Source organism: Pantoea sp. (assembly GCF_032114055.1).
Lineage (GTDB): Bacteria > Pseudomonadota > Gammaproteobacteria > Enterobacterales > Enterobacteriaceae > Pantoea.
Genome location: NZ_DAMCTB010000004.1, coordinates 180 through 57,850 on the forward strand (window position 1 = coordinate 180; position 57,671 = coordinate 57,850).

At 55.1% G+C, this 57,671-nt stretch carries 50 protein-coding genes and 4 tRNA genes (2 of these 54 cut by a window edge); 39 read left to right on the plus strand and 15 right to left on the minus strand.

Translation table 11 applies throughout. The features are described 5' to 3' along the window. Both RT657_RS08295 and RT657_RS08300 read right to left on the minus strand, forming a co-directional pair. Positions 1 to 55: transfer RNA gene (locus tag RT657_RS08295), tRNA-Val, on the minus strand (it extends 121 nt beyond the left edge of the window). 40 nt (positions 56 to 95) lie between these two features. Continuing rightward, a tRNA-Val gene (locus tag RT657_RS08300) sits at positions 96 to 171 on the minus strand. 271 nt (positions 172 to 442) lie between these two features. Here RT657_RS08300 and gltX point away from each other — a divergent pair. Further along, the gene (gene gltX, locus RT657_RS08305) at positions 443 to 1,858 is read left to right on the plus strand and encodes a glutamate--tRNA ligase (RefSeq protein ID WP_313653713.1); all 1,416 of its coding nucleotides are present in this window, start codon (positions 443 to 445) and stop codon (positions 1,856 to 1,858) included. Between the two features lie 35 nt (positions 1,859 to 1,893). On the opposite strand, the gene RT657_RS08310 is transcribed toward gltX, so the two are convergent. Together RT657_RS08310 and RT657_RS08315 are read right to left on the minus strand one after the other, a co-directional pair. Further along, the gene (locus RT657_RS08310; protein WP_313653714.1) at positions 1,894 to 2,247 is read right to left on the minus strand and encodes a YfeC-like transcriptional regulator; all 354 of its coding nucleotides are present in this window, start codon (positions 2,245 to 2,247) and stop codon (positions 1,894 to 1,896) included. A 111-nt stretch (positions 2,248 to 2,358) separates the two neighbouring features. Next, positions 2,359 to 3,147 (minus strand): formate/nitrite transporter family protein, encoded by a 789-nt coding sequence (locus RT657_RS08315; RefSeq protein WP_313653716.1) that lies wholly within the window; start codon positions 3,145 to 3,147, stop codon positions 2,359 to 2,361. A gap of 359 nt (positions 3,148 to 3,506) precedes the next feature. On the opposite strand from RT657_RS08315, the gene RT657_RS08320 reads away from it, so the two are divergent. Further along, positions 3,507 to 3,582, plus strand: a tRNA-Ala gene (locus RT657_RS08320). A gap of 44 nt (positions 3,583 to 3,626) precedes the next feature. Beyond that, positions 3,627 to 3,702: transfer RNA gene (locus RT657_RS08325), tRNA-Ala, on the plus strand. Positions 3,703 to 3,980: 278 nt separating this feature from the next. Here the strand turns inward: RT657_RS08325 and RT657_RS08330 are convergent. Further along, a complete protein-coding gene (locus RT657_RS08330) occupies positions 3,981 to 5,171 on the minus strand; it encodes a NupC/NupG family nucleoside CNT transporter (protein WP_313653718.1) in 1,191 nt (396 codons plus the stop codon). A 368-nt stretch (positions 5,172 to 5,539) separates the two neighbouring features. Here RT657_RS08330 and RT657_RS08335 point away from each other — a divergent pair, with 368 nt between their 5' ends. Next, complete coding sequence (locus RT657_RS08335; protein ID WP_313653719.1) at positions 5,540 to 6,781, plus strand: Nramp family divalent metal transporter; 1,242 nt, start codon at positions 5,540 to 5,542, stop codon at positions 6,779 to 6,781. Positions 6,782 to 6,824: 43 nt separating this feature from the next. Here the strand turns inward: RT657_RS08335 and RT657_RS08340 are convergent, their stop codons facing one another. Further along, entirely contained in the window at positions 6,825 to 7,226 is a 402-nt protein-coding gene (locus tag RT657_RS08340; protein WP_313653720.1) for a DUF2502 domain-containing protein, read from the minus strand. 166 nt (positions 7,227 to 7,392) lie between these two features. Beyond that, positions 7,393 to 8,382, minus strand: a complete 990-nt coding sequence (gene mgrA / locus RT657_RS08345; RefSeq protein WP_313653721.1) for an L-glyceraldehyde 3-phosphate reductase — start codon at positions 8,380 to 8,382, stop codon at positions 7,393 to 7,395. Positions 8,383 to 8,601: 219 nt separating this feature from the next. Here mgrA and ipdC point away from each other — a divergent pair, with 219 nt between their 5' ends. Continuing rightward, positions 8,602 to 10,254 carry an indolepyruvate decarboxylase gene (gene ipdC, locus RT657_RS08350; protein WP_313653723.1) on the plus strand — a complete coding sequence of 551 codons (1,653 nt, stop codon included), beginning with the start codon at positions 8,602 to 8,604 and terminating at the stop codon, positions 10,252 to 10,254. A 160-nt stretch (positions 10,255 to 10,414) separates the two neighbouring features. Then, a complete protein-coding gene (gene glk / locus RT657_RS08355; protein ID WP_313653724.1) occupies positions 10,415 to 11,380 on the plus strand; it encodes a glucokinase in 966 nt (321 codons plus the stop codon). 98 nt (positions 11,381 to 11,478) lie between these two features. Here glk and RT657_RS08360 read toward each other — a convergent pair whose 3' ends face one another. Beyond that, positions 11,479 to 12,207, minus strand: coding sequence for a LytTR family DNA-binding domain-containing protein (locus RT657_RS08360; protein WP_313653725.1), 729 nt, complete (start codon positions 12,205 to 12,207; stop codon positions 11,479 to 11,481). Beyond that, on the minus strand, positions 12,204 to 13,874 hold the full coding sequence (locus RT657_RS08365; RefSeq protein ID WP_313654155.1) for a sensor histidine kinase: 1,671 nt from the start codon (positions 13,872 to 13,874) through the stop codon (positions 12,204 to 12,206). Before RT657_RS08365 ends, RT657_RS08360 begins: the two co-directional genes overlap by 4 nt. Before the next feature lie 277 nt (positions 13,875 to 14,151). On the opposite strand from RT657_RS08365, the gene RT657_RS08370 reads away from it, so the two are divergent. After that, on the plus strand, positions 14,152 to 14,676 hold the full coding sequence (locus RT657_RS08370; protein WP_313653727.1) for a GNAT family N-acetyltransferase: 525 nt from the start codon (positions 14,152 to 14,154) through the stop codon (positions 14,674 to 14,676). Positions 14,677 to 14,793: 117 nt separating this feature from the next. After that, on the plus strand, positions 14,794 to 16,026 hold the full coding sequence (gene alaC / locus RT657_RS08375) for an alanine transaminase (RefSeq protein ID WP_313653730.1): 1,233 nt from the start codon (positions 14,794 to 14,796) through the stop codon (positions 16,024 to 16,026). A 51-nt stretch (positions 16,027 to 16,077) separates the two neighbouring features. Here the strand turns inward: alaC and ypdK are convergent, their stop codons facing one another. The 3 genes from ypdK to RT657_RS08390 all read right to left on the minus strand — a co-directional run bounded on the left by ypdK (position 16,078) and on the right by RT657_RS08390 (position 18,984). Next, positions 16,078 to 16,152: a membrane protein YpdK gene (ypdK, locus tag RT657_RS08380; RefSeq protein WP_099257831.1), complete on the minus strand. Its 75-nt coding sequence runs from the start codon at positions 16,150 to 16,152 to the stop codon at positions 16,078 to 16,080. Between the two features lie 202 nt (positions 16,153 to 16,354). Beyond that, a complete protein-coding gene (locus tag RT657_RS08385; RefSeq protein ID WP_313653731.1) occupies positions 16,355 to 17,383 on the minus strand; it encodes an HlyD family secretion protein in 1,029 nt (342 codons plus the stop codon). 2 nt (positions 17,384 to 17,385) lie between these two features. Beyond that, positions 17,386 to 18,984: an MFS transporter gene (locus tag RT657_RS08390; protein WP_313653732.1), complete on the minus strand. Its 1,599-nt coding sequence runs from the start codon at positions 18,982 to 18,984 to the stop codon at positions 17,386 to 17,388. 149 nt (positions 18,985 to 19,133) lie between these two features. Between RT657_RS08390 and RT657_RS08395 the strand changes: the two genes are divergently transcribed. From RT657_RS08395 to RT657_RS08415, 5 genes are all read left to right on the plus strand, one after another. Next, complete coding sequence (locus RT657_RS08395; RefSeq protein WP_313653733.1) at positions 19,134 to 19,919, plus strand: IclR family transcriptional regulator; 786 nt, start codon at positions 19,134 to 19,136, stop codon at positions 19,917 to 19,919. A gap of 6 nt (positions 19,920 to 19,925) precedes the next feature. Continuing rightward, positions 19,926 to 20,378 (plus strand): universal stress protein, encoded by a 453-nt coding sequence (locus RT657_RS08400; protein WP_313653735.1) that lies wholly within the window; start codon positions 19,926 to 19,928, stop codon positions 20,376 to 20,378. A gap of 9 nt (positions 20,379 to 20,387) precedes the next feature. Next, on the plus strand, positions 20,388 to 21,194 hold the full coding sequence (locus tag RT657_RS08405; protein ID WP_313653736.1) for a hypothetical protein: 807 nt from the start codon (positions 20,388 to 20,390) through the stop codon (positions 21,192 to 21,194). 263 nt (positions 21,195 to 21,457) lie between these two features. Then, entirely contained in the window at positions 21,458 to 21,739 is a 282-nt protein-coding gene (locus RT657_RS08410) for a hypothetical protein (RefSeq protein WP_313653738.1), read from the plus strand. Positions 21,740 to 22,252: 513 nt separating this feature from the next. Next, a complete protein-coding gene (locus RT657_RS08415; protein ID WP_313653739.1) occupies positions 22,253 to 23,128 on the plus strand; it encodes an SMP-30/gluconolactonase/LRE family protein in 876 nt (291 codons plus the stop codon). Positions 23,129 to 23,162: 34 nt separating this feature from the next. On the opposite strand, the gene RT657_RS08420 is transcribed toward RT657_RS08415, so the two are convergent. Next, on the minus strand, positions 23,163 to 24,389 hold the full coding sequence (locus tag RT657_RS08420; protein WP_313654156.1) for an MFS transporter: 1,227 nt from the start codon (positions 24,387 to 24,389) through the stop codon (positions 23,163 to 23,165). Between the two features lie 293 nt (positions 24,390 to 24,682). On the opposite strand from RT657_RS08420, the gene RT657_RS08425 reads away from it, so the two are divergent. Then, positions 24,683 to 24,916, plus strand: a complete 234-nt coding sequence (locus tag RT657_RS08425; protein WP_313653740.1) for a hypothetical protein — start codon at positions 24,683 to 24,685, stop codon at positions 24,914 to 24,916. A gap of 36 nt (positions 24,917 to 24,952) precedes the next feature. On the opposite strand, the gene RT657_RS08430 is transcribed toward RT657_RS08425, so the two are convergent. Beyond that, positions 24,953 to 25,852 carry an EamA family transporter gene (locus RT657_RS08430; protein ID WP_313653741.1) on the minus strand — a complete coding sequence of 300 codons (900 nt, stop codon included), beginning with the start codon at positions 25,850 to 25,852 and terminating at the stop codon, positions 24,953 to 24,955. A 178-nt stretch (positions 25,853 to 26,030) separates the two neighbouring features. Here RT657_RS08430 and RT657_RS08435 point away from each other — a divergent pair, with 178 nt between their 5' ends. The 25 genes from RT657_RS08435 to RT657_RS08555 all read left to right on the plus strand — a co-directional run bounded on the left by RT657_RS08435 (position 26,031) and on the right by RT657_RS08555 (position 56,387). Continuing rightward, positions 26,031 to 26,900, plus strand: coding sequence for an AraC family transcriptional regulator (locus RT657_RS08435; protein WP_313653743.1), 870 nt, complete (start codon positions 26,031 to 26,033; stop codon positions 26,898 to 26,900). Positions 26,901 to 27,429: 529 nt separating this feature from the next. After that, on the plus strand, positions 27,430 to 27,927 hold the full coding sequence (gene tssB, locus RT657_RS08440) for a type VI secretion system contractile sheath small subunit (protein ID WP_313653745.1): 498 nt from the start codon (positions 27,430 to 27,432) through the stop codon (positions 27,925 to 27,927). A gap of 33 nt (positions 27,928 to 27,960) precedes the next feature. Next, the gene (gene tssC, locus RT657_RS08445; protein ID WP_313653747.1) at positions 27,961 to 29,508 is read left to right on the plus strand and encodes a type VI secretion system contractile sheath large subunit; all 1,548 of its coding nucleotides are present in this window, start codon (positions 27,961 to 27,963) and stop codon (positions 29,506 to 29,508) included. Positions 29,509 to 29,526: 18 nt separating this feature from the next. Next, positions 29,527 to 30,864 (plus strand): type VI secretion system baseplate subunit TssK, encoded by a 1,338-nt coding sequence (gene tssK, locus RT657_RS08450; RefSeq protein WP_313653748.1) that lies wholly within the window; start codon positions 29,527 to 29,529, stop codon positions 30,862 to 30,864. Then, entirely contained in the window at positions 30,861 to 31,514 is a 654-nt protein-coding gene (gene tssL / locus RT657_RS08455) for a type VI secretion system protein TssL, short form (protein WP_313653751.1), read from the plus strand. Before tssK ends, tssL begins: the two co-directional genes overlap by 4 nt. 3 nt (positions 31,515 to 31,517) lie before the next feature. Beyond that, complete coding sequence (locus RT657_RS08460) at positions 31,518 to 33,242, plus strand: OmpA family protein (protein WP_313653753.1); 1,725 nt, start codon at positions 31,518 to 31,520, stop codon at positions 33,240 to 33,242. A 4-nt stretch (positions 33,243 to 33,246) separates the two neighbouring features. After that, a complete protein-coding gene (gene hcp, locus RT657_RS08465; RefSeq protein ID WP_313653755.1) occupies positions 33,247 to 33,738 on the plus strand; it encodes a type VI secretion system effector Hcp in 492 nt (163 codons plus the stop codon). A 175-nt stretch (positions 33,739 to 33,913) separates the two neighbouring features. Further along, complete coding sequence (tssH, locus tag RT657_RS08470; protein WP_313653757.1) at positions 33,914 to 36,562, plus strand: type VI secretion system ATPase TssH; 2,649 nt, start codon at positions 33,914 to 33,916, stop codon at positions 36,560 to 36,562. A gap of 9 nt (positions 36,563 to 36,571) precedes the next feature. After that, entirely contained in the window at positions 36,572 to 37,168 is a 597-nt protein-coding gene (locus tag RT657_RS08475) for a DUF2778 domain-containing protein (RefSeq protein WP_313653759.1), read from the plus strand. Continuing rightward, complete coding sequence (locus RT657_RS08480) at positions 37,165 to 37,392, plus strand: hypothetical protein (RefSeq protein ID WP_023332922.1); 228 nt, start codon at positions 37,165 to 37,167, stop codon at positions 37,390 to 37,392. The genes RT657_RS08475 and RT657_RS08480 overlap by 4 nt, the downstream gene beginning before the upstream one ends. A gap of 80 nt (positions 37,393 to 37,472) precedes the next feature. Continuing rightward, positions 37,473 to 40,205 carry a type VI secretion system tip protein VgrG gene (locus tag RT657_RS08485; RefSeq protein WP_313653761.1) on the plus strand — a complete coding sequence of 911 codons (2,733 nt, stop codon included), beginning with the start codon at positions 37,473 to 37,475 and terminating at the stop codon, positions 40,203 to 40,205. After that, on the plus strand, positions 40,198 to 40,821 hold the full coding sequence (locus RT657_RS08490) for a type VI secretion system amidase effector protein Tae4 (RefSeq protein ID WP_313653763.1): 624 nt from the start codon (positions 40,198 to 40,200) through the stop codon (positions 40,819 to 40,821). Before RT657_RS08485 ends, RT657_RS08490 begins: the two co-directional genes overlap by 8 nt. Further along, positions 40,818 to 41,300: a hypothetical protein gene (locus RT657_RS08495; RefSeq protein ID WP_313653765.1), complete on the plus strand. Its 483-nt coding sequence runs from the start codon at positions 40,818 to 40,820 to the stop codon at positions 41,298 to 41,300. The genes RT657_RS08490 and RT657_RS08495 overlap by 4 nt, the downstream gene beginning before the upstream one ends. An 88-nt stretch (positions 41,301 to 41,388) precedes the next feature. Further along, positions 41,389 to 43,416, plus strand: a complete 2,028-nt coding sequence (locus RT657_RS08500; protein WP_313653767.1) for a lipase family protein — start codon at positions 41,389 to 41,391, stop codon at positions 43,414 to 43,416. Next, positions 43,409 to 44,179, plus strand: coding sequence for a hypothetical protein (locus RT657_RS08505; RefSeq protein WP_313653768.1), 771 nt, complete (start codon positions 43,409 to 43,411; stop codon positions 44,177 to 44,179). The genes RT657_RS08500 and RT657_RS08505 overlap by 8 nt, the downstream gene beginning before the upstream one ends. A gap of 27 nt (positions 44,180 to 44,206) precedes the next feature. Continuing rightward, a complete protein-coding gene (locus tag RT657_RS08510) occupies positions 44,207 to 44,473 on the plus strand; it encodes a PAAR domain-containing protein (protein ID WP_313653770.1) in 267 nt (88 codons plus the stop codon). A 3-nt stretch (positions 44,474 to 44,476) separates the two neighbouring features. Further along, positions 44,477 to 45,637 (plus strand): hypothetical protein, encoded by a 1,161-nt coding sequence (locus RT657_RS08515; protein WP_313653772.1) that lies wholly within the window; start codon positions 44,477 to 44,479, stop codon positions 45,635 to 45,637. 181 nt (positions 45,638 to 45,818) lie between these two features. Continuing rightward, complete coding sequence (locus RT657_RS08520) at positions 45,819 to 49,037, plus strand: ImcF-related family protein (RefSeq protein WP_409520987.1); 3,219 nt, start codon at positions 45,819 to 45,821, stop codon at positions 49,035 to 49,037. Then, positions 49,037 to 50,632: a type VI secretion system protein TssA gene (gene tssA / locus RT657_RS08525; protein ID WP_313653776.1), complete on the plus strand. Its 1,596-nt coding sequence runs from the start codon at positions 49,037 to 49,039 to the stop codon at positions 50,630 to 50,632. The genes RT657_RS08520 and tssA overlap by 1 nt, the downstream gene beginning before the upstream one ends. An 18-nt stretch (positions 50,633 to 50,650) precedes the next feature. Beyond that, a complete protein-coding gene (tssF, locus tag RT657_RS08530) occupies positions 50,651 to 52,414 on the plus strand; it encodes a type VI secretion system baseplate subunit TssF (protein WP_313653777.1) in 1,764 nt (587 codons plus the stop codon). Further along, a complete protein-coding gene (gene tssG, locus RT657_RS08535) occupies positions 52,369 to 53,472 on the plus strand; it encodes a type VI secretion system baseplate subunit TssG (protein WP_313653778.1) in 1,104 nt (367 codons plus the stop codon). The genes tssF and tssG overlap by 46 nt, the downstream gene beginning before the upstream one ends. Then, positions 53,453 to 53,989: a type VI secretion system lipoprotein TssJ gene (gene tssJ, locus RT657_RS08540; RefSeq protein ID WP_313653779.1), complete on the plus strand. Its 537-nt coding sequence runs from the start codon at positions 53,453 to 53,455 to the stop codon at positions 53,987 to 53,989. The genes tssG and tssJ overlap by 20 nt, the downstream gene beginning before the upstream one ends. Then, positions 53,982 to 54,434 (plus strand): type VI secretion system baseplate subunit TssE, encoded by a 453-nt coding sequence (tssE, locus tag RT657_RS08545; RefSeq protein WP_313653781.1) that lies wholly within the window; start codon positions 53,982 to 53,984, stop codon positions 54,432 to 54,434. The genes tssJ and tssE overlap by 8 nt, the downstream gene beginning before the upstream one ends. A gap of 14 nt (positions 54,435 to 54,448) precedes the next feature. Then, positions 54,449 to 54,919, plus strand: coding sequence for a hypothetical protein (locus RT657_RS08550; RefSeq protein WP_313653782.1), 471 nt, complete (start codon positions 54,449 to 54,451; stop codon positions 54,917 to 54,919). Positions 54,920 to 54,995: 76 nt separating this feature from the next. Beyond that, on the plus strand, positions 54,996 to 56,387 hold the full coding sequence (locus tag RT657_RS08555) for a VasL domain-containing protein (RefSeq protein WP_313653783.1): 1,392 nt from the start codon (positions 54,996 to 54,998) through the stop codon (positions 56,385 to 56,387). 652 nt (positions 56,388 to 57,039) lie between these two features. Here RT657_RS08555 and RT657_RS08560 read toward each other — a convergent pair. Beyond that, a protein-coding gene (locus tag RT657_RS08560) for an RloB family protein (RefSeq protein WP_313653784.1) crosses the window boundary here: on the minus strand, positions 57,040 to 57,671 show its 3' portion. 79 nt of this gene lie beyond the right edge of the window; the window shows 632 of its 711 coding nt (coding positions 80–711); its start codon lies off the right edge, out of view — the gene reads right to left on this strand; the stop codon is at positions 57,040 to 57,042.

The window sequence follows — 57,671 nt, forward strand, 5'->3', positions numbered from 1 at the left end:
AACCGCCGACCCCCTCCTTGTAAGGGAGATGCTCTACCAACTGAGCTAATCACCCATATCTTCATACCTGTTCACTGCGGGCACCCTGTTAAGAGTGGTGGGTGATGACGGGCTCGAACCGCCGACCCCCTCCTTGTAAGGGAGATGCTCTACCAACTGAGCTAATCACCCCCGCTGTGTGGAGTCGCATTATAGGGATAGTTGATTTTGAGTCAACGCTTTTTAAAACATAAATGTGCGTTCGGTTTATTTTTAAACATCCTGTCGCGCTTTTAGCCAATATGCTGGTTTTACTGGCAGAAAAGCGTCTTTTCCCGGTGGCCAACGCGCGGGCACGCATTGAGGATTCACCGTCAGATGCTAGAATGTGCCCACTGTTTTTCGCGTCTAACCTGTTTTTTGTCATCCAGACAAAGAACCCGCGCATCTAAGGCACTATTCAATGAAAATCAAAACACGCTTCGCGCCCAGCCCGACGGGCTATCTGCATGTTGGTGGCGCACGCACTGCACTTTACTCCTGGCTCTTTGCCCGTCATAACCAGGGCGAGTTTGTACTGCGTATTGAAGACACCGACCTGGAACGCTCCACGCCGGAAGCGATCGAGGCCATCATGGATGGCATGAACTGGCTGAGTCTCGACTGGAACGAAGGCCCTTACTACCAGACTAAGCGTTTTGATCGCTACAACGCGGTCATTGATGACATGCTGGAAGCCGGTACGGCCTACAAATGTTACTGCTCCCGGGAGCGTCTGGATGCACTGCGCGAAACGCAGATGGCCAATAATGAAAAGCCGCGTTATGACGGCCGCTGCCGTGACAGTCATGAACACCATGCTGATGATGAGCCGTGCGTCGTGCGCTTCCGCAATCCGCAGGAAGGTTCGGTAATTTTCGACGACCAGATCCGTGGGCCTATTGAGTTCAGCAACCAGGAGCTGGATGACCTGATTATCCGCCGCACCGATGGTTCGCCGACTTACAACTTCTGTGTGGTGGTAGATGACTGGGATATGGGGATCACCCATGTGATTCGCGGTGAAGACCATATCAACAATACGCCACGTCAGATCAACATCCTGAAAGCGATTGGTGCGCAGGTGCCGGTTTATGCCCACGTTTCAATGATTCTGGGCGATGACGGTAAAAAACTCTCTAAACGTCACGGCGCAGTCGGCGTAATGCAGTATCGTGATGATGGCTATCTGCCAGAAGCGCTGCTCAACTACCTGGTGCGTCTTGGCTGGTCACATGGCGATCAGGAAATCTTCAGTGTCGCCGAAATGGCAGAGCTGTTTACCCTGGATGCCGTCAGCAAGTCTGCCAGTGCGTTCAACACCGAAAAACTGCAGTGGCTGAACCACCATTACATTAATGCGCTGCCGCCGGAATATGTGGCAACCCATCTGCAATGGCATATCGAGCAGCAGAATATTGATACCCGCACCGGCCCGGAACTGGCGAAGCTGGTAACGCTGTTGGGCGAACGCTGCAAAACGCTGAAAGAGATAGCGGCATCCTGCCACTACTTCTATGAAGACTTTGCTGAGTTTGACGCTGATGCGGCGAAAAAACATCTTCGTCCGGTAGCGCGTCAGCCGCTGGAAGTGGTGCGTGATAAGCTGGCTGCCATCACAGAGTGGACAGCTGAAAACGTACATCAGGCTATTCAGAGCACCGCAGATGAGCTGGAAGTCGGAATGGGCAAAGTCGGCATGCCGCTGCGTGTGGCCGTGACCGGGGCCGGCCAGTCGCCTGCTCTGGATATTACTGTTGAGGCGATCGGCCGCAGCCGTAGCGTGTCCCGTATTGATCAGGCGCTGGCTTTCATCAGTGAGCGGGAAGCGCAGGCGTAATTAATACAGCCGGAAGCATTACGCTTCCGGTTTCTTTATGCTTCACCAATGCCCAGTCGCTGCAACACGCCTTTAATCCCTTCACGTAAGATTAATGCGGTGAGTTGATCCTGCTCATCCTGACTCATTTGCTGGACAGAACTTATCAATAACGCAGGTAACGAATTAGTGACTGCGCCGTAAGTCGCGGTGGGTTCGTTGAGATTGCGGGTTGACTGAATAAAGCTTTTCACGCGTTCATCGATATGGATCAGACGCGCCTTACCGCCCTGTACGCCGGGCTTCGGCGTGGTTGTCCAGTTCTCCCGCTTGATCCATTTATTTACCGTTTGCCGACTGTAACCCGTTTCTGCAGCCAGCTCTTCGGGAGTAAGCCATTCCTTTTTCACGATGCTGTCCCTGTTCAATACATTAGCGGTACATATTACAGCAAAACGTAACGTGAGAAAGTAACTGAAGCTGAAATTGCCTTTTGTCCGGTGACAAAAGGCAAAACAGGATTACTGCGGATTGGTGGCAGGTTCAGCGGCAGGACGGAATGCCAGGAAATAGGCCAGACCGACGAAGACAGCACCACCCACGGCATTACCCAGGAAGACGGCAACAAAGTTAGGCAGATATTCTGCCCAGCTCATCTGGCCGGCAAAAATGGCGGCAGGGATGATAAACATGTTGGCGACGACGTGCTGGAAGCCGATAGCGACGAACGCCATAACCGGGAACCACATCCCAAAGATCTTGCCGACCATATCTTTGCTGGCAAAGGCCAGCCATACCGCCAGACAGACCAGCCAGTTGCAGCCGATACCGGAAATAAAGGCGTGCAGGAAATCGGCATGGACTTTGGCAGAAGCGATCGCCACGGTTTTCTTCAGATAGTCACCTTCGGTCATGCCCAGCATGTGTCCAAAGAACCAGGCCACGGCCACGCTGCCGACGAAGTTAGCCAGGGTGACCCAGAACCAGTTGCGCGCCACGCTCGTAAAGCGGATACGACGGGCAAACCAGGCGACGGGTAGGGTCATCATGTTGCCGGTCAGCAGTTCGCCGCCGGCCAGCACGGTCATGATAATCCCGACCGGGAATACTGCCGCACCTAACAGGCCGCCAAAGGAGCCCCATTCAGCGGGCAGGGAGTTAATGACATGAAGATCCAGCAGGAAGCCGGTCGCAATAAATGCGCCCGCCATAAAGCCAAGAATCAAAAGGGTGCTGACAGGTGAACGGCTTTTAGCCACGCCTGACTGGATCGCCAGTTGGGCGATTTCTTTAGGTGTATGCAGCGACATAGTATCTCAGTAATTTTTTTATGATTAAGGGGATGTAAACGCCTGGTGGACGCGGAATGCGCGGGAGAAGGTCCCGGCTGCCACTAAATTAGCGGGCTAAGTTTTGCATGTGAAAAAGATGAAGACAAGAAAATTCCTATAACATATTTAACCGGGAATTAACCTGAGGGCAGTCTGAATAACAGTTCAGGCCCGCTATCTGTTAAAGCGACACGATTTTCCCCTGCGGCATGCTACTGAAATCCGGCAGGTTGCCGCCTTTTTCAGCGATCAGACACAGAATGTCATTTTGCCGTTGACACCCAGGGGGCGGTTTCATATTATGCCGTCCGTCGCTTAACGCGATAGTTTTTCGGTTCGGGGCTATAGCTCAGCTGGGAGAGCGCCTGCATGGCATGCAGGAGGTCAGCGGTTCGATCCCGCTTAGCTCCACCAAACTTCCTCCCAAAAGTTTGGCACTGAAAAACGATTCCAGATGTGGGGGTATAGCTCAGCTGGGAGAGCGCTTGCATGGCATGCAAGAGGTCAGCGGTTCGATCCCGCTTATCTCCACCATTTTCTGACACGTCGCTGTCAACTCTCTATCAATAATCACTTCGCTGTTTCGCGCGAATCGGAATCGCTGTCGCGTACTCTGCTACAGGTCATTTGCCGTTTTATACCCTCTTTACTGTCGTGTCTGGCAGGGCGTTGTGCTGCCTGTGGCATGGCATTGAGACGCGGGAATGCAGGGTAAGCGAGACAGAAGAGGATTCAGGCGGGCTGAGAAGAGAAGCAGAAGAAGAAAAAGAAAAGGGCGAGACCGGCTCGCCCTTTGACGCTCAGAATCGTGCTCAGAAGGCCAGAACCAGACCGGCGATAGCGGCAGAGAGCACGCTGACCAGGGTTGAGCCGTAGAGCAGCTTCAGGCCAAAGCGGGAAACCACGTTGCCCTGCTCTTCGTTCAGGCCTTTAATCGCTCCGGCCACAATCCCGATAGACGAGAAGTTTGCGAACGACACCAGGAACACGGACAGAATACCTTCTGAGGTCGGCGACAACTGACCGGCGATTTTCTGCAGATCCATCATGGCAACAAACTCATTCGAGACCAGCTTGGTCGCCATAATACTGCCGACCTGCAACGCTTCGCCAGATGGCACGCCCATCATCCAGGCGAACGGATAGAAGACAAAGCCAAGCACGCCCTGGAAGCTGATGCCGAAGATCAGGTCAAACAGCGCATTCAGACCGGAGATCAGCGCGATAAAACCGATCAACATCGCGGCCACAATAATCGCGACGCGGAAACCGGCAAGAATGTATTCACCCAGCATCTCAAAGAAGCTCTGGCCTTTATGCAGATCCTGCAACTGCAGATCGTCTTCGTTCTCAACGCGGTAAGGGTTAATCAGCGACAGTACGATAAAGGTACTGAACATGTTGAGTACCAGCGCGGCGACCACATACTTCGGCTGCAGCATGGTCATGTAGGCACCCACGATAGACATCGATACGGTCGACATCGCGGTCGCGGCCATGGTGTACATACGACGCTGTGACATCTTGCCCAGGATATCTTTATAGGCGATGAAGTTTTCTGACTGTCCCAGTATCAGTGAACTCACGGCGTTGAAAGATTCCAGTTTTCCCATGCCATTGACTTTCGACAGCACCGTACCGATAGCGCGGATTACCCACGGCAGGATACGGAAATGCTGCAGAATACCGATCAGAGCAGAGATAAAAACGATAGGGCAGAGTACATTCAGGAAGAAGAAGGCCAGGCCTTTGTCGCTCATGTTACCGAAGACAAAGTTGGTTCCCTGAGCAGCATACTTCAGCAGATGGTCAAAGAAGCCGGCAAAACCCTTCACGAAGCCCAGTCCCGCTTCGGAGTTCAGGAAGAACCAGGCAAGCACAATCTCAATGACAAGAAGCTGTATAATGTAGCGAACGCGAATGGATTTACGATCGTGACTGACCAGCAGGGAGAGTATCCCGACCACCACCAGTGCGAGAAGAAACTGCAAAATATGGGACATGAGTGCTCCAAATTTGAGGAGGATTGTATTTTGCTGCGTATTCTATGTAACGCGTTACTTAAAAACGAGATCTGAACCACAATATAAGTATTCGCTATCGCTATATTTTCCAGAAAAGTTCCAGAGATCACGTCCTGTTTACAAATTATTCACCTCAGGTATCCACATAATCATTGTCTATATTTTACACCGGGCGTAGAGTGACACTATTGCTCACATTTTTAGCAATCACGTCCTTTACTGTAAGATATAGCAATGGCTATACTTTATAGCAGCATCTATTACACCGATAACAATAAACGAATTTCACTTGCACAGGCTCACCCCTAAGCTGTCGGGGCAGGCCAATCGTCGACAGGGTACCGGATATGTTTGAGAGTCGTACCGCCGAGCGTGCCGCTCGCGGAGTCAGAAAAGTCAAACTCGCCTTGCTGGGCCCCGCCTTTATTGCCGCTATCGGCTATATCGATCCGGGCAACTTTGCGACCAACATTCAGGCGGGCGCAGCCTATGGCTATAAGCTGCTGTGGGTAGTGGTGTGGGCCAACGTTATGGCTATGCTCATTCAGCTGATGTCCGCCAAGCTGGGTATCGCCACTGGCAAAAACCTTGCAGAACACATCCGCGACCGTTTTCCCCGCCCCGCCGTCTGGTTTTACTGGGTGCAGGCGGAAATTATTGCGATGGCAACAGATCTGGCCGAGTTTATCGGGGCCGCACTGGGCTTCAAGCTGCTACTTGGCATCTCATTGATGCAGGGCGCAGTGCTGACCGGAATCGCCACCTTTCTGATACTGATGCTGCAGAGTCGCGGACAGAAGCCGCTCGAGCTGGTGATTGGGGGATTGCTGCTGTTTGTGGCGGCAGCCTATATCGTCGAACTTTTCTTCTCGCAGCCCAACGTCCGCGAACTGGTCACCGGCATGGCCGTACCTGCGCTGCCGACCTCGGATGCTGTCCTGCTGGCGGCTGGCGTGCTGGGCGCCACCATCATGCCGCATGTCATCTATCTGCACTCCGCGCTGACTCAGGGCAAGAGTGAGGACAGCAAAGGCCAGCGTTACTCCTCGACCAAACTGGATGTGGCTATTGCGATGACCATCGCCGGCTTCGTCAATCTGGCGATGATGGCAACCGCCGCTGCGGCTTTTCACTTTAGTGGCCACAGTAAAATTGCTGAACTCGACCAGGCCTACCTGACGCTGCAGCCGCTGCTGGGCCAGGCGGCGGCGACGGTATTTGGACTGAGCCTGGTGGCCGCAGGCTTATCCTCAACGGTGGTGGGCACCCTGGCGGGACAGGTGGTGATGCAGGGCTTTATCCGCTTCCATATCCCGCTCTGGGTACGGCGTACTGTGACCATGCTGCCCTCCTTTATTGTGATCTGGGCAGGCTGGGACCCGACAAGAGTGCTGGTCATGAGCCAGGTGCTGCTGAGTTTCGGTATTGCGCTGGCGTTGATTCCGCTGCTGGCCTTTACCGGCAATCGCGAGCTGATGGGGGAGGAGCTGGTTAACTCCCGCCTGATGCAGAATACCGGGCGACTGATTGTGGTGCTGGTGATTGCGCTGAATCTCTACCTGCTGGTGGGTGAGGCGCTCGGGCTGTAAGGCGTCCGGAAAAGAAACAACGCCCGGTTTGCCGGGCGTTTTTTTAATGACGATCGTGGCCGTGGGGGCCGGGACCACCTGGACCATGCGGTCCAAAACCGTGCGGGCCAGGGCCGCGATGGTCATGACGATCCCAGCGATGCTGGTGTTCCCAGCGGCGTTCACGGTCGCGTTCGTGCCAGCGGCGCTCACGCTCCCACTGCTGGCGACGACGCCACTCTTCATGACGCCACCAGCGCCGTTCGTTGTAGGTATAGCGGTCATTCCACCAGCGTGGTTCACGCCAGCGTCCCCCATCCCAGTAATAACCCCGGCGATCGCGATCGCCAAGATTCAGCGTGACGCCGGGGGCCAGAGTAATAGAGGCACTGGAGGCCTGGGCTGTGTGGTGTGCCAGCGGCGACAACAGTGCCACCAGGGCAGCAAAAATAAGCGCTCTTTTCATTCTTATCTCCTGATCAACAGTCTGATGCTGTTGCGGCGCAGTGAGCCTGCGTAGTGCTGTTAGTACCGCACTATTGTGTCGGAAAATTGTGAGGAAATTGGGGAGAAAAGGGGGATTGAGACTATTCTGGCGGGAAAATGCCCGGTCAGCGCCGGGCAATACACTGTTAAAGCAGGGCCGCGTCAATCGCCGCTAACTCGCTGTCACTGAACTGACGGCGGGTGAGCATCGCCACCGCGTCATCAATCTGCGCCGTTTTACTGGCGCCAATCAGCACCGAGGTGACCCGTTCATCGCGCAGCACCCACGCCAGGGCCATCTGCGCCAGCTTCTGTCCGCGCTGCTGCGCAATCGCGTTCAGCTTACGCACCTTCTCCATCTTCTCTTCGGTCAGCTGACTCTCATTCAGGAACCTGCTGCCGCTGGCCGCGCGTGAATCTTCCGGGATGCCCTGCAGATAGCGATCGGTGAGCACGCCGCCCGCCAGGGGTGAGAAGGCGATACAGCCCACCCCCGCCTCTCCCAGAGTCTGAAGCAATCCCTGCTCAGGCGTGCGCTCAAACATCGAATAGCGCGGCTGGTGAATCAGGCAGGGCGTGCCGAGGTCACGCAGAATCGCGATCGCCTGCGCAGCCCGATCCGCCGGATAGTTAGAGAGGGCCACGTAGAGCGCTTTGCCCTGACGCACCACATGGTCCAGTGCACGCATGGTTTCTTCCAGTGGCGTATCCGGATCCGGACGGTGGTGATAGAAAATATCGACATACTCCAGCCCCATACGCTTCAGGCTCTGATCCAGACTGGCAACCAGATACTTTCGCGAACCCCAGTCGCCATACGGCCCCTGCCACATGGTATAACCCGCCTTGGTGGAGATAATCAGCTCATCACGATGGGCACGAAAATCTTCCCGCAGGACCCGACCAAAGTTCTCTTCTGCGGAACCCGGCGGCGGACCGTAGTTATTGGCTAAGTCGAAGTGCGTGATGCCCAGGTCAAAGGCGTGACGCAGCAGGGCACGGCTGTTATCGACCCGGGTCGCGTCACCAAAGTTATGCCAGAGCCCCAGCGAAACGGCGGGCAGTTTAATGCCGCTGCGGCCGCTGCGGCGGTATTCCATCTGTTGATAGCGATCGGGATGAGGAAAAGAGGACATTTAGCGCTCCAGGTAAAAAACGGGAAAATGTGCCAGAACGCTATCAGTGTATACGGTTACACACAGTGACAGCGCCCTGTAGTTCGCGTTTTTACAGAATATTCCGCCAGCGTAACGCCCGCTTTCCAGGCATTGTGGCTGGGGAAAAGCGCGGCTTGCCTCGCTAATTCAATCCTCTGTCAGATACTTAAGCCAACTCTTCCCTGAAAGGAATGCGCTATGTCCACGTTTACTGTTGGAGATTACCTGCTGGCCCGTCTGCAGGAGATCGGTATCAGGCATCTGTTTGGCGTACCCGGCGACTATAACCTGCAGTTTCTTGATCGGGTTATCGCACATCCGGTCATCAGCTGGGTAGGTTGTGCCAACGAACTGAATGCCGCTTATGCAGCGGATGGCTATGCCCGCTGCAACGGCGCAGGCGCGTTGCTGACCACTTTTGGCGTCGGCGAGCTGAGTGCGATTAACGGCATAGCGGGCAGCTACGCTGAATATCTGCCGGTGATCCATATCGTCGGCGCACCGGCAACCCAGGCGCAGCGTCAGGGCGACTGTGTGCATCATTCGCTGGGTGATGGCGATTTTCAGCATTTCATCCGCATGGCAGGAGAAGTAAGTGCGGCCAAGGCACAGCTCACCACCGATAACGCCACGGCGGAAATAGATCGGGTGATTGTCACTGCGCTGCAGGCCCGTCGTCCCGGCTATCTTTCGATCGCCGTCGACGTCGCGGCGCATGAAGTGGCTCCCCCGACACAGCCACTGCAGATCGCGCAGCCTTCATCGGCGGCGGTACGTCGTGCGTTCCGCGAGGCGGCGGAAGGTCTGCTGGCGCCGGCTGCGCGTGTTTCTTTACTGGCTGACTTTCTGGCGCTGCGCTGGCAGCAGCAGTTTGCCCTGGCGGCGCTGCGCAGAGAGCGTGCCATTCCCTGCGCTTCACTGCTGATGGGCAAAGGGGTCGTGGATGAACAGCAGCCCGGTTTCGTTGGCACCTATGCCGGTGAAGCGAGCGCGGGCCGGGTTCGTGAGCAGATAGAGCAGGTGGATGTGGCGATCTGCGTCGGGGTACGCTTCACCGACACCCTGACCGCTGGCTTCACACAACAGTTTGATGCGGCACGATTGATCGATCTGCAGCCGTTCAGCGCCACGGTGGCGGGCGAAGATTTTGCACCGCTGTCGATGGCGGACGCGCTCGCGGAACTGCTGCCGCTGTTTGAGCGCTATGGCGCGCAGTGGCAACCCGCCGCCGCACTGCCTGAACCGCCGTTCGCTGAACCGGCCGCTGCCATCAGCCAGCACGCTTTCTGGCAGGCGATGCAGCGCTTCCTGCAGCCGGGCGATCTCATCGTGGCCGATCAGGGCACCGCCGCCTTTGGCGCCGCGGCGCTAAGACTGCCTTCGCAGGCGCAGCTGCTGGTCCAGCCATTGTGGGGCTCAATCGGCTATACTCTTCCGGCAGCCTTTGGCGCACAGACCGCCCATCCCGATCGCCGGGTGATCCTGATTATCGGCGACGGTTCGGCGCAGCTGACTATTCAGGAACTGGGTTCGATGCTGCGCGATCGGCAGCCGCTGATACTCTTTTTACTGAACAATGAAGGGTATACTGTCGAACGCGCGATTCACGGTGCCACACAGCGCTACAATGATATCGCGCAGTGGAACTGGACGGCCCTGCCGCACGCCTTTAGCCTGCAGGAGCAGGCGCAGAGCTGGCGCATCAGTGAAACGGTGCAGTTAGATGAGGTGATGGCGCGGCTGTCTGCACCTCAGACGCTGTCGCTGGTTGAAGTGATTATGCAGAAAGCGGATCTGCCGCCGCTGCTTCAAAAAGTCACCGCCTGCCTGAATCAACGCAACGGCGGCTAAGATTCAGATAGTTGCCGCTGTGCAGGGTGGCCTATCGCGGTTAGGCTGTAGCGCACCTGAGTAAGACGCTCACCAATCGCACCGGTGAGCGTTGTTGTTTTATGGGCAGAAATTTATAGTGTCCTCCAACTCTTAAGACCCCAAGCGGAGCAACAGAAGAATGACAACCTATGCCTTGGTCGGCGATGTCGGCGGTACTAACGCGCGCCTCGCCCTTTGTGAGGTGGAAAGCGGCAGCATCACCCAGGCCAAAACATTCTCAACATCAGAATACGACAGCCTCGAAGCCGTCATCCGCCACTATCTTGATGAACAACAGCAGGATGTTAAAGATGGCTGTATTGCCATTGCCTGCCCGATTACCGATGACTGGGTTGAAATGACCAACCATGACTGGGCGTTTTCCACGCGCAAGCTCAAAGAGAACATCGGTTTTGAACACCTGGAAATTATTAACGACTTCACCGCGGTATCCATGGCGATCCCGATGCTGACCGCCGATAACGTCATTCAGTTTGGCGGCACCGCGCCGGTTAAAGATAAGCCCATTGCGATTTATGGGGCCGGAACCGGACTGGGCGTCAGCCATCTGGTGCACGTCGACAAGCGTTGGGTAAGCCTGCCGGGCGAGGGCGGTCATGTCGATCTCGCCGCTAACAGTGAAGAAGAAGATCAGATTCTGGAAGTGCTGCGCGAAGAGCTGGGCCATGTTTCAGCCGAACGTGTGCTCTCTGGCGCCGGTCTGGTCAACCTCTATCGGGCGATTGTGAAAGTCGATAATCGTGTGCCGGAAAATCTGAAGCCGAAAGACGTAAGCCAGCGTGCGCTGGATGACAGCTGCATCGACTGCCGTCGGGCCCTGTCGATGTTCTGCGTCATCATGGGTCGTTTCGGCGGCAATCTGGCGCTGAATCTCGGCACCTTTGGCGGCGTCTATATCGCGGGCGGTATTGTGCCGCGCTTCCTGGAGTTCTTTAAGGCGTCCGGCTTCCGTGCAGCCTTTGAAGATAAAGGACGCTTCCGTGACTATGTTGCCAGCATCCCGGTCTATATGATCACGCACGATCAGCCCGGCCTGCTGGGCGCGGGCGCGCATCTGCGTCAGACGCTGGGCCGCATTCTCTGATCCTGCTTTATCCCGCGTGAGTTTTCGATCCGCCCTGTCTGACAACGCCGGATCGGAAACTCTGCGACACTTACTTTTTCTCTGCCCGGGCGCATCGCCTACAGACGCATCAGCTGTCTGAACTGCTTCACCTTGCTGCGGCTGACCGGCACCTGAAACTCCAGGTCGCGCAACTTCAGCAGATAGGTATTGTTAAACCACGGCTCGATTTCGCGAATCTTGCTGAGGCTGACGCAGTAAGAACGATGGCAGCGGAAAAACTGCGCCTCCGGCAGGCGCGAGCAGAATTCGGTGATGTTCATCGACATTACATACGATTCGCGCCGGGTGTAGACAAATGTCAGCTTCTCATGCGCTTCCACATAGTAGATATCATTCACGTCAGTAACGATAATCCGCTCATCCTTGATCAGATTCACCGTCTGCGGCGCAGAGACAGCGTGAAGCGGATTGACCGCCTGCTGCGCCTGGGCCGTGGCCTCCAGCTTGTTCAGCATAGTGACGATCCGCGACTCCTGATAGGGCTTGAGTATGTAATCAAACGCCTCCAGCTCAAACGCCTCCACGGCATGCTCTTTCCACGCGGTAATAAACACAATCAGCGGCTTATGCGCAAACTGATGAATATTCTGCGCCAGCAGCATGCCATCCAGTGAGGGAATATTGATGTCGAGGAAAATCACATCAATCCGATGCTGCTGCAGGTACTTCAGCACGTCGAGGCCATCGTCGAAGCAGGCCACAATTTCAATGTTGCTATGATGCTGGATCATCCAGCTCAGCTCCTGCTGCGCCAGGAATTCATCTTCCACAATGATGGCTTTCATAACAGATTCTCCGTCAGGCGCTGGCCGTTCTTGCTGAGCGTAAAGGCTATCTCGGTGCCTGGCTGATGCCGCACGATCTGTAAGCCCTGGCCCGACAGCAGTTTTACCCGGTGGTGAACATTGAGCAGGCCGATTTTATTGCCGGGCATCTCATTGCGCGCCACCCGGGCCATCACGTCATCGCTGATGCCCTGGCCGGTGTCCCGCACCGCGATCTTCACCCGATCGCCCAGATCCCGCACGCTTAGCGTCACCACGCCTTTGCCCTTACAGGGCTGAATGCCGTGCACGATGGCATTCTCTACCAGCGGCTGGATCAGCAGGCTCGGCAGCAGAAAATGCAGATCGTCATCGACGTCATAGATCATCGTCAGCTTGTCGCCAAAGCGGGCCTGCTCAATAGCGATGTAATCTTTGACCTGCCAGAGCTCCTTGCGGATGTCGATCAGCTCGTCATCATTCAGCTCCAGGTTGTAACGCAGATAGCGCGACAGGTTAATCACCAGCTGGCGGGCGGTATCGGGATTAAGCCGGATGGAGGAGGAGATCGCATTCAGCGCATTGAACAGAAAATGGGGATTTATTTTGCTCTGCAGCGCACGCAGTTCCGCTTTATTGGCCATTTCGCGCAACTGCTCCGCACGGGACACCTCAAGCTGGGTGGAGATGATTTGCGACAGGCCGATTGCCATCTCCTTCAGGGAACCGGTGATCCGGTAGGCGCGGCGATAGTAGATTTTCAGCGTGCCGGTCACCTTGCCTTTCTCCCAGAGCGGGATCACGATCATCGAATGGATATCTTTGGTGCGGTGCGCTTCATCGTTGTTTTTGATAATAATCTTGCCGCTGGCGATCGACTGCGCCGTGGTGGGGCTGATGCCATCATCCCCGTGCTGGTAGTTGTGCTCACCATAGCCGACATAGGCCAGAATCTGCTTTTTATCCGTCATCGCGACGGCATCGGCCTTGATCTCCCGGCGGATAATGTCACAGACGTTGCGCAGCGAGTCACTGTTGACCTGCCGGAACAGCGGCAGGGTTTTGTTGGCGATTTCCAGCGCCAGCTTGGCCTGACGGGCGGCGATCGCCTCTTTCTCACCCTCCACGCTCTGCACCAGCAGCACGATAATACCGATACTGGAGGCGCCGAGAATCATCGGCAGGGCAATCTCCGACACGATCGCCAGCCCGAGTGAAGTGGGACGTGCCCACAGAACAATCAGCAACATCGTCAGGCCTTCACACAGCATGCCGCCGAGGATACCGGCCCGCCAGCGGTGCTCTTTCACTACCCGGCGGTTGATACCGCCCGCCACGATGCCGGCAATAATGCTGGTGATCAGGCAGGGCACGGAGGTCACGCCGTGAATATCGATCAGAAAGCGGTGCAGGCCGGCAATGATGCCGGTTGCGATGCCGACCCAGGGACCAAACAGAATACCGCCCGCCATTACGGCGATCACCCGCACATTCAGCAGCGAGCCGTCGACATTCACACCCGACCAGGTACTGAACAGCGCAAACAGGGAAAAGATGGCGGTCACCGCGAATTTCTCTGCACGGGTATGTTCATCTTTCTGCAGCAGCTGACGAAACGGGCGGGTACGCGTCAGAAAGAACAGGCAGATCAGCATCAGGGCGGCGCGATCAAACACTGCCAGTAACATCGTAAAGTGGGAGGACACGGGCGACTCGTCGGCAATGGAAAGTCTCTCTATGATAAAAAATGTGATCGGGAACCGCCAGCGTCCTGATGACAGAGGCCGGGATAGCCTGTTTCAGATCAATATTCAGGGCCTCTGGACGAAAAGGGGAAATGTTGAGTCAGCATAAGGGGAACCGTTTTCCCGGTGCCGGGACTGGTCGGTGTAATCGCGTTTTGCTATGTTGCGCGATAACGCACTTCAGCGACCGCTGGAAAATTGCGTCCACCGGGAGCCGCAAATGCAACTTTTTACCCCCAGACTCATCTTGAGCAAACTGCAGCCGGAAGACTGGCAACTGTTCCGCGCTGTGCATGAAGATCGCGACACCATGACCTGGGTCAGCGAAATTCCGGATGAAGCGGATATCCGGCAACGTTTCACCGAGCGTCTTGCCCCCTGGCAGGCGAGCAGCTTTCACATGCTCTGCCTGGTGGCGCGTCGCCGCGACAACGGCGAGCCAATTGGCCTGTTTGGCTGTAGCCCCGAATGGGTGCCGCATCGCCAGGCGGAAGTCGGCTACATGCTGCTGCATCGCTATTGCGGCCAGGGATATGGCAGTGAGGCGCTGGCCGCGCTCTGCCAGTTCCTGCTCGACGCCGATTTTCACAAACTCAAGGCGATGGTCATCGAGGGGAACTGGGCCTCCCGCCGTATTCTGGAGAAGAACGGTTTTCAGCTTGAGGGAACGCTACGGGATAATTATCTGCTGAACGGCTGCTGGGTGAACGATTGGCTGCTGGGACGGCTGAATCCGCAACAATAAAAATATTTTCCGCCACACTCGACAAAATGATCCTCAGCACGTTATGTTCGTAACGGGTCACCACCGTGACCCGCGTCGCTCGGACGGTCCGGGCGCTTACGTAAACCAGAGGTCATCATGGCTGATAGCAGCACACCCCGTCGTTTTTCGCGTATTGATCGTTTGCCCCCTTACGTTTTCAACATCACCGCTGAACTGAAGATGGCTGCCCGCCGTCGCGGTGAAGATATTATCGATTTTTCAATGGGTAACCCGGATGGGGCAACGCCGCCGCACATCGTTGAAAAGTTATGTCAGGTGGCACAGCGTGACGATACCCACGGGTACTCCACCTCGCGCGGCATTCCGCGCCTGCGTCGGGCGATATCGCGCTGGTACGCTGAACGCTATCAGGTGGAGATCGACCCCGAATCAGAGGCGATTGTGACCATTGGCTCCAAAGAGGGGCTGGCACACCTGATGCTGGCGACGCTGGATCACGGGGATACCGTGCTGGTACCGAACCCCAGCTATCCGATTCATATCTACGGCGCGGTGATCGCCGGGGCGCAGGTGCGCTCGGTGCCGCTGGTGGCGGGCGTCGATTTCTTCAATGAGCTGGAACGCGCCATTCGCGAAAGCTATCCCAAGCCAAAAATGATGATTCTGGGCTTCCCCTCTAACCCGACGGCGCAGTGTGTGGAGCTGGACTTTTTCGAGCGGGTCATCGCGCTGGCGAAACAGTACAACGTGCTGGTGATCCATGATCTGGCTTACGCTGACATCGTCTACGATGGCTGGAAAGCGCCGTCGATCATGCAGGTGCCAGGCGCGCGCGACGTCGCCGTTGAGTTTTTCACCCTGTCAAAAAGCTACAATATGGCGGGCTGGCGCATCGGGTTTATGGTCGGCAACAAAGAGCTGGTTGCTGCGCTGGCGCGGATCAAAAGTTATCACGACTACGGCACTTTCACGCCGCTGCAGGTGGCGGCGATTGCGGCGCTGGAAGGGGATCAGCAGTGCGTGCGCGATATTGCCGAGCAGTATAAACGGCGGCGCGATGTGCTGGTAAAAGGTCTGCATGAGGCGGGCTGGATGGTAGATAACCCGAAAGCGTCCATGTACGTCTGGGCAAAAATTCCTGACCACTATGCACATCTGGGATCGCTGGAGTTTGCTAAGCATCTGCTGCAGGAGGCGAAAGTCTGTGTCTCACCGGGTATTGGCTTTGGCGACTATGGTGATACACACGTGCGGTTTGCGCTGATTGAAAACAGCGATCGTATTCGTCAGGCGGTGCGGGGGATTAAAGCGATGTTCCGTGCTGATGGTGTCCTGCCAAACAGTCTGAAAGCAGAACAAGCAGAGTAATGGCTCGCAGGGGCGACTCAAAGGTCGCCCCATAGCGGCACTGTCGCGCCATTACTTCAGCAGCAGAACGAAGGTCCCGAACCAAAGTAACGCGAAAAATGATATTCCCATCAAGGCATATTTCACAAAACAACTCCTCTGAGCGGTTACGATGATGGCGATCCCAGACCAGTGCAACGCGAACAGACAGGGAATGGAGGTCGCCATTATTTTCTCTGGCTGACTCGCTTCCGGGTTGATCTGAATAACTCAGAACAGGATCGAGCGCTAATTTACGCGGAATCCGGACCAATTGAAATAGGTCCGTTCTGAGATATTGCTCACAATTTTAGTTCACGTCTATTTTGGGAATCACCGACATGCCGACACGCAACTGGGCCAGATGTTGTTGGTCGCTATCCAGCACAATTTTCACCGGCAGACGCTGAACGACTTTAGTGTAGTTGCCCGTGGCGTTATCGGGTGCAATGGCAGAAAAAGTTGCCCCGGTCGCCGGAGCGATGCTGTCTACATGGCCGGTGAAGGTCAGGCCTGGCAGCGCATCCACCCGCACCGTGACCCGCTGACCCGGACGCACATCGCTTAACTGCGTTTCAAGATAGTTAGCCGTGATGTAGGTCTGTTGCAGGGGCACCACCGCCAGCAGACGGGTACCGGCCGAAACATAAGCGCCGGTACGTACCGTGCGCTGACCGACCATGCCATCAACCGGCGCGGTAATCCGGGTATAGGAGAGATTCAGTCTGGCCTGGTCGACGCTGGCGTTTGCTGCGGCGACATCGGCTTCCGCCGAACGTACCGCAGCCTTAAGCACGCCCACCTGTTTCATGGCTGACGCCAGCGCCGCCTGACTCTGATGCACGGCCGCCAGCGCGGAACGCTGGTTTGAGCTGGCTTTCTGCTGGTCGTCGGCGGCCACCGTGCCGCTCTTATAGAGGCGATTGTAACGATCGGCGCTCTGCCCGGCATACTGCGCGGATGCCTGGCTCGCTGCCACGCTGGCTCTCTGCTGATCAATAACGGACTGCTGCTGTTCCAGTTGTGCCTGGCTGCTCAGCAGCTTTGCCTGACTCACCTGCAGATCGGCTTTGGCACTTTCCAGCGCAACCCGATAATCACGATCGTCCAGGGTTGCCAGTAGCTGGCCTGCTTTGACTGGCTGATTATCCTGCACCTCAACGTGGCTGATATAACCTGAAACACGGGGCGCGACCAGCGTGTAATCGGCGTTGACGTACGCGTCGTTGGTCTGATGGTCGTTACCGCTCATTAGTGACCAGACCACAAAGGCCAGGGCCAGTAACACCAGCAGCAGCAGGCTCAGCAGCAGGGTTCTTTTCAATTCGAAAGCACGCATATTCACTTATTCCGGGGGTGGGGTTGAATCAAAGTCTGCGGTGGCCAGACCCGTCTGGGCAGGATGATGGTCAGCACTAACAGGCAGGCGGCAAAGCCGGTCAGCATCAGCCAGCTGTCGCTCAGGCCGAGCACCGTCGCCTGATGTCTCACCAGGGTGGCGAAACCGCTGAGATTATCGCTGGCGCTGATGCTGCCATCTGGCAGCAGCGGCAGGCTGCGGCTGGCCTGTGCGGCCGTCGGCGCGGTCATCAGCCAGCTGTGGTCGGCCGCCTGATTGATCAGGATGCTGGAGTGAAACTGCTCACGGTGTGAGAGAAAGACCTCAACCAGCGTGGAAGCGGCGATGCTGGAAAAACCGCGCACAGTATTAAACATCGCCGAGGCAAAGGGGCCTTCAGGCGGCGCGACGACGCTGGTGGCGCTCATCAGTATCGGCAGAATGATCATCGGCTGTCCGAATGCCTGCAGGATCTGTAACAGCCAGAAATTCTGTCGCGCCCAGTCACTGGTGATCTGCGTGCCGAGCAGGCAGGCGATGACCAGCAGGCCGACGCCTGCCGTCAGCACCCAGCGGCAGTCAATCCAGCGGATATTGAGCAGGGCAGCAATCAGCGGTGCGATCAGCAACTGTGGCAGGCCGACCGCCAGCGCCAGTGGCGCAAACTCAAGTGGGCGAAAGCCGCTGACCTGAGCAAAATAGACCGACGGCAGCGCCGAGCCGGATAGCCCGAGAATCAGCACGCAGGCCAGCCCCAGCAGCCCGTGCGCCAGATTGGGGCGCCGGAGCATCTGCAGTCTGAACAGCGGCAGCGGGTGAAACCACTCATTGATCAGGAACACCAGCAGCAGCGGCAGTGCGGTCAGCAGCATGCCGGTAATCAGCGGTGAATTCAGCCAGTCGAGGCGTTCACCCTGCGTCAGCACCAGAACCAGCAGCGCCACGCTGCTGCAGCCTGTGGCCATGCCAAACAGGTCGATCTGCTGAAAGCGTTCCGGCCGCAGTGGATCCTGAGGCAGCCCCCAGCCGATCAGCAGCATCGCAATCAGCATGCCGGGCACCACCTGCCAGAACACCATTATCCAGCTGACCTGATCGGTCCACAACGACGCCAGCGACGTCGCCATATTGGGACCGAACGTGGCGGTAAGGGCATAGCCCGCCAGACCAAATAGCTTAAACGGCGGCGGCAGGAAACGTAGGGCGACGGTCATCAGCATCGGCGGTAAGGCGCCGCCAAACAGCCCCTGCAGAACACGCAGGCTGATAAACAGCGTGGGATCCGGCACCAGCGGCAGCAGGAATCCGGTCAGCATAAAGCCCGCTGAGACACCGAGTGTAAAACGCCGCAGCGACAGGGTGACGGCAAACCAGGGCGCAATCATCATGGCAGCCACTTCGGCTGCCTGATAACCGGAAATAATCCAGCTACCCTGATCGTAACCGATGCCAATCGCGGCACGGATATCGGCCAGGGCGATATCACTGACGCGATCGTTCAGCCCGGAGGTCAGGGCGGCGATGAGCACACCGACCAGGCCGAGAGCCAGTCGCAGTGTAAAAGGGTGGGGGGCCGGCGCGGACGCAGGCTGGCTAGTCATTACAGGCGATCTCGTTATTGTGATGCAGTGTATTGCGATGTGATACAGAGCGCAATATTACATCCCGGTATGCTGTATTGCAATGTGGTACAGGGTGTAAAACGTGCGTCATTCGCGCTACAGTAAGGCAGCTCAAACAGGACGACGCTATGGCACATCAACCCTCCAGCCGTGAGGATGAAAAATCGGGCGGTATTCAGGTCATTGCCCGCGCGGCAAAAATTCTTAATGCCCTTGGCGAACAGCCGGGCGGCATGAGTCTGGGCGAGATTGCGCAGGCGGTCGCGCTGCCTCGCTCAACGGTTCAGCGCATCGTCGCTGCGCTCGACAGCGCAGAACTGGTGCGCAGCACCGGTGCAGGCGGCTTACGTCTGGGCCCGGCGCTGTTAAAACTGATCTCCAGCGTCCATACCGATGTGGTCGATCTGGTCAGCCCGCTGCTGGAAAAACTCTCTACTGACACCAACGAAACCGTTTCACTGGCGCGTGCCAGCGGCAGCCAGCTGGCGATTATTCACCATGTGGTGGCATCGCGTGAGCTGCGGGTCGTGCCGCACATGGGACTCAATCTGCCGCTCTACAGCACCTCCGGTGGCCGGGCATTGCTGGCGCTGGAGTGTGACAAAGATGTGCGGACGATCGTTGGTGATGCCTGGCAGGAGTTAACCGATATGACGGTGAAAACAGTGCCGCAGTTGCTGGCGCTGATCAGGGAAGTGCGCGAAACAGGTATCGCCGTGGATCGTGGGGAGACGCTGGAAGGTGTCTCGACCATGGCGTTTGCGCTGGATACGCTGTTTGGTCGCTTTTCTGTCTCTTTGCTGGTGCCCTCTGCCCGTTTTCTGCGCCATGAAGCACGTTTTCGTGACGAGATGCTGAAGTGCAAAGAGGCGCTGGTGCGTGAAATCGGCAAAGTTGCCGCGATAGAAGGATAAGCCCTGATGAAAACCCTGCTGATGGCCATCGACCACTCTCCGATAGCAGAAAAAGTGGTCGCGTTAACGATTGAAGAGGCGCTGGCGCATCGTGCCAGCGTCGTGGTGCTCTGCTGTGTCGATCCTGCCTACTCCTCCTGCAATCAGCCGATGGAGATCGATGCAGGTGAAGACCCGGCCGATTTTGTGGCGGCGCAGGACGAACAGAACACGGCAGAAATGGCGGTTCGCCACGCACTGGCACCGCTGCTGCGCGCGGGTATCGATGCGCGAGGCATGATTCTGGCTGGTGAGGCGGCTGATACCATCGTCGCCCAGTCGCAACAGCTCAAGGCCAGTATGATTATTATGGGCCGACGTCATCTCTCTTCTTTCAACCGGCTATTAAAAGGTTCGGTCAGCGCGTCGGTTATTGAACGTGCTCACTGTCCAGTGCTGATTGACGTGCGTAAGGATTAATCCCGCAGCATGAACTCACTGCTTGTAATAACGCTGGCGGCATTTGCGCTGCTGGCGCTGATCGTCATTGTGCTGATCAAAAATACCCGGCTGCGCCTGTGGCAGGGACTGATCATTTTTCTGCTGCCACTGATAGTGGCCAATCTGCTCTGGTTCAGCTGGGTCGCGCCGCAACGGCTGCAGGCTGCTCAGCGTGAGCAGGCGGTCAGCCAGCTGACAAAGATGCCCGGCTTTCGGGTGCTGCAGACGCAGGAGCCAACCCTCTGGCTGCTGCTCACTCAGGAGCTGACGCGGCGCATCCGCGCGGGTGAACCGGCAGATAAGGCAACGGGTGAGCTGCGCGGCTGGCTGATTGAGGTAGTCAATCAGCGGCTGATGCGTGGCACGGATGCGGCTGTTGTCCATTACATCAGCGTCTCGGTCGAAGAGATGCAGGCGCTGAACCAGATCGATCCGGGACTTTGTTTCCGTTATCTCTACCCGCAGGTAAGTGGGGGCATCAATCTGCAGACGACGCTGTCACCAGCCCTGAACCGCAGAGAAGCGGAAGCGATGGAGCAGCTGCTCCTGAACAGCCCACCACCGGAACAGCCTCTGGACAAGACGCAGGCGCAGGACGACCTGCAAAAGATCACAGGCCAGCTTTATCAGAAGTGGGGCGACAGGCTGCAGCAGCTGAACATGCCTGCTGATACCGCCGTGGATCGCTCATCGCTGTGTGCCATGTCAATCGATCTCTACAGTGCAATTCTGGCATTACCTGACAAGCGCGCCGCCAACCTGTTACGTAGAATGATTGCATTAAGTGGCCAGTAACGGGCAGCAATAGCGGATGAAAAAAAGCCCGCTTAGCGCGGGCAGGGAAGAGAGAGGCAGAGTCTTATTATTGGCATTTCCTGGTGTGGTGCAGTCTTCGTGGTCTCTGAGTGCATAGTGTCATGGCTGCCGCGATAGCAATAGCCGTTTAATCGTATTGAATCAATCGGTAAAATTTTCTGAATTTTCGGTTTTTCGCGCATTTTCCTATGGATGCGTGACAGGCTGCGTCTTAAACTGCGCAGCAACGTGAGGACAATCTGATGAAAAAATTAATAACTGGCGCAGTCGCGCTGATGTTGCTGACAGGCTGTACTGCCAGCAAGCCCGGGGCATTTGAACGTGTAGACGAAGATCCGACCTCAAATACTGTGCAGTATCGTTTTGACCCGCTGAAGGTCAATCGTGATGCAATGAATATCGATCTGGCGAATTACTGCAGCAACAAAGGATTTGATAAAGTCGAGGCGCTGCCCGCGCAGGAGAGTCATATTCCGGGACTGCAGAAGGCGTGGTTCCAGTGTAATTATGCGCTGAAAAGCTAAATAAAACGGGCGGGATAATTATCCCGCCCTTAAAGTGTGTTTCTTTTATTCTATGCTGTGTGACATCTTTGCCCGTCAGTGGCGATGATGACCGCCATGATACCCACCGTGATATCCTCCATAGTAACCTCCGTGATACCCGCCGCCACCTCCACGGTGCCAGCCGTTGTCATGTCGGGGAGTGATGATACAACCGCTTAATAATGTCATCAGTGCCACGACCGAAGCGACTTTAATTAATCTCTTCATCGGAAGTCCTCTCCTCTTTCCCGATGAGGGTAACACTACGCGGAAAAAGTGGAGTGAAGATGCAGGCTTTGTAGAGTTATTTAATAAGATATGACGAAATATTTCATAATGCTGAAATAAGCGGCAGTCAGAAATAAGAAAATCAGAATGAACTGAATAATAAATACTATCAGAGAGAATAGTCTCAAAATCAAGCGAAAATAATCTTCGTCTGAAAGTTTTTACAACTACATTATTAGCATGTCAGTTCAACAGGAGAGAAACATGGCGCACGACGTGAAACATATACTGGCTTTGCAGGCGGAGCTGGGCGAGTGTCCGCTCTGGTCAGTCAGAGAACAGGTGCTGTGGTGTGTCGATATTCTGGCACCCGCCATTCACCGGTTTGATCCGGTCAGCGGCGATCTGCAGACCTTTCCGCAGGCGGAGCACGTAGGCTGCATCGGTCTGCGTGAGCAGGGGGGAATCATCGCCGCTCTGCGCAGCGGTGTCTGGCTGCTGGATGCGCAGGGTAAACCAGAGAAGAAGGTTGCCGACAATCCCGGTGAGGCCGCGCAGAGCCGCTTTAACGACGGTCGTGTCGATCCATGGGGAAATTTCTGGTGCGGCAGTCTGTGGGAACCGCAGGATAAAAATGGGGGACTGCTGTGCCGCGTAACGCCGGACCTTAACCTGGAGGTGAAAGCGCGCGACATCAAAATTTCCAACGGACTGGCTTTCTCACCTGACCGGCGCTGGATGTATCACAGCGATACGCCCAATGAGGCGCTCTACCGCTATCCGTTAGATGATCAGGGCGAACCGGGAGAACGGATGCTGTTCCGCCGTTTCGACGCTAGCGGTGGTTTACCGGATGGCGCGGCGGTGGATAGCGAAGGCTTCTACTGGTCAGCACAGTTTGACGGCGGACGCGTGGTACGTATCGATCCTCAGAGCGGGGAGATCGTTGATGAGATCCTTCTGCCGGTGAAGTGGCCGACCATGGTGGCTTTCGGCGGTGCCGATCTGAAAACGCTGTTTATCACCAGCTCGCGGGAAGATCGCACGGAAGAGGAGCTGGCGCGTTATCCTCACTCCGGTGATATCTTTGCAGTGGATGTAGCTGTTGCAGGTATGGCAGAGCCGCTGTTCCGCGGCTAGAGAGAGGTGGGCCGCGCGAAGCGGCCCCTGTTGTTTAATGACGTTGCAGAACCGGCGCCACCGTCACGGAACGCTGTGGTAAGCGGATGGTGAGTGACAGGAACAGAGAGATAACCAGCAGCGTCATGATCAGGCTGAAGGTCACGGTAAAACCGCCAAACAGCGAGGCGACCAGGGAGCCCAGTACGCTGCCGATACCAAATCCCAGATAGAGCAGACCGTAGTTTTTAGTCAGGTTGTTGAGGCCGAAGAAGTCACTGACCAGTGACGGGAACACTGTGATAGTTCCGCCAAAGCTGAAGGCGATACAGGCGAGCGAGAGGAAAAAGGTCACCTCGTTCATTCGGGTAAAAAGCAGCACGCCCATACCGATCAGTGAGACGACCTGCGCCAGCGAGATCACGCGGATCCGCAACATTTTGTCAGACAGTATCCCCAGCACCAGACGGCCGCTCAGGTTCGCAATGGCGATCACGGTGACGGCGCTGGCCGCACTCTGCGTGGAGAGATGCACCAGAACTTCGCCGATATCTTTGGCGACGCCGATGACATAGAGTCCGCTCATGCAGGCAGTCAGAAACATCAGCGCCAGCATCCAGTACTGCGGCATACGGGCGGACTGGGCCAGCGTGTAATCCCGCGCAGGCTGTTGCCCCTGATGACTCAGGCTTTTTTCCTGCATGGGCGCGTCATGCATCAGCAGTGCCCCGAGGATGATCATCGACATCGCTATTACGCCCCAGATCATGAAGGTCTGCTCCAGACCGACCGTCGCCAGCAGGGCCCCGCAGATAAATTTGAAACCCAGGCTGCCCAGGCCATAGGCACCGATGGCGCAGGCGGAGATCATCCCTTTGCGCTCCGGGAACCACTTTACGCAGTTAGAGAGCGTCATCAGATAGCCCGCGCCATCGGCCAGACCGACCAGCAGGCCGGCGCTGAAATAGAGCATCATCAGGTTATCTGCCTGCGACGTCAGCCAGAATCCCAGCGCCATGAGCACGCCCGCGCCCATCGCCACGCGGCGTACCCCAAACCGTTCCTGCAACTTACCGGCCAGCGAGGAAGCGATGGCCAGACCTAAACTCAGCAGGCCAAACGAAAAAGCAACCTCACTGATAGGCGCATCCAGCTTCTGCGACAGCTGGCCGTTAAACAAACTCCACGTATAAACTGACCCCAGCGCAAACTGAGTGATGACAGTGCCGAACAATGTAAGCCAGCGCGAACGCTGGAAAGAAGCCTGCTGAGTCTGGTTCATCATTTATCTCTCCCATCCGGGAATCTGGAAACTGCGGTCAGCATAAAGCAGTGGGGCACGCGAGCAGGTGGCAAAGGTATGAACGGAACGGATTGCGGAATGAAATGCCATTCACACGGTATGAATGGCATTGCGTGGTACAGCATGGTGCGACAGGGTGCGCAGAAAGTAACCAAAATGGCAGCTTAACCAGGAAGCGTAACTACCCGTAAAATAATGTTTCAGCGTGTCGGTTATCTGAGCAGGTTGGCGGATTATTTGCCAGGCTAACAGTTCACTTAACAGGAGGAAATATGAAAGACCGGACATATGAATCCACCACCAGTGAGGATGAGGTTTGCTGCATCATCGGTCAGGCCGTGATTGAACTGAGTACAGAACAACAGCCTGTGACCAAATCGACGCTGGCACTGAAACTGCTGTCGATGGCCGATCGTGACAATGATGACGAACGTGTTCTGCTCTACTGGATCGCCCGAAAGGCGGTCAATCAACCACAACAACTTCTCCAGCAGCAGTGGGCATAATGCCCCTCCGGATGCGGGCCACTGCCCGCTTCCTTATCAGGCCGTAATCCGGCGACGGCTTGCCGGCCAGCGGGCAAACATCACGAGATTGCCCAGCAGAATCATGACAAGGCCAGGGATGGCGCTGGCATGCCATTCATATCCTTCGTAGCGGGTAGAGAGTGCCAGCGCCACCAGCGGAAACAGCACTGTTGTATAGGCTGCCTGACTGGCGCCAATCCGTCCCACCAGCGTGAAGTAGGCGCCAAAGCCCACCACCGAACCCACGATAGCCAGATAGGTTAATGCCCCCAGCCACTGCACATTCCAGGTCGGTTGCAGCGAAACACCCTGCAGCAGCGAAATCAGTGCCATCATCAGCGCGCCGTACAACATGCCGTAACTGTTGGTGGTCAGCACATCGCGTTGTAACCGCTGATGCCGCTGGCTGATCATATTGCCAAATGAAAAACCCAGCGTGCCCAGTGCACTCAGACCGATGCCCCACATCAGTCCGGCCGAAGTTTCCGTGCTGCGCAAATCGTGCCAGAACAGCGCAACGATGCCGGTCATCCCCAGTGCAATGGCCGGGATCAGACGCACGGAAGGGCGCTGGCGGAAGAACAGCCAGCCGTTAATGGCGTTATACATCACGGCCATCGAGAAAATGACCGATTCCAGACCGCTGCTGATATAGGCGGACGCAGAATAAAAACAGACAAAATTGAAGCCGAAGACGCAGCAGCCCTGCAACAGACAAAAAAGGTGATCCCGCAGCGTCAGCCTGTGCAGGCGTTTTATCAGCTTAAGCAGCAGTAACATCACCAGCGAAGCCAGCAAAAACCGCCAGAACACCGCGACGGTTACGGCACCCATGCCCGCAGACTGTTGCGCGTAGATCGCAATCCAGGTCGTTCCCCAGATCAGCACGACAGAGAGATACAAAAACAGATTCATCGCCGGGTTCTCCTCCATAAAACGCCGAGTCTGCGCCCGAAATCCCTGCTGCGCTTGCAACGGGTTGCGGCGGTTTTGCAAAATCTTGCGCATTTTTAACTTCAGTTCCGCTATAGCCTGTTTTCTGATGGGCGCACACCGTAAACTGGCACTCTGTTTAATCTGAACTGACATGCGGATGAGCCCATACCAGACCTTTGACATGCTGCAGCGCCGTAAAGCCCAACTGCGTGACCAGGTGCAGCTTCAGAGCGGCATTCAGCTGGCAGCCTGGTTTAACAGCGGCGATCGCGTGACCAACCACAGCGATCACCATACGCTGAGCCTCTATGTGGCGGGCGGTTATGACACCTGGCATAAAACGCCGCATGGCTGGCGCAACGGCGGCGCACCGGATCGTTTCTGTCTGATGCCTGCCGGTACAGAGTCCACCTGGGATTTGCGTGCCGATCTCGCCTTTGTGCACCTCTACTGCAGCGAGGCGCATCTGCGACAGCTGGCCGAACAGGTCTGGGACCGCAGTCCGGCGCAGTTAACGCTGGATGAGAAAATCTTTTCCACGGATGACCGTATCACCCAGCTCTATCGCCACTTTCTGTTGAGCAGTGACTGGCAACAGCCTGCCAGTCAGTTAACGCTGAGCAGCGCCTCCACGCTGCTGCTGACGCATCTGTTACAGCACTACAGCGAAGTTAACTGGCAGCTGCCTCAGGTGCGGGGAGGGCTGGCCCCGGCAGTATTACGCCGGGTACTCGACTTTATTGATGCCCATCTTGACCAGCCTTTAACGCTCGCCGTGCTGGCGCACGAAGCGGCGCTGAGCGAGTTTCACTTTGCCCGTATGTTCCGTCACACTATCGGCGAAGCGCCGCACCAGTTTGTGATGCGACGCCGCATGGATCGTGCGCGGGTGCTGCTTGAACGGCCCGATCTGACCCTGACCGCCATCGCTTTACAGTGTGGCTTTCACTCGTCAGCTCACTTCAGTCACCGTTTCCGCCAGGTATACGGAACCACACCCTCCGCCTGTCGCCGGGCACTCAGCTAAGCAACCTGGTCTCTGAATCGGTTACCGCTTCTGCATACAGGCGCAGACCGGATCGGGATCATGGAAACCAGGGTCGGGTAATAAGCATTTCCTGAGATCAAAACAATTCTCTTATTATCTGACACTGCTCTCTGTTTATTTCTTTTTGTCTCTGGCTGTATCAGTATTAAAAAATTTAAAGCTGATTCTTTTTTTGGTTTTTACGTAATGAAAGTGTTAAAAGTCTTAGAGAATGGTTATTTTCCGGTTTAAAATATTAATCTCAATCAATCTAATCAGCTTTATTAAATCATCTGCTGTTTAATTTTGGTATTACGGCATAAAAATTTGTTTAATATATTTAAAGTAGCTCAATTTTCTGAAATGTCAGTATAAATCCCTCTGCTTTATTCAGCATAAAAATCTAAGAAAACTCCTATTGAAGTTTAATGATCTGTTTGTTTGATCTTTTGTTGTTCATTGTTCTATTATCGCGGGCAGTTAATCCGGGTCAGAAAAGTACCTACGGCGATAAGAAAGGGATGATGAAATGGCTGAAAGTTTCCAGAATGAAGTGCCAAAATCACGTATTAATTTAAAGCTTGATCTCCATACCGGAGGCGCAAACAAGAAAACAGAACTTCCGCTTAAATTACTGGTGGCAGGTGATTTCAGTAATGGAAAGGACGCATCTCAAATATCGGAGCGGAAAAAGGTAAATTTAGACAAAAATAACTTCGATTCTGTTCTTTCCGAATATTCCCCAAAAGTGAACTTTGCCGTTAAAAATACACTCGCGGGTGACGGCAGTGAAGAAAAGATCAGTCTGACATTCCGCAGCATGCAGGATTTCTCTCCGGAACAGATCGCCCGACAGATCCCGCAGCTGAAAGCGATGCTCTCCATGCGCAATCTACTGCGTGATTTAAAGGCCAACCTGCTGGACAACCAGGCCTTTCGCAAGGAGCTGGAAAAAATCCTGCTCGATCCGGCCTTAAGCGCAGAGCTCCGGGCCGAACTCTCCGCGCTGGCCTCTCAACAGCCATAACTTTCGCGATGAATTAATGGATTAATAAGGAAGATGTTGATGTCTGTACAAAATGAGAACGCCACGGGTGGCGACTATGCGGTAACCGGGCGTCCTGCCGCGGGTGGGGTTTATGCCTCTCTGTTTGAAAAAATCAATCTGAACCCGGTTTCAGAGCTGAGTGCGCTGGATATCTGGCAGGACGCACAGGCGATGTCGGATGCAACGGCAGATGAACGTATTACAGCCGGTATGCAGGTCTTTCTCGAATGCCTGACTAAATCAGGCTCTAAGGTCGAAAAACTCGATAAAAACCTTATTGACCAGCACATTGCCGCACTGGATGACCAGATCAGTCGTCAGCTCGATGCCGTCATGCATCATAAGACGTTTCAGGCGGTAGAAAGCCTGTGGCGCGGCGTGAAGTCACTGGTCGACAAAACCGATTTCCGCCAGAACGTGAAAATCGAACTACTGGATATGTCCAAAGAGGCGCTGCGCCAGGACTTTGAAGACAGCCCGGAAATCATTCAGAGCGGGCTCTACAAACAGACCTATATTGATGAGTATGACACCCCGGGTGGCGAACCGATTGCTGCCCTGATCTCGGCGTACGAATTTGATGCGTCGGCACAGGATGTGGCCCTGCTGCGCAATATTTCGAAAGTCTCCGCCGCTGCCCACATGCCGTTTATCGGCTCTGCCGGTCCGACATTCTTCCTGAAAGATTCCATGGAGGAGGTGGCGGCCATTAAAGATATTGGCAACTACTTCGACCGTGCTGAATACATCAAGTGGAAATCCTTCCGCGAAACGGATGATGCCCGCTATATCGGGCTGGTGATGCCGCGTGTTCTGGGCCGTCTGCCGTATGGCCCCGACACCGTTCCGGTGCGCAGCTTCAACTACGCCGAAGAGGTGAAAGGCCCGGATCACAATAAATATCTGTGGACCAGCGCCTCCTTTGCCTTTGCGGCGAACATGGTGCGCAGCTTCATTCACAACGGCTGGTGTGTGCAGATTCGTGGCCCGCAGGCGGGAGGTGCCGTTCAGGATCTGCCGATTCATCTCTACGATCTGGGCACCGGTAATCAGGTGAAGATCCCGTCTGAAGTCATGATCCCGGAGACCCGTGAATTTGAGTTCGCCAGCCTGGGGTTCATTCCGCTGTCGTACTATAAAAATCGCGACTATGCGTGCTTTTTTTCCGCCAACTCCGCCCAGAAACCTGCGCTGTATGACACGGCTGATGCGACCGCGAACAGCCGCATTAACGCGCGCCTGCCTTATATCTTCCTGCTGTCACGTATTGCGCACTACCTGAAGCTTATCCAGCGCGAAAACATTGGCACCACCAAAGACCGCCGTCTGCTGGAGTTAGAGCTCAATACCTGGGTGCGCAGCCTGGTGACCGAAATGACCGATCCGGGCGATGAGCTGCAGGCTTCTCACCCGCTGCGCGATGCGAAAGTGGTGGTGGAAGACATCGAAGATAACCCCGGTTTCTTCCGCGTGAAGCTGTTCGCTATCCCGCATTTCCAGGTGGAAGGGATGGACGTCAACCTGTCACTGGTTTCGCAGATGCCGAAGGCGAAATCGTAAGGCGAGGGGAAATCAGGGATGAAAATTTACCGTCCACTTTGGGAGGATGGGGCCGCTCTGGCCCCGCAACAATTCCAGCAGCAGGCCCGCTGGAGTGAATACGTTGCTGACATGGTCGCCCGGATGGGGTTTTCTCATCCCTGGGGCGTGATGGCGGCAGAGTTTGATGATGCTGCACTGGCGCTCGCGCGCCTGAATGCCACCCGTCTGGTCGTACGTTTCCAGGATGGCACGATTGTTGATACGGATCTGGCGGATAATATTCCGCCGGTCTGTGATTTGTCTGCCGCAAACGGCTCAGAGGCTGTTGAGGTGGTTGCCGCACTGCCGCTGCTGAGCGCCAGCGGTGGCAACCTTGATAACGGCCAGGACAGTGAGCGCCCGCGTCGCTGGAAAGCAGAGCGTGTGGTCGTGCAGGAACTGGCCGGCCATGAAAGCGGGGAGCTTGCGATCCTGCGTCATGCGCTGACCCTGCGTCTGTCCAGCCAGGAAAACGCAGCATACCTGACCTGTCCGGTGGCCCGTCTGGTGCGTAATGCTCAGGGGCAGTGGAGCCGGGACCCATCCTTTATCCCGCCAGTACTGTCTATTGCTGCCAGTCCGTGGCTTACTACCGAACTGGGTGACCTGCTGGTCCGTCTGCAGGCCCGTCGCCGTCGCCTGATGGCCATGCGCCGGGAAAGCAATGAGCGCATGGCTGACTTTGCGGTTGCGGATGTCTCCCTGTTCTGGCTGCTCAATGCCCTGAACAGCGCCGAGCCGGTGTTGAAGGAATTGCATCAGACGCCTGAGCGTCACCCGGAAATGCTGTATCGCGAATTGACCCGTCTGGCCGGCAGCCTGCTGACTTTCTCACTTGAGCACGACGCCGGCGATATTCCTGCTTACCAGCACGATGCACCGGAACGGGTCTTCCCGCCGCTGCTGACACTGCTCGATAAGCTGCTGGAAGCGAGCCTGCCTTCACGTGTGGTGAATATCCACCTGGAGCACCAGAACCAGATCTGGAAAGGTGCCCTGCACGATGCGCGCCTGCGCGAAGGGGCAGACTTCTACCTTTCCGTACGCTCTTCCATGCCAAACCATGAACTTCAGACCAAATTCCCGCAGCTGTGTAAAGCGGGCAGCTTTGAAGATGTGTCCGATGTGGTGAATGTGGCCCTGAGCGGAATGGTTATCAAGCCGCTGACCCATGTGCCGGCCGCTATCCCGTTGCGCCTTGAGAACCACTATTTCTCGCTGGATCTGAGTACCGGGACGGCACAGGCAATGCTTGAGATGGGCAGCTGCACCTTCTATACCCCGCGCTCGCTGGGGGATGTGAGTCTTGAACTCTTTGCGGTACTGCGCTCATGAATAAATCCGAACTCAGGCAGATAGAACGCATTTTCTATCCGGGCTGGCTGATGGTCAGCCAGCTGCGAGGTGGGCAGGAAGTCCGGGACGGGGAAGGGCTCTATCGCCGGGCCTGCTGTCTGGTGCAGGAGGCGAAAGCGGCGCTCACGGAGGCAGGTTACAGCGACATTAACCGTGACCATATGGTGTATGCCCTGTGTGCACTGCTTGATGAGAGTGTGATGAACCGCGGAACCATCGATGACGGTTACCTGATCTGGCGCCGTGATCCGCTGCAGGCTCATTTCTTTGGCACCCTCAATGCCGGTGAGGAGCTGTGGGAACGGATCCGCAACCTGCTGAAAGAAACCGCCCCTGATGCTGCTGTCCTGACCTGCATGTATCGGAGCCTGCAACTGGGGTTCGTGGGGCAGTATCGCACTCAGGATGATGAGCGCCGGGAAGATATTGTTCGTGCGCTTGCGGAACGGGTACCGGCCTTTACGCTGGCACAGGACGTTCCCATTGTTACCCGGGCATCACGCCTGCGCAGCGGCCGTCGCGGGTACTGGCTGAGCTGGATTGTGGCCGCTGTCGCCCTGGTGGCGCTCTGGTTCTTCCTTTCGTCTTCGCTTACCGAACTGGTAAGCCAGACCGTCAGGCCGGGGTAAGCGATGCGGGATGCGTACCGAAGTCTGTTAACTGCCCTGGGGGCCGTACTGGCGCTGTGGCTCATTCTGGGATTCTGGCCACTGTCCGCGGGCAGCCGTGTGGCACTCAGTCTGTTGGTTGTTCTGGTGTCCGGGGCGATGCTCTGGCGTCAGCGACGGGCTGCGCAGGCGCGGGCAACCGCTGTCCGGGAAATTGTGGATGAAAACCTGCCACCGGAAGATTTTCAGGGGGCAGTGGTCCTCGTTTGTGGCGACAACACTCCGCTGTTTGTGTCCGGCACCCGTCACCGGGAAACCCGGCAGGGCTGGTATCTGTGGGTGAAGGATGCGGAACAACTGCCCCTCCTGGCACAGCATCTGAGCCTGGTGCGCCCGGCCCTGGCGTCGCAAATCTCCGTCATGCTGGCGGTGGTGCCTGAACAGCACTTCTCTGGCGATGATTTTACCCAGCATCTTCGGGGCTGGCAGCGGTCTGTCGTCCAGTGCCGTGCGGCATTTGGCACTCTCCCCCCGCTGTGGACCGTGACCTGGGTATCGCCTCCTGTGGCCTGTGCAGAGGCTAAGCCCGTCTGGTTTACCACAGTCAGCCCGCGAAGCGGTATTCAGGTGTATCAGCCCGGTCAGGGCAATGTGTCACTGACGGATTGGCCTCTGGAAATTGGAACGGACGGGCGTCTTTCGCGTTTGAGCCATGGCCTGTGGCTGGACAGTCTGCTTGCCTGGCAGAACAGTGCGGTGAATGACCTGCTGTCGGTACGGCGGGGGGAGTTACCGGTGATGACGCCCTGCGTGCAGGGTATGTGCATGGTGCCGGTGAGTGGTATCGCGGGCAATCTCTGGCAACAGCAAATCACTTCCGTGACGGCGCTGCCACCGGATGCAGTTGAAACGACAGAACCACTGCCGCTGCCTGAAATGCTGCTGCCAGCGCTGCCACGCCGACGGGGCATCAGCCGCAGAATGGTGTTCTGGCGTTACGCCGGGTTGCTGGGCGGGATTTTCCTGGCACTTGCCATGCTGGCGTCCTGGATGAACAACCAGCGCCTCATCCGTAATGTGGGCGATCACCTTGCGTTGTATCGCCAGCTGACAGGGGAGCCTGTTGCCCCGAAACTGCGTGCCCAGCAGCGCCTCAGAGCCGATGGCGCATTGCTTGACGACTGGGCGCGACGCGGGCAGCCACTGCGTTATCGCCTGGGTCTGTATCAGGGACTGCGACTGATTCCGCCCGTTGAGGCCGCCGTCAATGACTGGGCACCTCCGCCACCGCCGCCTCCGATCATTAAGAAAATTATTCAGGGTCCGAAAACCCTTCGCCTCGACAGCATGTCGCTGTTCGATTCGGGAAAGTCGGCGCTCAGAGCCGACTCGACCAAAATGCTGGTCAATTCTCTGGTCGGTATTAAGGCCAGACCGGGCTGGCTGATTGTGGTCGCGGGTCATACAGACAATACAGGTAACGCACAGCTGAACCAGACGCTGTCACAGAAACGTGCCGGGGCGGTGCGTGACTGGATGCGTGACACCGGCGATGTGCCGGAAAGCTGTTTTGCGGTGCAGGGTTATGGCGCAAGTCGCCCGATCGCAACCAACGACACCCCGGAGGGCCGTGCGCTTAACCGCCGTGTCGAAATCAGTCTGGTACCGCAGGCAAACGCCTGTCAGATACCGGATCACACCCAGGCGTCATCTCAGGATGATGACGCGTCACAACACAATGGAGAGTAATTCCATGGCAATTCCTGTTTATCTCTGGCTGAAAGACGACGGCGGCGCGGACATCAAAGGGTCTGTGGACGTGCAGGACCGTGACGGCAGCATCGAAGTGGTGGCGCAGGCGCATAACCTGTACATCCCGACCGACAACAACACCGGCAAGCTGACCGGTACCCGTATCCACACCCCGTTCCTGTTCACCAAGGAAATTGACTCGGCCAGCCCGTACCTCTACAAGGCGGTGACCACCGGTCAGACCCTCAAGTCTGCGGAATTCAGGTGGTACAAAATCAACGACGCAGGCCAGGAGGTGGAGTACTTCAACACCAGGCTTGAGAACGTGAAGGTGGTGAAGGTGAATCCGGTGATGCACGACATCAAGGATCCTTCCTACGAGAAGCATAACCATCTGGAGCAGATTGAGCTGCGCTACGAAAAAATCACCTGGACCTACAAAGACGGCAACATCATTCATTCCGACTCCTGGAACGAACGCGCCACCGCGTAAGTCACGAGCGGGCAGGGTTTCTCTGTCCGCTTTTTTGTTTTTGCTGAGCGTCTGCCCGCGCGGGCTTTCAGCAAAGAACCCACAATCTGCCAGCCGACCGTATGCGCTTTGGTCTCCTTCACGGGAAACAGCGAGGGGCGGTAGCGTGTCCAGGAACCGACAAAGAGAGAACCTCATGGAAAATCCAGCCATCCTGCTGCGACGTCTGAATCCTTACTGTGCCCGTGCGATGGAAGGGGCGGCCTCGCTCTGTCAGACCCGCGCCCATGCGGAAATTCTGCCGGAGCACTGGCTGCTGAAACTGCTGGAGCAGGGGGAAGGTGACCTGACCGTGCTGGCCAGGCGCTACGAGTGGGATATGGATGCGCTGTGGCAGGCTTTGCTGGGCTGGCTGGATAAGCAGCCGCGTTCGGTACGCCATCGCCCGCAACTGTCTGACGCCATTCAGACCCTGATGCAGGAAGCCTGGCTGATTGCCTCGCTTAACGGTGAAGAGCACATCCGAAGCCTGCACCTGTTAATGGCACTGGTGGAAAAACAGAATCTGGTGCGCTGCGATGGCCTGTGGCCGCTGCTGACGCTGGGCCAGAGCCAACTGGAGCGTCTGCGTCCGCTGCTCGACGCTCAGTCGGACGAACGTCCGGACGTGCAGCAGGAAGCAGACCTGGCGCAGAGCCACGGTGGCGAGGTGGAGTTTGTGGGCCGTCCGGTGGGTGCGGAACTGAAAGAGGGGGAACTGACCCCGGCCCTGCAGAATGCGCTGGAGAAATTCACCCTCGACGTCACGGCTAAAGCGAAAGAGGGCAGGATTGACCCGGTCTTTGGTCGTGATACTGAAATCCGCCAGATGGTGGACATTCTCTCGCGCCGTCGCAAGAACAACCCGATTCTGGTGGGGGAACCAGGAGTGGGGAAAACCGCACTGGTTGAAGGTCTGGCATTGCGTATTGCCGAGGGTAATGTGCCGGAATCACTTAAGCAGGTCATCCTGCGCACCCTCGACCTCGGCCTGTTGCAGGCAGGGGCAGGCGTGAAAGGTGAGTTCGAACAGCGCCTGAAAAACGTCATCGATGCGGTGCAGCAGTCGCCCACCCCGATTTTGCTGTTTATTGACGAAGCCCACACCCTCATCGGCGCAGGTAATCAGGCCGGAGGCGCAGATGCGGCCAACCTGCTGAAACCCGCTCTGGCGCGCGGCGAACTGCGTACCATTGCCGCCACGACATGGTCTGAATACAAACAGTACTTCGAGCGCGATGCGGCGCTGGAGCGTCGTTTCCAGATGGTCAAAGTCGACGAGCCTGACGATGACACCGCCTGCCTGATGCTGCGCGGTCTCAAATCCCGTTACGCCGAACACCATAACGTGCACATTACCGACGACGCGGTCAAAGCGGCGGTCACCCTGTCTCGTCGCTATCTGACCGGCCGTCAGCTGCCGGATAAGGCGGTTGACCTGCTCGACACCGCCGCAGCCCGCGTGCGCATGAGCCTGGATACCGTGCCGGAAGCTATCGTGCGCCTGAAAGCACAGCTCACCGCGCTTGAACTGGAAGAGCAGGCGCTGCGGGAAGATATCGCTGCCGGCAGCTACCGCCATGGTGACCGCCTGGGTGCCATTGAGCAGCAGAGGACTGAACTGGAAGTGCGCATTGCGGAGCAGGAAGCGCGTTTCAGCACTGAAAAGGCGCTGGCGCAGCAGCTGATGACCAGCCGCCAGGACATCAGCCAGCAGGCGGAGATTTCCGACCTGCGGCAGCAGCTCGAACAGGCACAACAGGGCGACGTGCTGGTTCAGGTGGATGTGGACACCCGCACGGTTGCCAACGTGATTGCCGACTGGACGGGCGTGCCGCTCTCATCCCTGATGAAAGACGAACAGACCGAACTGCTGACCCTGGAAAATGAAATCGGCCAGCGTGTCGTCGGTCAGGATGTTTCTCTTGAGGCTATCGCCCGGCGCCTGCGTGCGGCAAAAACGGGTCTCACCTCCGAGAATGGTCCGCAGGGCGTGTTCCTGCTGGTTGGCCCGAGCGGTGTCGGTAAGACCGAAACGGCACTGGCGCTGGCGGACGTGCTGCACGGCGGCGAGAAATCACTGATTACCATCAATCTGTCCGAGTATCAGGAGCCGCACACCGTTTCGCAGCTGAAAGGCTCACCGCCGGGCTATGTGGGTTACGGTCAGGGCGGCATTATCACCGAAGCGGTGCGTAAACGTCCGTACAGCGTGGTGCTGCTGGATGAAGTGGAAAAGGCGCACCGCGACGTGATGAACCTGTTCTACCAGGTGTTCGACCGGGGCTTTATGCGCGACGGCGAAGGGCGCGAAATTGATTTCCGTAACACCGTTATCCTGATGACCTCCAACCTCGGCAGCGACCACCTGATGCAATTGCTGGACGAACAGCCGGAGGCCAGCGAAGCCGACCTGCACGAGCTGCTGCGCCCGATACTGCGCGACCACTTCCAGCCCGCGCTGCTGGCCCGTTTCCAGACGGTGATTTACCGTCCATTAGCCGAAGCGGCGATGCGTACCATCGTGGAAATGAAACTCTCACAGGTCAGCAAGCGTCTGCATCGACACTACGGCCTGAGCACGCACATTGATGAAAGTCTTTATGACGCGCTGACTTCAGCCTGCCTGCTGCCAGATACCGGTGCACGTAACGTCGATAGCCTGCTCAATCAGCAGATTCTGCCGGTGCTGAGCCAGCAACTGCTCACGCACATGGCCGCGAAGCAGAAGCCGCACAGCCTGACACTGGGCTGGAACGATGAGGAAGGGGTTGTACTGGCGTTTAATGAGGCGCACGGAGGCTGAAATGCAGATTTGCATGAGGATTACGGCAACCTGTCGGCGGATGGCAAAACGGCGTACCTGAAATGCTACGGCATCGGGACTTTTGAAGTGCTGACGGGCGTGGGTTTTTATATCAATAATCCTGACTGTGCTGACCATGAAAAGGCTGCTATCCCGCCAGGGACTTACTGGGTGACCGACAGGCCTGCCGGCAGCCTTTATAATCGAGTCCGGGCAGAGGCGATCGATGCATGGCATGGTTACCGAAATCATCATTCCGAATGGTTTGCCCTTTTCAGCGATAAAACTAAAAGAGACAGCATCATGGTGAATGGCCTGAACCGTACAGGATTTCGTCTTCATCCTTTGAACAGCGATGGTTCCGGTGAGTCCTGGGGCTGTATCACCCTTCGCCGATCCAGTGATTTTCAGCATCTGCGACGTCTGCTACTGCAGCGGGGGACGTTCCCTGTTCCTGGCGGCAATGGCCTGAAGGCCTATGCCCGTATCGATGTGCGTGGTACCGCGGACTACAGCCTGTGTGATAAAGAAACCGAAGAACGAAAAGAGGCTGAGAAACGCCGGATGCAGCAGGCCCTGAAAAAGCGGGCGGGGAATGCCGAATGAAAATCCTGCTGTTTATTGTGCTGTTCTGGAGCGGGATCCACTTCATTCCTGATGTATGGGTTGCGAGTTTTGTGAAGGCCCATATCCCGATTAGCGGTGACGGGGAAGAAGCGATGGACAGCTTCGAGATGCATATCATCGTGATTAAAACAACGTTGTGTGCTGTCGGGGCGTACCTCCTGATGAAGCTATTCTACTGGTTGAAAACACGTCGAAAAAAATAATCTCTTTCTCACTTCCTGTGACCGATACTGGCCCGCGCCAGCCCTGACGGAATAACCAAATACACAATGGAGTCAACGCCATGAGCCTGACGGATACCCTGAACACGATGGTGGCCACCGTCACCGGAAAAGCCCTGAATCGCTACCGCCTCGATATCCCTTCCTGCGCGGCCGATATCGACGTGGAGGACTTCAGTGGTTCAGAAGAGATGAGCGAGCTTTACAGCTATACCATCAACTTCACCAGCGCCGACAAGAACATTGATGCCCGCCAGATGCTGAGTAAGCCGGCAACCCTGACCATGGGCGCGGGCAACGTGCTTTCCCTTGCGGAGCGCAAGGTGGTTCATGGGGTGGTGATCCGTTTCGAGCGTACCGGTGGTTCAGCAGATGAAGCGCAATACTGCATTGTGCTGGAACCGTTCCTCGCATTGCTGGGGAATCAGTTCCGCACCCATCGCTTTTTCGTCAACAAGTCGGTGCCGGAAGTGGTTGCAGAGGTGCTCACGGAACATGGGCTCAAAGGCTGGGAGTTTGAGTTTACCCTCAAAGCCGACTATCCAAAGCGTGAGCAGATTAACCAGTATCAGGAAAACGACCTCGCCTTTATTGAACGCCTGCTGGCGGAGGTGGGGATTTTTTACTTCTTCACTCTGCAGCCTGATACCCAGACCGAAGTGGTGCACTTTGCGGACAAGCAGAGCGCCTGGACGTTTGGTAAAAAACTGCCGCTGAACAGCCCGTCAGGGGCGAATGACAATGCGGCCGACTCGGTGTGGGACGTGCATGTCTGGCATAACGTGGTGGAGCGCTCGGTCACGGCCAGCGACTATAACCACCGTGAGGCCCAGAACATCCTGACCTCCGTACCGGTTGACATGACCCGCGGTGACGGGGAGGGGAATACCTACGGGGACGTGTATCACTACCGCCCACGGCACCTTGAACGTGGCGACAAAATTACACCGACGGCAGAAACTGGTAACTTCTGGGCGCGCCTGGAGCATGAGCGCTTCCTATCCACCCAAACCACCGTGACCGGCAGCAGTACCGACCATACCCTGGGTCCGGCCCAAGTACTGTCTATCACCGAGACGGCTATCCCACCGACGCTGCCGCGTGAAACCGAAAACGGCCTTGTCATCATCAGCGCGGGTTACTCCGCCAGTCGTCAGAACGCGCTGAAGGTTGAATGGGCAGCGATGCCGTACTACGAGAACCGCTGCTGGCGTCCAGCCGCGAAAAAGCGTCCGGTGGTCAGCGGCACGATGACGGCGCGAGTGACCAGCGCCAGGGATAACGACATCTACGCCTGGCAGGATGCGTCGGGCATGTACCGGGTGAAATTCGATGCCGACCGTGATGACAAAAATCAGGGCGTGGAAAGCATGCCGGTGCGCTTTGCCAGGCCTTACGGCGGCGATAAGTACGGCTTCCACTTCCCGCTGATTCAGGGCACTGAAGTCGCCATTGCTTTCCACGAAGGCGACCCGGACCGCCCGTATATCGCTCATGCTCTCCACGATTCCCGCCACGTTGACCATGTTACGGAGGCCAACAGCACGCGTAACGTTATCCGCACCGCCGGGCTGAACAAGCTGCGGATGGAGGACAGGCGCGGCGAAGAGCACATCAAGCTCAGTACCGAATACGGGGGTAAGACCCAGCTTAATTTAGGACACAACGTCAATGCTTCCAGGGTTCTTCGTGGTGAAGGGGCAGAGTTGCGCACTAACGACTGGATCAGTGTTCGTGGTGGTAAGGGGATTCTGCTCACTGCAGATGCTCAGCCTGACGTCGGCAGTAAAATGCTTGAAATGGACAGGGCTGTAGAACAGCTGGAGCAGGCACTCACGCTGGCAAGAAGCCTCCAGGCCGCTGCGAAAGAGGCACAGGCAACAGTATCTGACATCGACAGCCAAAAGACGCTAAACAGCTCACTGAAATATCTGAAAATGCCAGGATTGATGGCCAGTGCTCCCGCTGGAATAGGCATTGTCAGTCCTGAGGCTGTCCGGCTTGCTTCAGGCGGGGCAAGTATTGGCCTTATGTCAGGTAAAAACACGGATATCAGCACCGGGCAATCGTTCACTGTAGCGGCAAGCGAGGCTGTAAGTTTGTTTGCACAGGCAGCAGGAATGAAAATGTATGCGGGGGCAGGGACGGTTGATATTCAGGCACAAGCTGATGCCATGAATGTTTCAGCATTACAGGACATCACTGTCGCCAGTGGTCAGGGAAGCGTAAAGGTGAATGCCAGCAAGGAACTGATTTTAAGTTGCGGTGGCGCTTATATAAAGCTTAGCGGTGGGAATATTGAGCTGGGATGTCCGGGAAATATTTTGCTGAAAGCGGCAAATGTTAATCAGACAGGTCCTGCCAGCTTAGATACACCTCCAGTGACCTTCCCGAAAGGATATTCCGGTTCCTTCACTATCAAAGATACGGAGACTGGCGAGATTAAGCCTTTTACCAAATATAAAGTTACCTCACCAGAGGGAGATGTTTTTGAAGGGATATCGGATTTATCAGGAAAAACAGCGCCGCTTTATTCATCAACACCAGGCAAAATGAAAATTGAATTTCCAGACGCGATGAGTGATGAACAATTCAGAGCAATCGATAGGTCGACAGGATCACCTATCTCAGGATATGCATACTATATCATTGCCGAGAGTGATGAATCTGTATCAGGGTACACTGATAACAATGGATATACCCAACGAATTGAGACAAAAGATGAGTCGACTGTCGAGGTTCTGTGGGGGGAAGATGCTATAGAAAGAATGAATGGAGGTGGATACAATGCCTAATAGCAAAACAATGGCGACAACGAATGGAGTTTCTAATTCTCAAAAAAATGTCCTGCTTAAGGCTATTACATTTGACGAACTATGGTCAGCTTATCCCTCACGAACAATTGAGCATATTGATCCATCGAGTAAAAAAGATGTATTTTCAGATCACTGTGCAATAAATGTCAGCAATGCTCTTTATCAATGCGGCATCCTTATGAAAACTTTCAGCAAGACTCGCTGTTGGAATTGCCCAACACCAGACCCAACGACGAAAAAGGGGATTCACGCCATCAGGGCTGAAGAGTTAAATGAGTATCTTAAAACCCGCCCTTTTGCTGGTTGTCCTGTTCCGAAAAAATTGAGTGGAAAAAATTTTAAGGAGAATGTTGAGGGAAAGACCGGTATTATCTTTTTTAAGGATTACTGGTTGAGAGGGAATGAAAGGACTCCAACAGGGGATCATATCGACTTATGGAATAAAAGTAAATTAGCTGGAAGTGGGGCGCTAGCTTCGTATCTGAGGGTTAACTTCCCTAATGCAACGGAGAGTGTTTCTGGCCTATTTGGCTCAGACACCAGAATCACATCACTCGAGAAAGCTACTGAGGTGTTATTTTGGGAAATAAAATGAAGAATAAAATAATAGCTGGGATCGGTTCGGTGATTACTCTTTTGTATTCATTATTGGTTGTTTTGGCTATAGATGGGTTTGGCCGGAATGGGATTTTTAATAGTGCTATGGATTTATTTAGTTTTGAAAATGGAAGTGTTTACGGAGTCATCCTGTTCACCGTGTGTTTGGTTTTATTAGTATTTTACTATATTGTCATAACTAAGCGTAAGAGCAATGTACTAGCGATGGTGCTAATAGCTTCTTTTATTATCGGTGCTATCTTACTAGGGCTGATTACTAAAGTTACATCAGTGCAAAATAATTTATTTAGCCTTTATATTTCTTGGTTTTATCATGACGCTTATTATGAAGGTGAAGAAAAAGTACAGCAGGTCTTATCATACATTTCACGCCTCGTAGTTCTTTGCTTCTGTTGTGGCGGTATAATTTCGGCCATTTTTATGAAACTCATCAAGCGAAACCTGACTAAGGTATGAACTAAATACACCACGTTATTTACGCTCTAACATAGTAAAAATATGACGAGCGTAAACTAAACATTTGCAAGGATTGAGATTTGGTTTTATGGAAAATAATTCACTGGTTACATCTATAACGCATAGTAACGCTGATGTCATGGCTGGAAAGCAGAAACCCTACTGGGTCGAATTTCAACTGGTTGATGAGCAGGGCGATCCCGTGGCGAATATGCCATGGACTGTTGAAAGTGCTCATCCTGTTTCCGGGCCGGTGGAGGGATTCACTTATTCTGGTCAGAGCGATGCTGACGGGCTAATCAGGGTCGACATGCCGCACGGTCTGGAGCTGAGGCTGACGTTAGATGGCAATCAGCTGGCTACTGAAATGGAAAAACGTACCTTGCGTGTTAGCAGGGATGCGGAAAATGATTCTGTTGTTCGTCCTGAAGCTGAAGAGAAAGGGTATATCTGGCACTACGCTGTTATCGGCGAACTTTGCCGTACCCTTCCCTCTGTTAAACTACGTAAAAGAGAAGTGTGGCCGCCATTCCATTTCCCTCCGCAGAAAATTATGAAAGGGGTGATTGTAAGAACCAATGAGCTTGAAAAGCGACACGTTATTGAAATATGTCCTTTCAGAGCTTGGGAGCTTGTTCTGCAGCATCAAAAGGACTATTCCATTGCGAACGGAATTAATCTTGGTGCGGCAGCAACGCTTGCCTATGCAGACGACAGTACTCTGGATACGGTATCAATTACGCGCTTTTTTATTAACCAGTGCCAGGATCTATCCCGCTTACCTCAGCTTTATAAAGACGGCTCTGCATGGAATACGTTGGTACAGGATGTTCCCTTTAGTGAACGATATCATCCCCCGGTATTTATGGATACCTCACGAGACACGTCACCTAAGGAAGACGAGAAGAACCCACATGGAACAGTACAGGCAGAGGATGACACTGCTGCAACAAAGGCAGACGGTGATACGCAGCTTTATTATGTTTATAACGCGGATAAGGTGATTGTTGCCTGGCGTGGAACGGCCAGCTTGTTTGATGTGGGAACGGATCTGGCGTTCAGACCGGTGAATACTGAAGTTTGTGATATGGATAAAACACAATGTACTAGCTTACTGCCTGCTGGAAAAGTACATACCGGGTTCTGGAGCGGATATAGTCGTGTTGAAAAGAAATTTAAAGAACAGATCGAAACATTAAAAGATCTGCTCGCAAATCTTAAGTTGTTTATCTGTGGGCATAGTTTAGGCGGTGCATTGGCATTAATTCATGCAGCCAAATTGAAGAATTTTAATCCGATACTTTACACTTATGGAATGCCGCGAACTTTTACCCGCGATGCCGTAATGCAATTATCGGAGATTACCCATTTCCGTCATGTAAACGATAATGATCCTATTCCAGCCGTGCCCGCGGAAGCTAACCTGGATAACGAGTTATATAAATTATGGGGATGGTTTGGTGGGACTCTGGGCTTTTTCTGGTCATTGGGTGAGCTTCTGGCTAACCAGATGGTTACCTGGGGAGACTGCTTCTGGCACCACGGCAATACGGTGGCTTTTCTCACAGCTACCCAGAGTCGGGAATGGCATGAGTGCAAGCGAGACCTGCCAACGCCGGCAGGGTGTATTACCATCAGGAATTTACTACCTCTTAAGGCTAAACTTTACCTGGTCCCTGCACTGGCAGAGCAGGAGATGCAGCAGGCTGGTCAGAAGCAGAAAGAATTTAAAGCGTCATTAACGCAGGCAGATCTAAAGAACTTTTTCCCTAAAGGCAGTAATCCGGACAGAGGCGTTAATTTAAATCTTTTTGAACACTTCATGACCTCCTATATGCCTTATATGTATAACAAAGTGCTAGAGCTGATTGATAATGCCGGGATAGTGGAAAAACGTACCTTTACTGAGCACCGGTATAATGTGGATGCATTCCGGGAGCAGACGGCAGAAAATAAAAATGACATACCGGAGAGAGAGGTAGCAAGAAATAACATCTTTCTGAATATAGAAGGACTGCTGGATGCATCGCTTTCCCCTACGTTGTCCATACCGTCTGGCAACGATACACTTTTGCGGTTTGCTCAATACGGAGAAGAGGTAACGGAAAATGTCTAATCAATCAAAAATCATTTTGCTTTCATTAGTGTTGTTTTCATCATCAGGGTGCAGCATAAGTAGAACTGTTAATAAAACCTTATCTCCGCCAGCGGATACAAAATGGGTGAATGTTGAAGTAAAAAATCCGTCTCAGTATACAAAACCCTTCCCGCTCGAAGTCAGATACATCTCTTATGAATGTAAGAAAAAAAGAATCAGTGGATTTGATGGTTCAGTTATTACGGAACCCAGCTATAACGTTATCGGGATCCCCATGCAGCAAGAGAGCGGGGATATCTGGAAAGCAAAAGTGGCTATGACCGGGGGTGGCTCGTGTAAATGGACGTTGAGTGCGGTCAATTTAGGTATCGAATACATTGATGCAACACATCTTGGCGAGGATTTGATACCCGGTACTGCCGTAGGGGTATCGCTTGCTTTTGATAATGATGCCGCGCGGAATGGTCAATTCACCTTCGCTACAGGCGACTTAAATATTTCGGCTAAATATTACCCATATATTCGAGAAAGAAAAATAGCAGAGAAAACAAAAACGCTTTCCCTGCTAGGGAAAGAGAACTTTCTTTCTTATAGAGTTTCTAAACTTAGCAATATTTATTTTTATCCTGAAGTTGATGAGATGAAAGTTGTTAGATATATAGAGCCAGCAAAAAAAATTGATGGTGTGTACTCCAAGATAATTTATCCGGATGGAAGTGTTGCTCCTGAAAAAACTCTTTTTCCTGATTTTGATAAGATCGATAAAATCAATGTTAATTGATTCTTATTTATTTTTCGAGTATTCAACATGACAAAAGGTTTAGTTTTACTTGGTGATAAAACTTCTCACGGCGGAAAAGTGATCTCCGCCTCTTCCAATATTACTGTCGACGGAAAAAAAGCCGCGTTAGTGGGTGATATGGTGAGTTGTCCGGTAGATGGGCATGAAACGAATCCTATCGTGGAAGGATCACCGCACCGGACATTTAACGGTCGCGCTGTTGTCGTCGATGGCAGTAAATGTCAGTGCGGTTGCACTGTAATTTCAAGTGCTCAGAACAGCACAGTAGGATAAGCAATGGGCTGGGAAAGGACGAAAGCAACAACGTTGGAGTTGCCTCCTGAACCATCTTTTACGGGATGGCTGTTGGCTGGTGGTGTTGCCGCGGTTGTGGGTATTTTGCTGTTTATTCTGCATGCGTCAGGCATGGTTAAGGCACTGGCTGCATTCAATATCTGGTGGTTGGCATCCAGCCCGGTTCTTGGCTGGTTTTTTCTGTTTTGTTTGCGGGGATGGCTGTGGGGAAGAACCGTCAATGAACATCAGTTTTTGCAGAAAGAAGCTGAATACGGACAGCAACAGTGGGAAGCATGGGCTGGACGTTATCTGGCCGTACTTGGAAGCAGCATACTGCTACCTTCCGGAGTGACCTCTGACGCCATTGCTAAATCAGACGCTGCAGATGCTCCGCAATTTCTTTCACTGACCAGTCATTTTGATGCGAAATCGACGACGTCCACCTCCTTGCTCGAACTGGGTCTGGCTGGTGTACAAGAGGCGATATCAATTTTGCCTGCGACAGTACCCTTCAACGTCACAATTGTGAGCGACATGATTTCGTCAGACTTCGAGACCCGGTTTCGCGAATCATGGGGAAAAATTTATCCAGGGCGTGCGCTGACAGGTTCGGTCTCGTTTTGTAAAACCCTCTCTTTTGCCTGGATCGAAGAGCGCCTGAAAAATCCCGTTTTCGATATTGATTTGATTCTGATATTGCAGAATCAGGGTGCTGAACAGTATTCCGATGCACTCGCGAGCATGATACTGACCAGCGATGATGTTGCTGCAAAATATCAGCTTTCTCACTCTGCCCGCATATTGCGACCGATGCCGCTGGACATGCCTAATTTCAGGGCTGATATGGGGTTGTTCCTCGAAACACAAACGCTCGCCTGTCAGACGTCAAATGTGTTCTGTGATTACGGGCACTGGAATGACGGGTTTGCTGATCTAATGACCGCGGCTCAATCATATCTGACACCGTGGGTGCCCCAGGAAATTGATGTACTGGAAAAATATAACGGAATTCCAGGGGGCGGGAGTGCGTGGCTTCTAGCCACATTACTGGCCGACATCGTGTCTGTCAGCAACAAACCTGTTTTAGGGTTGTTTACCTCAGGTGCTGATCGTTTTGTCAGTACTGTTACTTCAGGGAGTGAAAATAATGATGCCGGGTAGTACATGGAGCAGAGGAGGGCTTGCCGGCATAATAGCCTGCATCTCAGCGATTATAGTGGCCTTGATCCTTCATTTCGGCCCCTCGCACGGCCTTGATACCCAACCGATGCAAGTGCTTGCATTCGTTGCCGTATGGATAGTCCTGCTGATTGTTTTCTATACACCGTTTATGTTCCGGTTTATGAAGGAAAGATATCATCGCTGGCGGGAACAGAAGAACAATGCGCTGCCTTCTGATGAATCAAGAGTTGCCCGGACTCCGCCCCGCAACGTCACCGTCGACACCATCCGTGAAGCCATGCGTAACCTGTACGGTCGGCGCTGGGGACATAGAACACGCATCCTGCTGATAACCGGCACTGCTGCAGAAGTGGAGCAACTGACACCCGGCCTCACCGGCCAGCTATGGCAGGAAGACCGCGGCACACTGTTGCTGTGGGGCGGTGACCTCAATACCCCGGCAGACAGCGCCTGGCTGACCGCGCTGCGCAAACTGCGCCGCCGTCCGGTGGATGGACTGGTGTGGGTTACCTCGGCCTTTGACCAGCTCTCAGCACCAGGGCTGGAGCCGCCGCTGCCGGTGCCGTCTGAAAGCACCATGGATTCCCTGTCCCATGCCATCAGCGCCCGTATGGATGCGCTCGGCTGGAAGCTTCCCCTGTACGTCTGGTCCCTGCACCCGCGAGCTGGTAAGCCGGAAGGACGGGTTGTACAGGCGACCGGGTGCCTGTTACCTGCCGGTTGTCATACCGAAGGGCTGGCAGCGCAACTCTCCGCCCTGACGCCAGATCTGTCTTCACTGGGCCTGCAGCAGACCTGTGGTGACGTGAAACATAACTTCCTGCTGACGCTTGCCGACCAGCTTATTCGTGCGCCGGAAAGCGTGACCGCACCGCTGTCGGTGATGATCAACCCGTACCGACCGCTGCCGCTGGCGGGACTGGTGTTCAGTCAGCCCTCTGCCGGTGCTGAACGTGCCGTGACGCACCACTGGGGGATGGATAAACGCTGGGATGTTTTGCCTGAGTCTGTCCGCACGCTTCCTGCCGGGCTGCGTCCGCGCAAACCGGGCATTCCCTGGCGCAAAGTGTTTGCGTCAGTTGCTGCCCTGGCGATGGTGGGCTGGGCTGTGTGGATGGGTATCGCGTTTGTCACCAACCGCAACCAGATTGCCGGTGCAAATGCTCAGGCATCTCTTGCCGCCCGAGAGAATCAGCCGCTGGAACAGCGCCTGCACGCCTTGTCTGAACTGCAGAAAACGCTGGCCCGTCTGCAGTACCGCTTTGAGCATGGCGTGCCGTGGTACGAACAGGCCGGGCTGAGTCAGAATAACGTCCTGCTGGCCGCACTCTGGCCGCGCTATCAGGACAGCGCACTGCCGCTGTTGCGGGATGCTTCTGCAAACCATCTGCAAAGACAGATTAATGCCTTTAATGCACTGCCGCCGGACAGCCCGCTACGCGAGCAGATGGCAAAAACCACCTGGGAGCAGCTCAAACTGTACCTGATGCTGGCGCGTCCGGAACACATGGACGCCGCCTGGTTCAGTTCGGCGCTGATTCGTGACTGGCCAAAACGTGATGGTGTGAAAGACGGTGTCTGGCAGGGGATGGCTCCGTCTCTGTTGTCGTTCTATGGTGCGCAGCTGGCGACGCATCCGGAGTGGAAGCTCCGTGCGGATGAGGGCATGGTCAGCCAGGCGCGTTCACTTCTGGTTCGTCTGATGGGCGTGCGTAATAGCGAATCAACCCTCTACCAGAAGATGCTCTCCCAGGTGGCGCACCTGTATGTCGATATGCGTCTCGAAGATATGACCGGCGATACCGATGCTGCCCGTCTGTTCAGCAATACGGAAATCGTGCCAGGCATGTTCACCCGCCAGGCCTGGGAGCAGGCCGTGCAGCCTGGCATCGAGAAGGTGGTGAAAGTGCGCCGGGATGAGCTCGACTGGGTGCTGACTGACAATGAGCGTCAGGCGAATAAACAGGACGATATCTCGCCGGAAGCATTGAAAAACCGCCTGACGGAGCGTTACTTTGCAGACTTTGGCGGGGCCTGGCTGGCGTTTCTCAACAGCCTGCGCTGGAACCCAGCCGCCACGCTGTCTGACTCTATTGACCAGTTGACCCTGATGGCCGACGTGCGTCAGTCACCTCTGGTGGCGCTGATGAATACTCTGAATGTGCAGGGCCGTACCGGACAGAGCGGGGAGGCAATTTCGGATTCACTGGTGAAATCAGCGAAAAATTTGCTGGGCGGTGACAACAAGGATGCCATTGACCAGAGTGCTGGCGTTCACGGTCCGCTGGATGCAACCTTTGGCCCGGTACTGGCGCTGATGGATAAAAGCAACACCGGTGTGCAGGCCCTGAGTCTGCACTCCTATCTGACCCGCGTGACGCAGGTGCGTCTGCGTCTGCAGCAGGTCACCAATGCCGCCGACCCGCAGGCCATGACCCAGACCATTGCCCAGACCGTATTCCAGGGTAAAGCGGTTGACCTGACCGAAACCCGCGACTACGGCAGCCTGATTGCAGCAGGTCTGGGGCAGGAGTGGAGCGGCTTTGGCCGGACGGTGTTTGTGAATCCAATGGAGCAGGCCTGGCAGCAGGTGCTGACTCCGGCGGCCGACAGCCTCAATGCTCAGTGGCAGCAGGCGGTGGTGGATGAATGGAACAGTGCCTTTGGTGGCCGTTATCCGTTCAATAACTCCAGCAGCGATGTCTCCCTGCCGCTGCTGGCTAAATACCTCAATGCGGATTCCGGGCGTATCGCCCGGTTCCTGCAGACCCGCCTCAAAGGCGTGCTGCACAAAGAGGGCAACCACTGGGTACCTGACAGCATCAACTCGCAGGGCCTCGCCTTTAACCCGGCATTCCTCCATGCCATCAACGCCCTGAGTCATATCTCGGATGTGGCCTTCACCGAAGGCAATGCCGGGATGAACTTTGAGCTGCGTCCGGGCACCGCCGATGGGGTGATGCAGACCGACATGATTATCGACAGTCAGAAGCTGACCTACGTGAACCAGATGCCGGCATGGAAGCGCTTCACCTGGCCTGCGGATACGGAGGCCCCGGGAGCAAACCTGAGCTGGATTAGCACGCAGGCGGGCACCCGCCAGTACGCCGATATTCCGGGTGCCTGGGGCTGGATACGCCTGCTCGACAAGGCTGCGGTCAAGGCTTACCCGGGCGTGGGCAGCAGCTACAGCCTGAGCTGGAAGGCACAGGATGGCCGTACGCTCAATTACACCCTGCGTACCGAAGCCGGCGAGGGTCCGCTGGCGCTGCTGAAACTGCGTAATTTCCGTCTGCCCGAAACCATCTTCAGCACGACCGGAGTTGCACCGTCAGATCTGGTCGCCAGTGTGAACAGTGATGCAAAGGAGGTTTACTGATGAGCACGCTCAATGCCTTACTCAGTGCCTGCCAGACGGAACAGGAACCATTGCTTGTAGAAACCCGTGAACGTGTAGCGCAGTGGGACAGCTGGCTGCAGCCGCTGTCCGGACAATCGCCCGCTGGCGAAGATCCGGGCTATGACGATGACTTCCAGCAGATGCGCGAGGAGGTCAATAAACTCTCCGGTGCGGATACCGAACTCATCTGCCGGCTGGCAGAGAAGTTGCTGACCACGACCGCAAAAGATATCCGTGTGGCAACATACTACTGCTGGGCGAAGCTACACCGCGAAGGTGAGCAGGGGCTGGCAGAAGGACTCGAGTTACTGGCTGGTTTGCTGGAGCGCTTTGGACAACAGCTGCACCCGCAGCGTGACCGCAGCCGTAAAGCGGCACTGGAATGGCTGGCAGGATCGCGCATGATTGACTCCCTTTCCCTGTACCCGGAAGTGGTCAGAATCAATGCGATGCGAACTACGGGTGCGTTGCTGCTGATATCACAGCTTATTGAGTATGAGCCAGATGAAATCCGCCCAGAACTCAATGCGCTATACAGCGCGCTGGAAAGTCGTCTGCAGAAAGCGGGCGGTGTGGATGCGGTGGTACCGCAGAACGCCAGTACCAGCGATATCCCTTCGGCTGCCAGCCACAGCGATGCCCCGGTCATCGGGCGGATCTCCTCCGGCCAGGATTTGCTGGCCCAGGCCCGCACACTCACCGAATACCTGCGCGAGCAGCCGGACGGCTGGCTATCGGCACATCATCTGATGAAGAGCCTGCGTCACGACACCCTGCGTGCCATCCCGGCCCCGGATGCGCAGGGGCGCACACGCATTGAACCGCCAAGGGCCGACCAGCGGGCGTTACTGAAACGCCTTTATCTGCAACAGAACTGGAGTGAAATGCTGGAGACGGCCGACAGCACTTTTTCCCGTGGTGCCAATCACCTGTGGCTGGATTTGCAGTGGTATATCCACCAGGCACTGACGAAATCCGGTCAGGAGACGCTGGCTGACATTATTGCGGCTGACCTGAAGGGATTACTGACCCGCCTTTCCGGGCTGGAAACACTCGCGTTCAGTGACGGAACGCCATTTGCGGATGAAGTAACGCTGAACTGGATCCAGCAGAGCGTGATGGACACAACTGGCGGGTGGGGCAATGACACCCCATCTACACAGATGCCTGCCAGCAATGATGACATTCTGGCGCTGGAGGCAGAAGCCGTGGTGCTGGCCGACAGTGAGGGTGCGGATGCCGCGCTCGGCTGGTTACAGACCCGACCGGGTATGACCACCGATCGTCAGAAGTGGCTGTTGCGTCTGCTGATGGGCCGCATTGCTGAGCAGTACGGTAAAAATGAGCTGGCGGTACACCTGTTTGCCGAACTGGGTGAACGTGCAAGAGAAGTGACCCTCAGTGACTGGGAGCCTGAACTGCTGTTTGAAGTTCAGGCCCGCCATCTGAAACTCCTGCGCCTGAAAGCGGGTCGCAGCGAGGCTGATAAGGCGTGTCTTACACCGGTAATGGAACAGTTACTTGCCGGGCTGATCGCCGTCGATCCTGCCCGTGCCGCCGTGCTTTGCGGTTAGAGACAGGAAAATGAATAAATGAAAGATTTAACCCTGCGTTATTACGACGCGGAAATGCGCTACCTGCGTGAAGCTGCGAAAGAGTTCGCTCAAACCCACCCCGATCGCGCATCGATGCTCGACCTGGACAAGGCCGGCACACCCGATCCCTATGTTGAACGGTTGTTCGAAGGGTTTGCCTTCTCAATGGGGCGGTTGCGGGAGAAAATTGACGACGACCTGCCGGAACTGACTGAAGGGCTGGTCAGTATGCTCTGGCCACACTACCTGCGTACCATTCCGTCACTCTCGGTGGTGGCATTCACGCCCGCGCTTCAGGCCGTGAAGATGGCGGAAGTTGTGCCTGCGGGACTGGAAGTGTACTCCCGTCCGATGGGGCCGAAAAACACGGTCTGTCGCTACCGCACCACCCATGATGTGATGCTCAACCCGCTGAATATCTCTCGGGTAACCATGGCCACTGAGCCGGACGGGCGCTCGCTGCTAAGAATGCGGTTTGCCTGCAGCACGCAGGCGGACTGGTCCCATGCGGACCTCAGCCACCTGAGTCTCTATCTTGGGGCAGACGCGCCAATCAGCAGCCAGCTGCACCTGATGCTGACCAAACGGCAGGCTGCCCTGTATATGCGTCTGCCCGGACAGACCGACCGCATTCGCCTCGACGGGTACTTCTCGCCGGGCGGATTTGCCGAAGAGGACGGTCTGTGGCCTAAGGGCGATACCGCCTTCAGCGGTTACCAGCTGCTGCTGGAGTACTTCACCTTCCGCGACAAGTTTATGTTTGTCCACCTCAATGGCCTGGACGGCATTACACCGCCTGCCGGGGCAGAGTACTTCGACATCGAAGTCGTGTTCAGCACACCGTGGCTATCAGACCTGCCGGTTACCGATGACGCGGTTCGTCTGCACTGTGTACCGGTAATTAACCTGTTCACCCTGGAAGCCGACCCGCTCACCATTACCGGGCTTGAAAGCGAGTATCTGTTGCGTCCTAAGCGACTGCAGGACGGACATACCGAGATTTATTCGGTGGATTCCGTTACCGGTTCAAACCGTACAGGTGATGCCGAATACGTGCCGTTCAGCAGCTTCAGGCACAAGGGGGGAATGATGCGCCGTCATGCGCCACCCCGCTATTACCACACCCGCGTTAAGCGCAGTGTCACCGGGCTGTATGACACCTGGCTGATTCTGGGGGGGCACCAGTGGAAAGATGACCGCCTGTTTGAACGCGAAGCCGTGTCGTTGCAAATCACCGGCACCAACGGCCAGTTGCCGCGCCGGGCATTACAGAGCACGCTGCTGGACCGCTGTGAACAGGTCATTCAGACGCCGCTGTCGGTAAGAAACCTTTGTAAACCGACGCTGCCGGTTTATCCGCCTGCGGAAGATCGTTTCCACTGGCGGGTACTGAGCCACCTTGGCTCTGGGTTCCTGAACATGATGAGCACCGCCGAAGTGCTGCGCGGGACGCTGGCGCTCTATAACTGGCAGGAAGATGAACTGAACACCCGGCGTCTGGAGGCGATTCAGCATGTGGAGCACCACCGCCTGCAGCGTTTTGAGCAGGGCTACCTGCTGCGGGGGCTGGATATCGAAGTGACCCTCGACAGCAACGGCTTCACCGGTGAGGGCGATATTCACCTGTTCGGTGAAATGCTCAACCGGTTCTTTGCGCTGTATGCCGATATGAACCAGTTCAACCAGCTCACCCTCATTGTTCAGCCAGAAGGAAAATGCATCCGGTGGAAAGAGAATCACAGTCCGCGTCTGCCAGGCTGATAGCGCAACTGGGCGACCGGCTGCCGCACATGAATTTTTACCGTTTCTGTCAGCTACTGGAGCAGAGCCAGCCGGATAAACCGGTCACCGGCAGCACCTGGCAGGTACGCTATGAGTCGGTGCGCTTTCGGCCCCACCCGGGGATGGGCTTTCCGGCATCTGAAATCAAAGGGATTGAGCAATCTGAGCATTCTCACCTGCCGCCGACGGTACGCATCACCTTTATGGGGCTCTACGGCGTGGAATCCCCGCTGCCAACGCACTATATCGATGACATCACCCAGCGCCGGGAAGGGTATGAGGCCACCGCGGATTTCCTCGATATCTTCAACCACCGGCTGATTGCCCAGTACTACCGTATCTGGCGTAAATATTCCTACCCGGCGACTTTCGAAGAAGGCGGTAAGGACAACACCTCGCAGTACCTGCTGGGACTGGCCGGGCTCGGGATTAACGGCTGCACGGACAGTATCGCGACCCCGGCTTCTCGCTTTCTGGCACTGCTGCCGGTCATGTTACTGCCGGGGCGTACCGCAGAAGGCATGGCCTCGCTGGTGCGCCTGCTGGCACCCAACACGCAGGCGAAAATCTGGCACCACGACAAACGCCGTGTGCCGCTGAAGAAGCCACTGACCATGAGCGTCAGCCAGCCCGTCACCCTGACAAACCGACCAGTGATGGGCAACTATGCCACCGACGTAAACAGTCAGGTGCTGATGCGTCTGACCACCACTGACCCGGCAGAAGTGCAGGGCTGGTTACCGGGCGGGGAGCTTCAAACGGATTTAATGGCGCTGCTGCACGTGTATCTTGGATCTCGCCTGGATGTGCGGCTACAGCTGTGTGTCGATCGCCGTCTGCTTCCTGACGCGACCATGAGCAGTAAACCCAACGCAGAGGCGGCGCAACTGGGCCGCACTGCCGTGATGAGACCGTTGAATGCGGCCAGGACCGCATCATACCCAAAAACAATCACCATTAATCTGGGCCGCTATGAGCGGGTACAGGAAAATATTCACCGCAGGGAGACTGATGAAGATGGCGATTACCGCTGGTAAATTTCCTCAGATTGCGCGGGTCGCCGGTATCGCACTGATACTGGCGGGCTGTGGTCTGACGCAAAAAGTGACAGACGGCACCATTGCTGTGACCAAATCGATTTTTTACAAGCAGATAAAAACGCTGCATCTGGATATTCGGGCGCGTGAGGCAGTGAACAGCAATGCAGGCGGCGTGGCATTGTCGACGGTGGTGCGTATTTACCAGCTTAAAGACCGCAAAACCTTTGACACGACGGACTATCCGTCACTGTTCAGGGCGGACAGTCAGGCCATTAAAGCAGACCTGGTAGCTGAGAAAGATATCCGCCTTCAGCCGGGCGGGGCGGTGATGGTGGATATGCCGATGGATGAAAGCGCGCAGTATGTCGCAGTGGCCGGGATGTTTATGTCTCCGGACCAAATGAACAACACCTGGCGGGTGGTGCTGAGCCGTGATGATCTCGATCCGGATAAAGCCCGGGTGATTGAGGCCGGTAACAACCGCCTGACCCTGAAGGCACTGAAAAATGAATGACTCATTCCGTGCCTCACTTTATGAAATGCTTTATGGCAACTTCATCGGCGGCCTCGACCTGCATCAGGTCATCGAAGAAAATCAACTCATCCTCTCCGTCCTCGACAATATGCAGCATATTCTCAACTGCCGTGCCGGCACGCTGGCGCACCTGCCGGACTATGGCCTGCCCGATATGACCAGAGTTCTCCAGGGTATGCCGGGTACCGCCCATGAGCTGATGGGTATCCTGTCGGCTGTTCTGCTCAAATATGAGCCGCGTCTGCAAAAAATAACGGTTCTCCTGCTGGAGCAAAATGTCCCCGGCGAGTTGCGTTATGCCATTGATGCTGAGCTTAAGGGGATTGGCCTCGTGCGTTACGGCACCGCGTTTATGCCCGAGGGACGAGTGATGCTGAGACATCTGAAGCAACAGCAGTATCTCGATACCACAACCCGTCTGTAAGGCCAGAGAGCATCATGTCAGTAAAATCACAGTTTCTCGAAAAACTGCAGGCCAGTAAGCCCTGTCCTGCCTCCTTTACCAGCAAGACTCAAACCGATATTGCCATGTTTCATCTGCGTATGACCCAGCTTCAGGAACGGATGGATGTTTGGCTGACTGATACCGGGCTGAATGTGGAGACATATTCGGCACAGGTCTCGGATCTGCTGGTGGAGGGCGGCACGTTCGGGATAACCGGCATCGTCTTGCGTTATAACGACCAGACCGTCAATTTTACGCCGCTCTTTCTCTACGGCCAGCATGTGACCGGGTGTGTAGAGGTAACCTTTCATCGCGGAGGAAAGGAGAGCCTGCTGGGACGTTTATTTATGCGCTCAGGCGCGTTATATGACTGGACCTTTTCTCCGCCTGGCGCACTCCCTGGCACCGGAAAGCCGCTGGATGAAAGCCGCTTTTTCAACCTGATTATGGTGCTGCTGCCCTGACAGCCAGAGCGTCAGGCGAAGCCGCCTGCAACCTACTTCTCCCTCTCTTCTGACAGAACAACCGGACAACCTGGTCATGCATGACATCCTCCCTCATCAATTAAAAACCGGCGGTGACCCACGTACGCTGCCGGATTATGCTGCTCTGCGTGATGAACTGAGTAAGCTGACACATCCGGCGCGTCCAGATGTGAACTGGCACTATGCTGAAAAATGCTGCCTTTCCCTGTTTGAGCTGAATGGCGTGGAGCTGCAGACGGCCGTCTGGTACACGCTGGCAAGAACAGAACTGGCAGGACTGGCCGGGCTTAACGACGGTCTGACCATACTGGCATCGCTGATCCGCCATCACTGGGGGGCGCTGTGGCCTCAGCCAGTTCATGCCCGCCTGGCAATCCTCAGCAATCTGAGTCAGCGTCTGCAGCAACGAATGCGCGCCATCCCGCTCAGCTACAGCGATCTCAGTCAGCTATATCTGGCCGAACAGCAGCTTACCGCTCTGGGCGAGACGCTGCAGCGCCTCGAACTCAGACATCTGAGCCAGCTTGATGCGTTGCGTATCCTGCTGCATAACAGCGCCGCCCGACTGGAACGGAGCGAAAGCCCTGCCGAATCCGATCTCTCTTGCCGGCAAAATATGGAGTTGCCTGCCATGATAGCGAGGGATATCGGAATATCCGACAAGGCGCACTGCGACATCCCGGTGACAGAACAGCACTGTCCCGCAAATATTCAGAGGAGGGCGCTGTTCTCACAGAGTAAAAAGCAGAATCAGGTTAATGCGAAGGCGACAACGGTTTGCCTGAAAAAGGCGTGGAGGCCTTTCGTCGCCGGGATGGGCACCATGCTGGTGACAGGCAGCTTAATCGCAGGAAGCCTGTATTGGTTCCACCGGGCTGACCCCCTGAAGGCGCAGATTGCAGCCTCTCTGGCGCCGTTACCTACCGCGCTCACGCCGGAACAACGGGAGGCACTACAGCACCGCAAAATGTCACCGCAGGACCTGATAGCGCAGACAGAAAAGCAGCTTGCCCGACTGGATCAGCTGCCGCCTGACTGGAATATTCGTTACGGTCAGCAACTGGCAGAACAGGCGCAAAAACTCTGGCCAGCAGAGGCAGAACCTCTCATCCAGCAGTGGCAGCGGCAACTCAGCGCGGCTGCCCTGCCGACCGCGCAGCTCAACGGCTGGCATCAGGGGATGTCATCGCTTCAGAAACTCAGTGACAGACTTAACGGCCTCGACGAGCAGAAGGGAAAATATATGACGGTCAGCGAGCTGAAGTCGGCGGTTTTTTCCACTATGCAGGCATTTAATCAGTCGTTACCGGCTGAGGAGCAATTGCGAGTCCTGGCGCAAACGCCTGCGGGGGAGCCTTTACCTGCTGCAGCCAGCGCCCGGCTGGAGATGCATCTGAAGCAACTGACTGCCCGCTACGCTGAAATCAGGCAGCGAGCAGCAAAATAGAGAGGGCGTGAGCTTTCATCGCGGGCACTCTGTAGCCGCTACGCCTCCGGCGCTCTGCATGAGTCGGGCCATACCGCGCATCAGCGGAGCCGTCCGCACTGTTCTTCAGAAGCGCGCGGGCACAAGCCCGGATCTCGTTTTCGCTGTGACGGTAACGATCAGCGTTGCTGGTTCACGCCGGATGTTGATGCTTTGCAGGGATGCGGAATGCAGAAGGGCGGTGAAGGCCAGATCAGGATGGTGTCCCTGCAGGAATCGAATAACTTTCTATTTTATTGTATTTTAATGATTTTTTTTTAATTTTAAATATCCAGTACCATCACGGATACCATCAGGCACCAAAGCTCTTACTGAGACTATCTTGGGTGAATGTTAAACGATTGAAAAACCCTATGGTAAAAGTAACATCTTCACTGGCCGACATTTAGCTAGTTTGATAGTGACAAGCTTAGGAGAAGTGATTCTTCTAACCTGAACTAAAGTGTTAATGTTCAATTTGCTATATATCATCGCGAATTCAATATGAAATTAAGACTATCAATAAATTAATTGGCTGAGTATGAATTAAAACGCCAGCGTTCTGGTTTACGATTTTATTAGAAATCACATAGTAAAAATTGATACTATGTGATTTCTAATTTAGCGCGGAAAGTTACTTTGATTTATTCATTTCAACTTGCTTTTTTAAATTTAATAATTCTTTAACTAAAATATGAACATATGTGGTTGGATTGTCTGTTTCCGTATCTTTGGAATGTTGTAGACACATTTCGGCTTTTTTGATAACCACGTTAAGATCTCGTTCTGGCAATACGTTTAAGCTTTCAAGGAATGTCCCCTTTGAACCCTTCTCGTAACCATTAAAATATTTCTTAAGTTCAATTAATACTTTATTACCAGAACTACTCCCAGCTGTAGCCTCAAATGCTTTGGTAGTGTATTTATGATGAAGTAGTAACCAATATTCAAAGCATGGTACGGAATTTATAGCTACCCACTGATTAGATGGCTTAGATTTTCTGATTGCCTCAAGAGCTGCATAATAATCAGTATGAGCATCTTTATCTATCACACAGAATACCATATCGTAAGGGGAACCTTTCTGGTTTTCCTGAGATTGTATTGCCTTCGCATGTTTGTAAACTGATAATGGACTTGAGCCACAATCGCCAGTTACATCGATAACGCTGGTAGTGTTTAACTTGTAGTAATCTCTTAGCTCCTCAAAGTAATTAGGTTCAGTTTTAGAGCCTTCACAAACAATTAATATTTTCTTTAATGGTT

Coding starts and splice junctions, on each gene's coding strand:
- RT657_RS08390 (WP_313653732.1), bottom strand. CDS start 18,984: ATGACTAGCCAGCCTGCGTCCGCGCCGGCCCCCCACCCTTTTACACTG.
- tssC (WP_313653747.1), top strand. CDS start 27,961: ATGTTGATGTCTGTACAAAATGAGAACGCCACGGGTGGCGACTATGCG.
- RT657_RS08315 (WP_313653716.1), bottom strand. CDS start 3,147: ATGTCGCTGCATACACCTAAAGAAATCGCCCAACTGGCGATCCAGTCA.
- RT657_RS08370 (WP_313653727.1), top strand. CDS start 14,152: ATGCAACTTTTTACCCCCAGACTCATCTTGAGCAAACTGCAGCCGGAA.
- tssG (WP_313653778.1), top strand. CDS start 52,369: ATGCATCCGGTGGAAAGAGAATCACAGTCCGCGTCTGCCAGGCTGATA.
- RT657_RS08365 (WP_313654155.1), bottom strand. CDS start 13,874: ATGTTACTGGCAGTGTTTGATCGCGCCGCCCTGATGCTGATCTGCCTG.
- RT657_RS08430 (WP_313653741.1), bottom strand. CDS start 25,852: ATGAATCTGTTTTTGTATCTCTCTGTCGTGCTGATCTGGGGAACGACC.
- RT657_RS08400 (WP_313653735.1), top strand. CDS start 19,926: ATGAAAACCCTGCTGATGGCCATCGACCACTCTCCGATAGCAGAAAAA.
- RT657_RS08505 (WP_313653768.1), top strand. CDS start 43,409: ATGTCTAATCAATCAAAAATCATTTTGCTTTCATTAGTGTTGTTTTCA.
- RT657_RS08510 (WP_313653770.1), top strand. CDS start 44,207: ATGACAAAAGGTTTAGTTTTACTTGGTGATAAAACTTCTCACGGCGGA.
- RT657_RS08500 (WP_313653767.1), top strand. CDS start 41,389: ATGGAAAATAATTCACTGGTTACATCTATAACGCATAGTAACGCTGAT.
- RT657_RS08480 (WP_023332922.1), top strand. CDS start 37,165: ATGAAAATCCTGCTGTTTATTGTGCTGTTCTGGAGCGGGATCCACTTC.
- RT657_RS08435 (WP_313653743.1), top strand. CDS start 26,031: ATGAGCCCATACCAGACCTTTGACATGCTGCAGCGCCGTAAAGCCCAA.
- RT657_RS08405 (WP_313653736.1), top strand. CDS start 20,388: ATGAACTCACTGCTTGTAATAACGCTGGCGGCATTTGCGCTGCTGGCG.
- RT657_RS08330 (WP_313653718.1), bottom strand. CDS start 5,171: ATGTCCCATATTTTGCAGTTTCTTCTCGCACTGGTGGTGGTCGGGATA.
- hcp (WP_313653755.1), top strand. CDS start 33,247: ATGGCAATTCCTGTTTATCTCTGGCTGAAAGACGACGGCGGCGCGGAC.
- RT657_RS08515 (WP_313653772.1), top strand. CDS start 44,477: ATGGGCTGGGAAAGGACGAAAGCAACAACGTTGGAGTTGCCTCCTGAA.
- RT657_RS08360 (WP_313653725.1), bottom strand. CDS start 12,207: ATGAAAGCCATCATTGTGGAAGATGAATTCCTGGCGCAGCAGGAGCTG.
- tssJ (WP_313653779.1), top strand. CDS start 53,453: ATGGCGATTACCGCTGGTAAATTTCCTCAGATTGCGCGGGTCGCCGGT.
- RT657_RS08395 (WP_313653733.1), top strand. CDS start 19,134: ATGGCACATCAACCCTCCAGCCGTGAGGATGAAAAATCGGGCGGTATT.
- alaC (WP_313653730.1), top strand. CDS start 14,794: ATGGCTGATAGCAGCACACCCCGTCGTTTTTCGCGTATTGATCGTTTG.
- tssF (WP_313653777.1), top strand. CDS start 50,651: ATGAAAGATTTAACCCTGCGTTATTACGACGCGGAAATGCGCTACCTG.
- RT657_RS08550 (WP_313653782.1), top strand. CDS start 54,449: ATGTCAGTAAAATCACAGTTTCTCGAAAAACTGCAGGCCAGTAAGCCC.
- RT657_RS08335 (WP_313653719.1), top strand. CDS start 5,540: ATGTTTGAGAGTCGTACCGCCGAGCGTGCCGCTCGCGGAGTCAGAAAA.
- RT657_RS08385 (WP_313653731.1), bottom strand. CDS start 17,383: ATGCGTGCTTTCGAATTGAAAAGAACCCTGCTGCTGAGCCTGCTGCTG.
- RT657_RS08555 (WP_313653783.1), top strand. CDS start 54,996: ATGCATGACATCCTCCCTCATCAATTAAAAACCGGCGGTGACCCACGT.
- RT657_RS08490 (WP_313653763.1), top strand. CDS start 40,198: ATGCCTAATAGCAAAACAATGGCGACAACGAATGGAGTTTCTAATTCT.
- gltX (WP_313653713.1), top strand. CDS start 443: ATGAAAATCAAAACACGCTTCGCGCCCAGCCCGACGGGCTATCTGCAT.
- tssL (WP_313653751.1), top strand. CDS start 30,861: ATGAATAAATCCGAACTCAGGCAGATAGAACGCATTTTCTATCCGGGC.
- RT657_RS08495 (WP_313653765.1), top strand. CDS start 40,818: ATGAAGAATAAAATAATAGCTGGGATCGGTTCGGTGATTACTCTTTTG.
- tssK (WP_313653748.1), top strand. CDS start 29,527: ATGAAAATTTACCGTCCACTTTGGGAGGATGGGGCCGCTCTGGCCCCG.
- RT657_RS08485 (WP_313653761.1), top strand. CDS start 37,473: ATGAGCCTGACGGATACCCTGAACACGATGGTGGCCACCGTCACCGGA.
- RT657_RS08425 (WP_313653740.1), top strand. CDS start 24,683: ATGAAAGACCGGACATATGAATCCACCACCAGTGAGGATGAGGTTTGC.
- tssB (WP_313653745.1), top strand. CDS start 27,430: ATGGCTGAAAGTTTCCAGAATGAAGTGCCAAAATCACGTATTAATTTA.
- tssA (WP_313653776.1), top strand. CDS start 49,037: ATGAGCACGCTCAATGCCTTACTCAGTGCCTGCCAGACGGAACAGGAA.
- tssE (WP_313653781.1), top strand. CDS start 53,982: ATGAATGACTCATTCCGTGCCTCACTTTATGAAATGCTTTATGGCAAC.
- tssH (WP_313653757.1), top strand. CDS start 33,914: ATGGAAAATCCAGCCATCCTGCTGCGACGTCTGAATCCTTACTGTGCC.
- RT657_RS08410 (WP_313653738.1), top strand. CDS start 21,458: ATGAAAAAATTAATAACTGGCGCAGTCGCGCTGATGTTGCTGACAGGC.
- glk (WP_313653724.1), top strand. CDS start 10,415: ATGACAACCTATGCCTTGGTCGGCGATGTCGGCGGTACTAACGCGCGC.
- RT657_RS08520 (WP_409520987.1), top strand. CDS start 45,819: ATGAAGGAAAGATATCATCGCTGGCGGGAACAGAAGAACAATGCGCTG.
- mgrA (WP_313653721.1), bottom strand. CDS start 8,382: ATGTCCTCTTTTCCTCATCCCGATCGCTATCAACAGATGGAATACCGC.
- RT657_RS08460 (WP_313653753.1), top strand. CDS start 31,518: ATGCGGGATGCGTACCGAAGTCTGTTAACTGCCCTGGGGGCCGTACTG.
- RT657_RS08340 (WP_313653720.1), bottom strand. CDS start 7,226: ATGAAAAGAGCGCTTATTTTTGCTGCCCTGGTGGCACTGTTGTCGCCG.
- RT657_RS08420 (WP_313654156.1), bottom strand. CDS start 24,389: ATGAACCAGACTCAGCAGGCTTCTTTCCAGCGTTCGCGCTGGCTTACA.
- RT657_RS08415 (WP_313653739.1), top strand. CDS start 22,253: ATGGCGCACGACGTGAAACATATACTGGCTTTGCAGGCGGAGCTGGGC.
- ipdC (WP_313653723.1), top strand. CDS start 8,602: ATGTCCACGTTTACTGTTGGAGATTACCTGCTGGCCCGTCTGCAGGAG.